Here is a 56,081-nt window from a genome sequence, read left to right on the forward strand (position 1 = left end):
CGCTACAGCGGCCTCGCGCTGAGCCTCAGACAACGAGCTACTCGCATACATGAACTGCTCCTCGGAAGTTAGATTTCTAGTCCAACTTTCGGGGAGCAGTTCATGGTGCCGGGCCCCTTCTTGGTGAGCTCTACGGCGCTGCGACGGGCTCCGGTTGCTCCGTAGCTGGTACTGCACCCTTGGGGCGGGGCCGCGCCCAGCGATCCATGACGGGCTTCTCCACGAGAGCGTAGAGGGCCCAACCGCCCAGGAGGGTCGCGACGAAGAACCCGGTGATCACGAGCAGCGCCATCGGGGTGTCGTACACCTGGTCGCCGAGAAGGATGCGTCCGTAGAAGATGACGACTCCCTGGCAGAGGTAGAACCCGAAGGAAATGTTGCCGAGCCAGACCATCACCGGTGAGGCGAGGAAAGTCTTGCGACCTGCGATGTCGCCGGCGGCGACAGTGCAGATGATGGCCGCTATCGGGATGATCGTCGCCACGTTGAAGCTGTAGACGAAGGGGACCACCATCGCGAGAGCATACCCGGCGACGCAGATCAGCAAAGCCTGCCACATCTTGAGCGGGATCCACCGCTTGTCGAGCACGATCATTGCCAGGATGGAGCCGAGGATGAACTCGAACAACCGTGACGGCGGAAAGATGTAGCCGAACCAGAACTGGGTGACCGAGACCGGGGTGAGAGGCGAGACCGGAGTGGCTGGAATCAGGTAGGTGGTCACCAGCTGAACGGCAATCATTGCTCCCACCATGACCCAGGCCCACACCCACAGCCTGTTACCCGGGATGCGGCGCAGCGGGATCATGATGAGAGGGAACAGCATGTAGAACAGCAGTTCGCTGTTCAGAGTCCAGGACGGTGGGTTGACCGCGACATAGACAGCGCCGTCCGGGAAGAAGGAATTGACGAGGAACAGGTTGGAGATGATGCCCGTCGGCGTGTTGATCGCCGCGGCGAAGAGGATCATCGACAGCACCCACATGACGAGGTGGTTGGGGAATATTTTCAGCAGCCGGCGGCGCCAGAAACGCGTCGTCTGTTCGCCCGGCTTGTACGACCAAGCAAGCAGGAATCCGCTGAGCACGAAGAAGAACGAGACTCCCACGTACCCTGCCTTGCTCACGAGCATCTCGAGGAACGAGCCGAGTTCCTGGTCGGCGAACGGGTTGATGGGGTCGTTTGGCGGGATGGGTGAGTTCGAGAGCGTGATGTGGAAGCAGAAGACGAGCAGCGCTGCGAAGAATCGCAGGCCGGTGAGCGAGGGCAGTTTGCTCAGGCCAGCCCTGGGTGGGCTGCTCGCCCCGGTCGTCGCGGTCGTCGCGGTCATGGCCGGGCTTCGGGAAGCTCGATGCCGAGGCTGTGGGTGAAGAAGTTGGTCGGGTCCCACGCCTGTTTGGCCCGCTGGAGGCGCGGGTAGTTCGACTTGAAGTACAGTTCCTGCCACCCGGTCCCGGAGCGGTTGCGGGCCGGGTCCGCCATGTCGACGTCGGGGTAGTTGATGTAGCACCCGTCGAGCTGCTCGTTCGGTACGGGCACTCCCCCGGTGGCTGCGAACATCCCTTCGAAGGTGTCCCGCTCCCACCCGAGGTAGCAGTCGTCCTCGGACTCGTCGGGCCAGAAGGTCTGGAGGCAGAGCTTGAAGGCTGATCGCCGCTGCACGTTCGCCGTCGCGTCCGGGGCGACGGCGTTGACCTGACCGCCGAAAGAGAACAGTACGAGCATCGTGTTCGGGTTGGTGAAGTCCGGACGGCTCATCTGGCGGTAGAGCACGCCGATCTGGTCGTCGGTGAAGCGCCGGTTGAGATAGGAGGATTTGTGCGCGCCGCGGCTCGTCGGGTTCGTGATGACCGGGTTATCTGTCCCTACTAGCCGCGTCGCTTGCAGCCAGGGGATCTCCCTCGTTGTGAAGAAGTCAGGCATCGCAGGCAGTTCCCCGGTAGGCGTGTCCAGAGGTTCCGGAGTCACTGCGACCTCGTCCAGGATGGCGGCCACGTAGCGGTCAATGACACCCTTCGCGTCGGGGCTTGCCGCGTCGATCTGGGTGAACATACCCATGTTCGCGTTCGCCTTCGAGCTGACGTTGAAAAGGCTGCTCAGGTGGGACTCGGGGGTGCCGGGCTCGCGGTACTTCTCGTGCCAGGCGCCGAAGTTCGTGATCAGCCTGCGAAACTTCACCTCGTCGAGCTGGTCCCAGGGAATCGAGATGGCACTGACGAGGACCGTCGCTGGTGCGTTGATGAGCTGGTCCGACGGGTTGGATCCGGATGCGCCCGGAGAACGGAACCAGTATTTGGTCACGATCCCCCAGTTGCCGCCGCCGCCGCCGGTGTGAGCCCACCAGAGCTCATTCAGGGCGCCTTTGTCGTCCCTGGAGGCTACGGTGGTCTTGGTCTTGCCGTCAGCTGCGACGGTGACAACTTCGACCGCGTACAGGTGGTCTGTCACCAGCCCGTGGGAACGCGACAGCAAGCCGTAGCCGCCGCCGGCGATATGTCCGCCCGCACCCACGCTGTAGCAGATGCCACCGGGTATCGTGACACCCCAGTTCTTGTAAAGGGTCTCGTAGACGTTCATCAATCGGGCTCCGGGCTCGACGACGAACGCGCGCATCTTCTTGTCGTAGTAGACGGCGTTCATGGGCGACACATCGAGGATCACCTCAATGCTCGGGTTGCACACGAAGTCGGCGAAGCAGTGCCCGCCGCTGCGCACGGACACCTTCTTGCCCGTGCTGACCGCGTCCCGAACGGCGCTCTCGGCGTCCCTGGTGCTGGTGATCAGCCGCACGTACTCGGGTCGGGCGACAAACCGCTGGTTGTTGCCTGTCATCAAATCCCGATAGCGCGAGTCCGATGGCCCGATGATCGACCCGTCGGGTGTGGCCGGTCCCGTGGCGGCGTTAGCCGCGGAAGCGCCGGCTGTCTCGAACACGGCAAGTGACCCAACGGCTGCCGCGGTGGCTGATCCGCCGAGGAAATGTCTCCTGCCGAGGCCTGCCTTTTCCGTGGCTTTGTCCTTGGTTCTCATCGCTGATGGCCTCCTTGTCGTGTCAGGTTGGGGTGCAGGGTGATCTCTGCTTTCGGTGCCACGAAATAGTGCTGGACGGAGTAGGAGATGGTGGCGAAATCGTCGATGCCGCGGGAACCGAAGTCACCAGCGACTATGCGCGCGATGGATTCGCCCGAGACTTTCCACTTCAGGAACAGGCCCTTTTGCAGGTCGACCGCCTTGTAGTAGTACGCGCCCTGCCAAGGATTTGGTCCGCGAAGTCCGATGAGGAACTCGTCATCGCCGTCACCGTCGAAGTCCCGGCACATGACCGTGTGGCCTGGGCCTTCGCCGTTCTCGTTCGGGTCCCCGTAGATGTCCAGGAGGTGGCGCGTCCAGCCGGCGGCCTCCTCTTCACCGCCGCTGCGGGTGTAGACGGCCACCGTGTTGCCATGGAAGGGTTCGATCGCTGCGACGTAGGCAAGCGGGTCATCGCCCACACGACCGCCGTCCACATCCCCGCTGCCCTTGAATGTGGTCAGCTCGAACTGGGATTCCTCGCCGTCGCCGATGTGCTCGTACTTCCAGGTGTTCGAGTCCTCTTCGTAGTAGAGCCAGGTAACGCCTTCATCTGATGCCATCAGGATGGAGTCCAGTGCTGATCCTGGGATCAGATTGGTTTTCCGTGCGACGCCGTGGATCATCCTGAAGTCGGTGTCGGAGATGATCTCCTTGTCCCACTCGGTCCGCGGGTCATCCGGTTCGGTGAAGAGAACCACGGGAAGCACCGCGTGAACGTCCTCGACCGCAACGATGGGGAACCCGATGACCTGGGTACGGTCCGTCCTGGTGAAGTGGCCGACGCGGAGGCGGTGCATCCCAATGGCACGTCCGATGTGATGACGTTTCCACGGCGCTGTGTCCTCTGCATCCTTGCCCGGGTTCTCGATCCAGTCGATCTTGCCGCCTTCAGGATCTGCGTGGTGGATTGTGCCGCCGGGCCCGTACAGCTGGTAGCAGACGACCAAGTCGTCGGTGCCGTTGCCGGTGATGTCCCCGAAGTCCATGCCGACCGGCTCTTTGATCTTGTCGATGATCAAGCGCTTCTCCCAGGTCGGGTTCTTGTACCAGTAGATTTCCCCGAGGGATAGGCCGTAGCCGACGAGGTCCGGACGACCGTCCCCGTCAATGTCAGCCGCCTCGAGCCAGTACCCGTCCCGCAGGAAATCGGTGACTGTCTCGCTGCCGAAGAGTGGTTCCGTGATGTCCAGGCTTGGGATCGTGGGGCCTGCTATTGCTGGTGTTGTCATGGCGGTACCTTTCGTGGGTCAGCCGACGGCTGTCGGTGAGAGTGAGGAAGAAGGGGTGGGGGTATTGGTGCCACGGGCCCGTCGGGCAGCCGCCAGGATCAGTGCCAGCGCGACGGCGGCCAGGCCCGCACCGACCCAGACGGGTGACACGTATCCGAAGCCGGCAGCGATAGTCACCCCGCCTAGGTAGGCGCCGATCGCGTTTCCGAGGTTGAAGGCCGAGATGTTGACACCCGAAGCGAGGGTGGGTGCCTGGCTCGCGAAGGACAGAACCCGCATCTGCATGCCTGGCACCGCCGCAAAACCGACCGCGCCGAGGAGGAATACTGCGACAGCTGCAAACCACGGGTTGTGGATGGCTACGGTGAAGGCAAGCAGTACGACCGTCAGACCGGACAGCAAGGTGATGAGCGTCTTGTCGAGATTCAAGTCCGCAGCTCGTCCCCCGCCGATGTTGCCGACAAAGAGCCCCGTACCGAACAGGACGAGCATCCACGGGACGGCCGAGGGCGAGAAGCCGGCGAGGTCGATGAGCATCGGTGCGATGTAGGTGAAGGACCCGAACATGGCGCCGAAGCCGAAGACGGTGACAAGGATGGACAGCCACACCTGGCCGCTGGTGAAGGCCCGCAGCTCGCGTCGCAGGCTTCCAGCGGCCCGGTACTCGGCAGCGCGCTGAGGTATGAGTGCGACCAGTCCGATGAAGGCGACAACGCCGATGGCGGTAATGGCCCAAAAGGTCGACCTCCACCCGTAACTCTGTCCGAGGAAGGTTCCCAGTGGAACTCCCAGCACGTTCGCGATGGTGAGCCCCGCGAACATGAGCGAGATGGCTCGCGCCCTTCGGTCGGGGGTGACAAGGGTCGACGCAAGAACTGCGCCGATGCCGAAGAAGGCGCCGTGACAGAGAGCTGCCACGATGCGTCCGGCCATCATGACCGCGTACGTGTCGGCGACGGCCGAGATCAGGTTGCCTGCGATGAACAGGACCATGAGGGCACACAGCACGCTTTTTGGCTTGAGCGATGCCGTCGCCGCGGTCACGAAAATTCCGCCGACCGCGACACTGAGCGCGTAGCCCGAAACGAGATAGCCGGCGACCGGGATGCTGACGTCGAAGTCTGCTGCTACTTCCGGTAGTAGTCCAAGGATGACGAATTCGGTAAGGCCGATGCCGAAGCCGCCCAGTGCAAGGGCAAAAAGTCCGAGGGGCATGGGGTCTTCCTTCTTGGGGCAGGCAGCGGTTGCCCCTGCCTGCCCCGGTAGTGGATCAGGCGAAGACGGGCATGCTCTCAGCGCCGGGCACGAAGGGCATGACCGCGGGACCGATTTTGAAGAAGTGCGCGGTCGCAGCGATGGTCCGTTCGGTCGCCCGGCCATCGCCGTATGGGTTGATCGCGCCCGCCATATCGCGGTAGGCGACGGGATCGTTGAGGAGCCGGGAGACTTCAGCGACGATCTGCCCGCGGTTGCGGCTGACAAGACGGGAGCTTCCCGTCAAGATGGACTCGCACCGCTCGGTGATGTCCCGCAGGACCAGGGTCGGCTTGCCCAGGGCGGGCCCCTCTTCCTCGGCGCCGGAACTGTCCGAGAGGATGATGTCACTCCGACGGAGCAGCCGGCAGAAACTCAGGTAGGGCAGTGGATCGACGAGGTTGATGTTTGGGATACCCGAGAGAATGGGGAGCATGATCTCGCGTACCCGCGGGTTCAGGTGCAGGGGGACCACGATGCGCACGTCGTTTCGAGCCGCGATGTCCGCCAGAGCTTCGGCAATCTCCCTCATCGGCTGACCGATGGTTTCGCGACGGTGCGTCGTGGCGAGGATGACGCGACGCGGATCGTCGTCGAGGTCATTGAGGACTTCCGCCCCGTAGGTGTGAAGGTTCTGCATACCCCACTGCAAAGCGTCGACAATGGTATTGCCGGTGACGACGATGGAGCTCTCGCGGATCCCCTCGCGAATGAGGTTGGCGCTGTTCCCGGGAGTCGGGGCGAGATGCAGTGCGGCGATCTGGGCGACGAGCTTCCGGTTGGCTTCCTCGGGGAACGGTGAATAGTTGTTGCCGCTGCGCAGGCCGGCCTCCACATGGATGATCGGTACGGAGCGGTGCAGGGCCGCGAGGGCCCCGGCCAGCGTGGAGGCTGTGTCGCCGTGCACCATGACCGCGTCCAGTCCCTCCATGTGGTCCCCGGCGCATAGTCCCTCGAGCATGCGGTGTGTGACCTGCGAGAGGGTCTGCTTATCCCTCATGACCCCGAGCTCGACGTCGGGGGTGATGCGGAATTCCTGAAGAGTGTTGTCGAGCATCTCGCGGTGCTGTCCGGTCGAAATGAGGACGGGCCGGAAACGAGGGTCGTCGATGAGGGAGTGAATGATGGGTGCGAACTTGACCGCTTCCGGACGTGTGCCGAAGACGACTCCGATGGTTTTCATGATGATCTCCTTGGGGCATGGGTGATGGCGGCGCCGGGATGGCCGGCGCTGGCAGAAGCTGGAGAGTGCGGAGCGCTTAGATCTGGTGGTATTCGAGGGCGAGCCAGATGCAGTCTGTGTCTGCTTTGTACTGGTGCCAGGGGTAGAGAAAGCCGGCGGGCTGTTGGGTGCAGAAGGGGACTGGGTTAGTGGCACCTGGAGCCAGAATCTGGTCCTCGTACAGCGCTGTCTGGTCTTTCGCGGTGAACTTTTGCATGCGGCCGATACCCGAAATCTGGGTGTGGATTTCGATGAAGGGATGCTCGTTGTGGATGCCGCAGTCAGTGCCGGCGGGGCTGAACCACAGATTGGCTTTGAGCTCGAAGTCCCCGACGCCGAGCCCGGGAGAGTGCAACGCCTGGGCCTTATCGATCTCGACCGCACCGAGGCTTTGCTGAACGGACTTGAGCAGAACTGGATGGTCCTCCCCTGGTCCGTAGAAATCAGTCCAGCCCAGGTTGCGTGCTAAATGCTCCTGCTCAGGGATGTCCTGCACAGAGAAGACCCCTAGGAGGTGCCCCGAGACGCGGCCATCGACGAGGATCGTTGAGCTGAACGGGGGAAGGGCGCTTGACTGCTGTGCACCTACCCAGGCGTCAGAGGCTGACATGTTGACGACGATATTCCGGCCGGGAATGACGTAATCCGTGACGGATCGCAGGATTTCTGCGTAGGCAAGTGGGCTGGAAAAGGACAGCAATTCCTGTGTTGACGCTTGCATGGGGTACCCCTGAAGATGTCGACAGTGAATGATCCGCGGCCGAAGTCGGACGACGGCAACAAAAAAGCGGGACACCGAGGCGAGTGGCGACACCGGTGTTCCGCTGGGCCAAGTATCAACAGGGGAAGGCAAATCTAGCCACGCCCTGTCAGTGATAGGCAGAGCAGGGACAGGTGGGAAGCGGTCGGCGCAGCAAGACTGGTTCAATGACCCTTGACCTGCTCGCGCACCTGTCTGCACCCGAACCACATCGATGTGCGGTCCGCTTCTATGACAGGACGATTCAGGTAGCTGACGGTCAACACATCCGGGTCAGGGTCTATGAGCCGGAGGATGTTGCCGGGATTACGCTCGTGTGGGCGCATGGTGGCAGCTGGACGCGGGGCTCGATCGATGACTGGCACGACGCTTGCCTGCAGCTCGCGACACTGGGGCGAGCACGGCTCGTGAGCGTCGGTTACCGGCTGGCACCAAAGTGGCAGCATCCGACCGCGGTGATGGACATCTCGTGCGCCATCCGCTGGAGCGATACACAATTTGGTGGTGCCACCTACGTCGGCGGAGACAGTGCGGGAGGAACACTGGCAGCTGGTGCCGCCCTTTTCGCTCGAGACAGCGGGTTCGGTCTCGCCGGGCAGATCCTGGCGTATCCACCGCTCGATCCAGCTTGCACATCCCCGTCCTACCACCAACCCGAGCAACCATTTCCTCCGCATTCAATGCTGATGCACGCCTGGCGACAGTACGTAGGAACCGACGGGACGCTACCCAGATCGAAGTACCTCACCCCGATCCATGAAGAGCACCTAGCCGGCGTCTGCCGTACAGCGCTGCTCGTTGGCCCTTCCGATCCTGTGTTCGACGATGTCCGTGCCTTGGCAAAGAAGCTCCGTGATGCGGCCGTTAGCGTTTCCCTCTGTGAGGACCCATGGGTCTTCCACGGCCAGTTCCTCAGTACCTCGGCGCGCGCCAATCCTGTTCACCAGTGGGTGCAGTTGGAGCTCAAACGCATGGGTCTCGACCTGGCCACCAACAAGACACCCGAAACGAGCACACCATGACTCATGCCCCGGTCCGCATCGAACAGCCCGCGTACACCCATTCACTTCGGCGACATTTTGCCGACCTGCGAGACGGCACCCATGGTGGCGCCGTCACGAGGCGGGACAAGGAAGAGCTCTTCTTCGAAGCAGTGGATTTACTCCGCCCCTACGCACTACAGGTCCTTAAGGAGATGAACGAAGCAATGCTCCTCGGACAAGGGATCGTGAAGGACTCTGGCACCGCGCAGACGCTAGATGGGCCACTTCGCTCCTGGACACTGTCATGGGAGGAGCAAAGGTCCCTCGCCCTTCCGCCAGTGAGCCTGCATGCCTACTACGGGCGAGGTTTCCATCACCCGCACTTGCGCGGGGGCACAGTGCGGGAGTGGCCTATGAATGTCTTCACCGCCCAGCACGCTGCGGAAGAGGTACCGCTCCTGCGATCTATAGCCTCCGCGGACCTCCACAATCTCGTCTTCATGGCCGATTTCACCATCGTGCCCGCCTGCGCCCCCGGCACAACCTATCCGACGCGATGAGGCTTTCCGTCCTCGACCAATCCCCCGTAGCGGCGGGCCTCCGTCCGGCCGAAGCCCTCAGGGAGACCATCAGGCTCGCACGAGCGACCGAGGCAATGGGCTATCACCGATTCTGGGTTGCTGAACACCACGCCTCGCCTGGCTTCGCTGGAACAACTCCTGAGCTGCTTGCCATGGCCGTTCTCGACGCCACTGGTCGCATGCGAGTCGGGACGGGCGGCGTCCTACTGGCACAGCACGATCCACGGCGGATCAGCGAATCATTTGATATCCTTGCGGCACTTCATCCCGGCCGTGTCGACCTCGGCGTCGGTCGGGCGGGCACTGCCGACCCCGACATGTTCACCGACAAGCTCGTACAGCTACACAAGAGCCTGCATCTAATGCCCGACGACGAGAGCCGTACCGACTTGAACTTCTGGCTCCTCGGCGCAGGGAGAGGATCCGCTCCTCTGGCCGCCACCCTCGGCGCAGGCTACGCACATGCCCACTTCCTGAACGCGACAAGTGGCCGGCCTGCAATCCTGCAGTATGCATCCACTTTCGCCCCAACGAATCACCGTGCACACCCAGAAGGGCTGGGAGCCGTTCGAGTGATCACCGCACCAACTTCCGACGAAGCAGATCGCCTTGCAGACTCTGTGCGGTTATGGCGCGCGCGCAAGGACCTTGGATTGGACCAACCATTCCCCAACTGCACCGACAGTGTGATCTCGGGCTGGTCTGAACAGGAACTGTCTCATCGTGCGGACCACGACCAGAGAATGATCGTTGGTGAACCAGTAACAGTCGTCAAACAGCTGAAGAGGTTGTCGAGACAAATGGGGGTGGACGAGTTGATGATTTCCACTCCGCTCCCCCGATTTGACGACCGAATTCGCTCCTTCGAGCTTATTGAGCAGGCCATGCACGAGGTATTCACGTCAGGCATCGATAGTTATACCTCTAGCGGTCGCACAGCCCTGACGTCGGAGTCGACGAGCAATCTCTAGCCAGCTCTGGGGGCTAGCGACGTCCCACTAGAGGCTAGTCGAACGTCAGGATGACCGAAGGGTTGGACACATACCCTTGGCTCTAGGTCGTGTTTCGGTCGTTCAATCATCCTTCTACCCTGCTGGTGGTACTCCCGTACACCCAAAGACGCCCATAATTTATTGCAATGACTCTGCCGCGGTAAGACGCAGCGCTTGGACTGAAGGTCCGCTACGCCCTACGGTCGTCTAGAGCTGGGATCGAGTCGGGCCCAAGCCGCGTCGCTAGCGCGATTGCTCTGCGGTAAGCACCTGGTACTGGGGGTTGCCGGCGAGGAATGAGTACGCCATGGCGCATCTCGGTACGAGGCGCAGACGCCGCTTGTGGGCGTTGAGAACCACGTGGCGCATCAGCGTCGCGTCGACGCCCTGGCCGCGTAAATCTAGTTGCTCCGCACCGTCGAAAAGAACGACTCGTCCGCCGTCCATCGTGTACCTCACATATGCGGCAAGAGCGCCGTCGACGAACAGCTCGAACCGGCTGTTCAGGGCGTTATTGCGGAACGCTTCTCGAGTCTTGGCTTGGCCCTGGGTCTGGGTGCCGCGTTCGGTGGCCTGACGCGCCCGGTGCTCGAGTTCTTCGACGAGCATCTCGTAGTGGTCCACAGCACCGTAGGGCGGGTAACTGGAATCCAGGAGCCTGTACGCCTGGTTCACCATGACCCGCAGCTGCCTGGTCGGCAGTTCTTCGAGGTCATCGGCGGACAGCTGCTCATCGAGCACTGCGGTGTCAGGCTCATGCGTTTGGGCTGCGTTGCCGGCGGTTAAGGAGAGCACGTCGTCGAGCAGGGCATCCGATACATCGGGTGTTGAGGTGAGGATGGGGGCGATCTGGCCTGGGTGCAAGAAATGCATCATTGCGACTCCTGTGCTTGTCAGAAACCACGGCCTTTGGCTGGACCCCGGTCTGCTGAATGGTATCGAGGACGCGTCAAGATAACAAAGTCAGCGAGCTTAGGGTTCAGACCCAGATCTCCATCTGAACCTGCGCGGCGAGCCGCCGGAGGACCTGCATATCGTCGTCGCTGAAGGCACGGGGCTGGTCGTCCATGAGGCACAGAGTCCCGATACGCCACCCACCGGAAGTGCAGACCGGATGGCCGGCGTAGAAGCGGACTTGTGGGCCCCCGGTAACGAGGGGATGATCTCGCCAATCCGGATGGACGCTGGCGTCATTGATGACCAGGGTTCGGTCGTATTTGATCGTCGTCCCGCAGAGGGAAAGGTCCCGCGGCATGTCCTCACCGAGGGGCCCGGTGACGGACTTGATGATCTGGGCGTCCTCGGTGATCAGGGCGATGGAGGCCGAGCTGATCCCGAAGTGGTCCCTCGCTTGCCGGGTGAGCCTGTCGAAGCGCTCCTCAGCCCCGGTCTCGAGCAACCCCGACTCGTGCAACGCCTGAAGGCGCCGGAACTCGGTCTCATCCAGATCAGGGTCTTCGGCCGCTGCAGCAGCTTCCAGGGAGGCAGGAACGTTCTTGCTCGTGTCGGTCATCGCGCTGGCGGTGAGGTCCCCAGCCGGCGGGGCCGTGAAGTCGAATTCCTCGGGCGAGATGACCAGGGTGCGCAGGTAGTCGCTGTACCCGGAGGACGTTGTGGCGTCGTGGTTGCTGTAGTGGGCTCCGTCGACCATGGAACCGGTGCTGTCCAGCAATTCGTTGATGGCGTGGGCGAGCAAGTCGCGGTCCTGCACGGGAAGCATCGTGACTCCAGCGAGGTACCCCTCGATCTCGATCTCATCCGCATTTCCATCCAGGGCGAAGTACGACAGGAAGATGTCGATGTCGCCCAGATCGGCTGCACGCACGGTTTGGATCGCGCTCCACTGCTGCACGTATTCACTCAGCACGTCCATACCTCCACAGACTCATTCGCCCATCGACCTTAAGGCCGGGCCGCGGGCCAGTGTTCTCAAATCCCATCACGTTCCAACCCCTCTGCGCCAGGTGCGAGGGAACAGATGCGTGAGGTAGACACCCGGCCTCGGATGGCTGCACTGCTCGTCGCAGCCACACTCCCCGACTCATAGGGCAGGCGTGTGCAGGGAGATGAGCATTTCGCCGAGCGTCCTGATCCTGGCGGCGCTATCCGGGTCGATGCCAACGCCGGAAACGATGGCCCCCTGCAGGATGACCAGCCAGCAGTACGCGAAATCATCAGGGTCAGTGAGGCCCATGAGGGTCGCGGCGTCCCTGACATTGGTCCGGGTTTCCTCGATATATGCGAGGCTCGCCGCACCAAGCGGCTGTCCCGGGCCGTTCTCGAGCAGCGCCCTGATGTAGGGGCACCCGGTGAAGCCCGGGGTGTGGAACCACTCGTCGAAGATCTCGAAGATCGCCATCAACTGATCCCGCGGCGTATCCGCCCGGCGTTGGGACTCCGCAGTGAGGTAGCCGACCGTGAACACGCTTTCACGTCGCTCGAAGAAGGCCAGGACGAGGTCGTCCTTGGACGGGAAGTGACTGTAGAACGAGGCCTTGGCAACGCCAGCGGCAGCGATGATCTCGTTGACACCGACCGCCCGGACCCCCCGAGCTAAAAACAGGTCATAGGAACTGGTCAGGATGCGCTCTCGCGCACCAGTCTGGGCTTGCACTGCTGTCTCCATGGAACTCCTCGCAGGCGATATTCATAACCCAGCTTAGGGTAGACAGACCGGTCTGTATGTGGAATAAGCTCGGCACCCTGATTGTTCCCCCAACAGTCAGCCAGCGAAGAAGGGATTGAACCCTGCTTCGCGGCGCCGGCACCAACGGCCTGCCTCTGGGCGGACCCACGTGCCGGCGCCACCTACTTGCCTATCGAGGCAACTTCTCGATGGTGGCTTGCGGAGGATGGAGCGCACACCCATGTCGACATCTGCCCCACACTCACGATTCGAGCTCCAACCCTTTCAGAACAATGTGCTCCTTGAACGGCAGCGGCGCCGCACTAACAGCCGGGCCGGTCAGGGTGCACGGGTTCATTGGGCTGTCATCTGATGCTGGTACCGTCGCCCCGATGGATGCTCTTCTACCTGAACAACACACTGCCGTCGCCGCTGACCTCTCCGGCCGGTCCGGCTTCGACGAGCAGTTCCTGGGCGAGCATGTGCCCGTACCGTCGCTGGACGGCATTGAGACGGTCCTACTCCCGTACACCCACTTCTCGGTCCTGATGCGCCCCGACAAGCGCCTGGCCGCCGTCACAGCCCTTGGGATCGATGGTGCGAAGCTCATGGGCCTGGACCGGGACGGCATCGACTGGAGACTGGATCCACGGTTGCCCGAGGACCAGCAGACCGGGGAACGGGTCTACGCACGCAACGACATCGACCGCGGCCACCTGCTACGCCGTGCCTCAGCCGTCTGGGGTGACACCCGCGACGAGGCCGCGCAAGCGAACGAAAACACCTTCTACTACACGAACGCCGCACCGCAGGCGGCGAAGTTCAACCAGGGCCTGGATCTCTGGCTGGGCCTGGAATCGTATCTGGTGGAGAATGCCGCGGACAACGGCTGTCGGCTGATCGTCTTCACCGGCCCCATCTTCAGCGACATCGACCCCGTGTACCGCGGCGTGGAAATCCCGCTGAAATTCTTCAAGGTCGCCGTGTTCCTCCTGGCAGGCTCCCTGGCCGCGACCGGCTACGTGGTGGACCAAACACCTCAGCTGACAGACCTGCCGGACGTACCGCAACCAGGAGCAATCGATGATGGAGATGCTCCCCCGCTCGGGCCGTTCAGGACGTTCCAGGTGCCCATCGGGGACATCGCCGAACTGACCGGACTGGAATTGTCGCAACTGATCGCGGTGGACCGCATGCCGATTGCCTCCGCGCTGCGCAGCGCCTCGATAACCTCTGCCTGGCGCGAACTCATCAGCCCGGAGTGCCTGGACCTGGACTTCGAGCTCAAGGACTAAGCAGGACGGTCCGAGGGTTCTCATACTTCCTTCATCACGCCCACCTATGCTGGATCGCTCAGGAGACGAGCAGCGTCTTCCTCAACCGATAGGAGTCACACATGGGCTTGTTCAGTGGACGAAGCAGGGGCGCCCTCGCGGCGAAGGCCATCAGCCTGATCCGCAACAATCCGGGCAAGGTGATGAACGGCATCGTCAAGGCTGGTGACTTCGCCAACAAGAGAACTCACGGGAAGTACTCGCACCAGATCACCGGAGTCCAGTCGAAAGCGGCCAAGGCTATCGACAGTGTCGCCAGGAAGAACGGCCCCGGTGGCACCAGCAGTATCGATCCGACCTACCGTCCCAAGTAACACCAGTCGGACCTGCTCGTCGCGCCACCAGCGGTCGGTCTTGGCTGAATCAGGATCGAAGCCTCATTCAGCGTCTTTGGCATCGGCGAAGCCTTCCTTCTCCTCCATCGTCAGCTGGGTCGCCCGGCCGGCCCGCCGTGTGCGTCGCTGCGCCGGCACTCGGTTGGTGCTGGCGGCGGACAGTTCCGTGTGGTCCTGGGAGCCATTTATTTGATGAACCTTGGGTCGGATGACAATCGACTCTGTTCCCCTCTGGCGACGCCACTGCACCGGACCTGTACCGTTCGATGAGTGAAAAAGAGTCGAATGAAGAGGATCGACCGGGTGCTTCGGCAGTCGATGTCCGACGCCACCCCTGTCGCCATACGCCGATCAGTTGAACGGCACGAGACCCAGCAGGGCGTCGTCCTTGCACTGAGCGACGAGTGGGCGCTCTTTGCCAACCTCAACGATGCCGTCATACTCGACGGCTACGACGTCGTTCGCCGGGCAGAGATCATCCGTGCCTGGCACAAGCCACTCTTCGCCGACTACCTGACCCGCCACAACGTGTGGCCGCCGACGGCGCCGCCAGGAATCGATCTGACCGATACCCGCACTGTCATCGTGTCGACCTCCGTGTCGACCGTGGCCTCCATTGCCTGCGAGGAGAAGCATCCCCAGAAGCTGCTGATCGGCTTCGTCGCTCAGTGGCGGAAGAAGAGTCTGTGGCTGCGCACGATCGACACCGACTGCCAGTGGGAGGACTTCGATGTGAAGCTTCGTCTGAAGGACATCACCCAGGTCAGTTTCGGCAGCGCGTACGAGAGAGCCGTCCTCGAGGTGGCCGGCCCGTTCAAGTCCCGGAATTCCGAGGGTGCATTTCCCGCGGGTGCCTGATCAAGCTCCTCGCTTCGGGACATTCGTGCGGCTCTTCCCGACAAATGCGGACAAGCCGATCTGGCTTCTCGACAGCCCTGTCCCGCTAGCCGGCTCACGGTTCACGGTTCGCGGTTCACGGTTCACGGCAGAACGTCGTAGACAGATCAGGACCGGATGCGACGAAGGAACAGCCTGGCCTATTTTGGCTGGAGCGAAGCGAGAGGACCACTCAGAGCGCGGACGGTGACTAGGCTCGGTGGGCGTGTACGGGGCAGTAGTAGCGGCCGACGTCGACGGTAATCGTCCGGTACACCCAGCCCTTGGGTAGGGGCTGACCCTCATCAAGAAGTTTGGTGGTGGCGCGGCAGATACAGCACTGCGCCAGGGCGGGCCTATCCACGCTCTGGTATGGGCTGGTCGAGGCGTACCCGGACTTCACGCGAAGGCAGCTGCAGCACCGTCGCAATCTCATCCCAGGCCCCGCTCTCATTGCGGGCGAGTCTGACAGCGGCCACCATCTCGCGTTCCGCGCGCTCGAGCTTTACCTGGTGGCCCTCCAGGAGATCACGCCATCCCTCGATGAGCCACCCCCGCCCAAACATGTCCTCGTCATCGGACAACTCAAAACAGTCACCAAGGAGCCGATAAGAGTTGAGCATCCTGGCCTCATCGGGCGTGAGGCCGTCGAAATCACCGGTGTCATTCGGGCCGGCGTAGGGCGGGTTCCTCATTGTGCGACTCCTCATGCTCCGATTGGCTGGAAAAGGTTCGCCCGGGGTACAACTATGGGGAAGGTCCGGCCGCCTACGTGTTTCCCCCATTCACGTAGTCCGCTGGGCCTTCACTCATCTGGGAAAGATCCTGCCGGTGGTGCCTTGTGGCCTTTACCGTACTTCTCTGCCAGCTCGGCCCGGCTGTAGGTCTGAACAGAGTCCTTCCACTTGGCTGGCGGCTGAAACTGTTGGATAAGCTCTCCGGCGGACAGCAACAAAAGATCCAACTCGGGTGACAATCATGAACGAGCCCGAGCTGTTGATCCTGGGCTTGATCAGGCCGGCGTTTGACCGAGGCGATTGGTGATGGCGATCAACTGCTCGCGGAGAACCAGGCCGGCGACAGCTCCGGGGGTGACCCCACCGCGGAACACTCCTGATCTGAGGCACCACCGGTTGTTGTCCTGTTGACTAAGAGGTCCATCCTTACCTCCGCTCAACGTGCGCTCTAAGTGTGGTCTGGGTGCGGTCATCCTTGCGCTCGACAGCCCGCCGCACTACCCGCCGGACAGTGCACTGAAGAGACAGGGCGCACACTAGGGGTACCTAGCTGTTATCGGACGCGGCACGCGAGAATCTCACTACGGCACCGCAGCAACCCGACATAGGAGTATCACCATGAACACCAGCAGCACCTCACCCAAACCAGTCATCGTCGGATACGACGGCTCCGACGGATCCCAGCGGGCCATGCGTTGGGCGGCCCGGCATGCCTCAGCAACCAAGGCCCCCCTGCTCGTCGTCCACTGCTCGACATGGCCGCTCTTCACCCACAACCTCGGCCCGGTGGAGGGCATCAAGGACAGCGGTTTGCAGCACGAAGCTGAAAAGTCGCTTGCTGAAGGTTGCGAGCTCGCCGCACAGGCTGCGCCCCATCTCGAGATCACACAACGCCTTCTCACCGGCTTCCCGGCCGAGGTACTGACCAAACTCTCGGCAGAGGCCTCGTTGCTCGTCACGGGAACCCGGGGGCTGGGTGGTTTCGCAGGATTGCTCGTGGGGTCCGTCAGCCTGCACCTGGCAGCTGGCGCATCCTGCCCGATCATGATCGTGCGCGAAGACCAGCCCGACCAGGACAAGGTCCTGGTCGCCGTGGATGGATCACCCGAAAGCGACCGCGCAGTACTTCAAGCCGCGGACCTGGCAGAAACCCTGAACCAGCCCCTCCACCTTCTTCACGTACTCCCTCACCGCCGGCACCTGAAGGACGCCGCCGTCGACGCCGAGCGCGACCCCATCATCCAGCAATCCTTCAACCTGCTGCCGACCGACACGAAACTCACCATCACTGAGGAAACCACCACGGCCACCTCGACACCGAAAGCGATCATCGAACGAGCCCGCACCGCATCCTGCGTCGTGCTCGGAGCCAAAGGCCGCAACACTCTCGGCGCCCGACTCGGATCCACAGTCCACGCCGTCCTGCACCACACCAAGGGCAACGTCATCGTCGTACGCTGATACACCCCTTCTGCGATGTGTCCGGTCAGTCGAAGGCCGCACTGTTACTCGCTCCTGGGTGTGAGAGGGGCCTGTGCAGCAGGACAAGTCAGCTTCGGTCCTCGGCACCCTGGTCGGTGACGCGGAGAACCTGCGCGAGAATCTCCTCGCCTACTTCAACGCGTTCTCCGACAACCTCCGTGACATCTTCACCAAGTACAAGATCGAGGACCGCGTCGAGGAACTGGAGGACAGCAACCTCCTCCTGCTAGTCCTTCAAAGGTTTGCTGGGGTCGATCTCCACCCCGCGCGGCAGGACCACGCAAGGCACCTAGACTGGCGGACGGGCCCAGCCACCAGGACGGGCCGGTGGAGTGAGGACGGACATGCGATGACGGTGCTGATAGCGGGCTGCGGGGACCTGGGCACCGAAGTGGGGCTGCGGCTGGCCGCTCGCGGAGAGCGGGTGATCGGATGGCGCCGCTCACCCGGACGCATCCCCGAAGGCATCGAGGGAAGAGCCGCCGACTTGACGCAGCCGCTGCCACCGATCCCGCAGGACACCGACGTCGTCGTCATCGCGACCGCCGCCGGTGACCGGAGCGAGGCCGCTTACCGCAGTGCGTACGTCGACGCCACCCGCAACGTACTGGATGCCCTCGAGCGCGACGGCGTGACGCCCCGGCGCATCCTCTTCGTCTCTTCGACGGCGGTCTACGGCGATGCAGACGGCGGTTGGGTCACCGAACAGACACCCGCGGAGAGTGCCGCACCAACGGCTCGTCTGATCAGGGAGGCCGAGGAAGTGCTCCTGGGCCGGACGGACCGCGGTACGGTCCTCCGACTCTCCGGCATCTACGGGCCCGGCCGCACACGCCTGATCGACCAGGTGACTGGGGGAAGCGCCGTCCTGCCGTCCGAACCGCAGTGGACCAACCGCATCCATCGCGACGACGCCGCCGCCGCGATCGTGCACCTCGTGCTGGACGTCCATGCACCCGCTCCGATCTACCTCGGCAGTGACGAATTACCCGTGGACCTCGGCGAGGTGCTGCAGTTCCTGGCCGCCGAGCTCGACCTGCCGGAGCCGCCGCGCGGTGTGACGTCGTCCAGCCGGGGTGGGGCCCGCCGCGTGGACAGCGGCCTGCTGCGGTCCACCGGTTTCGCCTTCTCCTACCCGACCTACCGGGAGGGCTACCGGGCGGTGCTGGCAGGAACGGGCGTCAGGCACCCGTAGTCGGGCCGGCGGGGCGCAGGACCTTGGCCTGAGCCGTCAGCCGACCGAGCCGCAGGAGCGACCAGACGAGGATGCTGACCACGAGCAGGTTGCGCAGGGTGAGCAGGACGGCGACGGCGGGATCGAGGTCGTAGCGCAGGGCGTCGTAGAAGATCGGGTACACGAGGGTGGTCAGGGCGGCGGTCGCCAGCATCGCGAAAGCCGGGTAGCGCCACTCGGACGCGCGGTCGAGCACGAGGCCCACGGCGATCACCGCCGTGATCCACAGCATGAACTGCGGGGAGCCCACCTTGTTGAACACCACGAGGGTGCTCACGAGCGCCAGCGATCCCGTGGCCAGCAGCGCTCCGGCCGGCGCGCCACGGTGCAGGGCGATCGCGAGGAAGGCCGCGACCAGCAGCACGGACAGGACGAGCAACGGGGTCATGAGGTCCCCGACCAGCCCGCTCAGCGCGCCCCGGACCTCCATGGTGTTGATGACCTCGTCCTCGAAGAAGTAGGCGCCGGAGGTTCCCGTGATCGCCTGCCAGACTCCCGGCGTGCTGAGCGGCGCCTCGAGCTGCATGCCCCGGGCACCCTGCGCGCTGAGGAAGCCGGTGAGGTTGCGGATGTCGCCGAAGACCGCGACCACGACGGTGATCCCCGCGCTCACCGCGACACCTGCGCCGACGATGCGCAGCCTCCCCTGCCGGACCACGACGAGCGCGGCGAGCACGATGGCGGCCGGCCACACCTTCATCCAGGTGGCGGCGCTCAGCACGAGGGACGCGACGAAGGGACGCGCGGCGACCAGGAGGAGCGCGGTGATGACGAGCGGCGCCGTCAGGCCGTCGATCCTGCCGACCGCGACGGGCCCGAGGAGTGCGGTGGCTGAGAGCCACCAGTAGGCGGCGGTGAACGACGACGCGGTGCCCCGCCGGACCAGCGCCGCGGTGCCGAGCGCGTTCAGCCCGGCGAAGAGGACGAACCAGGCCAGCTGGTAGAGGTAGGGCCCGAACGCGCTGGCGAGCACCATCGGCACGAGTGCTCCCACGGGGTAGACCCACGCCGTATCGATACCCTCCCAGACGCCGTCGTCCAGGGCACTGTAGGCCCACTCGCGGTAGAAGCGGATGTCGCTGAGCACTCCCCCACCGATGATGAACGGGAGCAGCCGTGCGAGGAAGCCCGCGTGGATGATCGCGAAGAACACCCAGACCGAGGACGCGGTGTTCCGGGTCTCCGGACGGGGCAGGCGGATGCGCACGGGTTGCTCCTGGTCAGCGGGGTGGCGGCAGCGGCAAGTCTCTCACCCCCCGCGGCGCCCACGCCAATTCCACCGGGTGCCGGAACCTCAGCCGCCGTCCGCGCGAAGACCCAGCTGCTGGGCGATCCGACCCACTGCGTACCCGAACAGCGCATCAGTATCCGCGAAGGTGCCCGCACCGTATTGCCCGAAGACCTCGAACGAGACGGCTCCGAAGAGTGCGGACCACGCCTGGACCGTCGCCGCGACCAGGGTGTCGGGAGTAGCAAGGGACAGCTGATCCCGGATCGCCTGGAAATCCGCCTCCAGCCCGGCCGGCACGGTTCCACCGGCTTCTTCGAGCTCCCCTGACTGCCAGGCGTCGTCCATGATGCGCGCGAGGAGTGTGATGACACGGGTCCCCTGGGCGGTGGTCCGCTCCGCCGGTGCCGCGTACCCCGGCACGGGGCTGCCGTAGAGCAGCGCATAGCGTGATGGCTCGCGTACCGCCCAGGCCCGCACGGCCAGGGCGAGCGCGGTGAAACGGTCACCGGCGCCGGCTCCGGCGGCCTCCACGGCGGCGTCCACCTGGTCCCCGAGTTCCGTGTAGGCGTCGACGACGAGGAGCGTGAGCAGCTCGTCGCGGTTGGCGACGTAGCGGTAGATGGCCGACGACACGACACCCAGCTCGCGGGCGACGGCACGCAGAGAAAGTGCGGCCGCCCCTACCTCGACGAGCTGCTGACGCCCGATGCGGGTGATGTCCTCGAGGGTCTGTTCGCGGGCACGTTCCCGAGGGGTTCCTGGCATGGGGCCACTTTCGCACCTTTGTGAGAGCACCGTCAACTTATGAGAGCACCGCTCTTGACAGGGGCGCGGACGAGGGTCATCGTTGGTCGAGAGAGCACTGCTCTCGCTTCTCCGTCCCTCCACCGAAAGGCACCATCATGACCCTCTACGTCGTCACAGGAGCAGGACCCGTCGGCTGGACCGTCGCCGAGCAGCTTGCGCAGAGCGGCAATACCGTGCGCATCCTGACCCGGTCCGGCACCGGGCCGGACCATCCCGATATCGAGAAGCTGCGCATCGACGCCTCCGACCCCGTGGCCCTTGCCTTCGCCGTGCAGGGAGCGGCCGCGATCTTCCACTGCATCCACGGCAGCGCCTACAGCGCGGCCGCCTGGCAGCGCGAACTCCTGGCGGCGGAAGCCGTGGTCCTCGAGGCCGACACCGGGAGGGCGCCGTCGTCGTGTTCCCTGAGAGCCTCTACTCCTACAGCCGCCCGGACGCCATCATGACCGAGGACAGCGAACGGTCCGCCGACGGCGGCAAGCGCGGAGTCCGCACGCAGCTGCTCGCCGCGCGGGCGGCATCACCCACCGACACGATCTCCGTGGTTGCATCCGACTTCTACGGCCCCCGGGTCAGGACAGCGCACGCCGGCGACCGCATGGTGCCGGCAGTCCTGAAGGGATCGCCGATCCAGCTCATCGGCAGCCCCGACGCACCCCACTCCTTCACCTACATCCCCGATCTGGCCGCTGCCATGATCGCCGCCACGCATCTACCGCGGACGTCGAACCGCGTCCTGCACGCTCCGACGCTTCCGGCCCTGTCCCAGCGCGCCCTCGTGTCGGCCCTTGCCGAGGACGCCGGCGTGGTTGCACCCAGGCTCACCGGCATGCCGGGCTGGCTGGTGCGGGCCCTCGGCCTGGTCCTGCCCTCCATGCGCGAACTCGCGGAACTCGCCTACCAGTTCGAACGCCCGTTCGTCATGGACTCCTCCGCCTCCGAGGCACTCCTGACACTGACTCCGACGCCCTTGGACGAGGCCGTCACCCGGACGGTCCGGTGGTGGCGGGCCGAGCTGGCCACGGCTCAGGCCAACGCCGTGTCTGATCAGCGGCTGGTGCCGGACGGGACATAGCCCAGCGCCTTGTCGACGACGCCCGGCAGCGGCTCCCCCGCCATCCACAGCAGGAAGTTCCGCTCGAACTGCGCGGCGAGGTCATCGAGCCAGGAGTCGGCGTTGCTCGCCATGTGCGGTGTCACCAGCACCGATGGCAGTGACCACAGGGGATGTCCGGGAGGCAACGGCTCGACGACGAACGTATCGAGCACGGCGCCGGCGAGCCTCCTGCCGGTCAGGCTGCGCACGAGGGCTTCCTCGTCCACGAGCCGGCCGCGGCCCGCGTTGATGAGGACCGCAGAGGATGGAAGGGCGTCGATGACACGTGCGTCCACGAGGTTCTCGGTGGCCGGGGTCAGTGGCGCCACGAGGATCAGCCAGTCGACATCACCGACCACGCCCGCCAGGTCCGCCGACGCGTGCACCCGCCCGAAGTCGTCGTCGTGCTCCCTGGGGGTGCGTCCGGCACCCTCGACGTGCACGCCGACGGCTCGCAGCAACCGGGCCGTGTGGCGGCCGATACTGCCCGTCCCGACGACGAGGGCCCTGGTGCCGGCGATGTTCCTGCCCTCGCGCCAGCCCCACAGGCCCTCGTACTGCTGGTCCCGCAGGGGACCGAAGCCCTTCGCGGCGTGCAGCATCGCGCCGAGCACGTACTCGGCCATCGGCTGGTCGAAGATGCCGTGCGCGTTGGTCACGACGACGTCGGAGGCCACCAGTTCGGGGAACAGGAGCTTGTCGACGCCGGCCGCCGCGACGTGCAGCCAGCGCAGCGACCCGGCCGCGTGCCACGCCGCGGGGAGGGCGCCGGAGAAGTAGTCCCACAGGTAGAGCACGTCGGCACCGGCGAGAGCCTGACCGAGGTCGGGCGCACGGGTGATGCGTACCTCGGCGAGCCCGGCGACGCGCTCGAGGCCGCGCACGGCACGGGTTCCCTCCAGCACCGCGACCACGGGACGCCTAGGCACCGGGCTGCTCCGTGCGGTGGCCTACCGGCCCTGCCTCGGGCACCGCGGCGTCGTCGGGCGGAGATCCGTTCGGAGTGCCACCGGCCCGCACACTGGCCGGTACCGCGTCCGGATCACCCGAAGCGACACCGGTCTCCGGTCTGTTCTCGATCGACTGGTCGCGCAGGTACCGCAGCACCACGATCGCGACAGCCGTCGTCGGGACCGCGAGGAAAGCGCCGATGATGCCGAACAGCGTGCCGCCGGCCGTGACGGATGCCAGCACGACGGCAGGGTGGATCTCGAGGGTCCGTCCCACGAGCAGGGGCTGGATGAAATTGCTCTCGAGCTGCTGCACCAGGACCACGAGCCCCAGCACGGCGAGCGCACTCACCCAGCCGTAGGCGAGGAAGGCGACGAGCGTCGCGACGAGGCCGGACACGATGGCCCCGACCACCGGGATGAACGCCGAGAAGAAGACGAGGACGGCCAGCGGGAAGGCGAGCGGGATGTCCATCAGTGCCAGGCCCAGTCCGATGAAGACGGCGTCGACGAAGGCCACGGCGGCCTGCGCGAGGATGTAGGAGGAGAGCGCCTTCCAGGTTCCGCCGGCGATCATGGAGGCGTGCCCGTAGGCGGTGGAGTTCGTCCACCGCGACGCCCACGGCATGAAGCGGTCGCCGTCCTTCAGGCAGAAGAACGTGAAGACGAGGGCCAGCAGCACGACGACGGTGCCCGAGGTCAGTCCGCTCAGGCCCGTGGTGATACCGGAGACGACGTTGCCGACATTGGCCTGGAGCTGCGCGAGGGCCGTGTCCACGATGGTGTCGAGGTTCGCCGCCTCGAAGTTCAGCGGCGGACCGGCCGCGAACTCGGCAAGATCGGCCACGTTGTCCCGGGCAAGGCCCGAAAGCTCCGTGATCCCGCTCCCTATCGCCGGGATGGTCAGTGCACCGATCCCCACGACGACCCCGATGAATCCGAGGAGCGTCACCACGGCGGCTAGGACCTTCGGGAGTGCGCGCCGCAGGAACCGGTTCACCGGCCAGAGCACCGAGGCGAGCAGCAGGGCGAGGAGCGTGGGCAGGACGATGGACCAGAGCGCCTTCGTCAGGTACCAGAGGACCACCAGTCCCGCGAGGACGATGATGCTCCGGCCCGTCCACGCCGCGCTCACCTTCAGGCCGTCGGCGAAGGCGTGCGGCCGGAAGCGCCGCGCGACGGAGGACCCGTGCGACTCGCGCACACGGGCCACGGGCGTAGGCCTCCACCGCCGCCGGGCCGGGCTACGGGAGTCAGGCGTGGTGGCGTCCGTGCTGGTGGCGTCCGTGCTGGTGGAATCTGCGTCTGTCACGTAGCCATCCTGCCCTAGTCGCGAGCGCGCGGGCAGGACGTGGCGGACGACGGCACTCCTTGCACCGGCCCCTCGCCTCCCTCGTCCGTGCAGGCGGCCCGGACTAGGGTGGGAGGAAACCCCCGACGCCAGCAAAGGTGACCCATGCGTTACGTGAAACTCGGATCCACAGGCCTCGACATCTCCCCTCTCGCCCTCGGTTGCATGAGCTATGGCACGCCGGATCGCGGCAACCATGCATGGACCCTGCCGGAGGAGGAGAGCCGGCCGCTCATCAAGGCCGCCGTGGACGCCGGGATCAACTTCTTTGACACGGCGAACGTCTACTCGGACGGCTCGAGTGAGGAGATCGTCGGGCGCGCGCTGGCCGAGTTCACGCGCCGCGAGGACACCGTGATCGCCACGAAGGTCCATGGGCGCATGCACGAGGGACCCAACGGCGCCGGGCTGTCCCGCAAGGCGATCATGGCGGAACTGGACAACAGCCTCCGTCGGCTCGGCACCGACTACGTGGACCTCTACCAGATCCACCGGTTCGATCCGGCGACGCCGCTGGAGGAGACCCTCGAGGCCCTGCACGACGTCGTGAAGGCGGGGAAGGTCCGCTACCTCGGTGCGTCCTCGATGTATGCGTGGCAGTTCTCGAAGGCGCTGTACCTGCAGCGCATCAACGGCTGGACCCGCTTCGTGACCATGCAGGACCACTACAACCTGATCAATCGCGAGGAGGAGCGCGAGATGTACGGTCTGTGCGCGGACCAGGGCATCGGCGTCCTGCCGTGGAGTCCCCTCGCGCGCGGCAAGCTCGCGCGTCCGTGGGACGAGACCACGTCGCGCTCCGGGTCGGACCAGTTCGGGAAGACCCTCTACGGCACCTTCGACTCGGACCGCCGCGTCTCGGATGCCGTCGGCGCCGTGGCCGACTCCCGTGGGGTGACGCGGGCCCAGGTGGCCCTCGCCTGGGTATCACGCAACCCCGTCGTGTCCGCGCCGATCGTCGGCGTGGGCAAACCGCATCACCTCGAGGACGCCCTCGCCTCGCTCGAACTGGACCTGTCCGAGGACGAGGTGCGCGCCCTCGAGGAGCACTACGTGCCCCACGCGATCGTCGGGTTCTGACAGTGGCGCTCACGCGGTTCGCCTTTCACGCCGGTGGCCGGGTGGCCTTCTACCGGACCGGTGCGCCGTGAGCCTCTCCCAGGATCCGGGCTTATAACGCAGCGGCTGCGGCACTTCAACTGCTGCGCTCGAGCCGGACGTGTGCTGTACGTTGTGACCATCCTCACTCGGAAGGCATCACGATGACCATTTCCAGACGACAGATCCTCGGCGGAGCGGGCTTCCTCGCAGCCGCTGCAGCACTGAACGGCTGCGCCGGATTCTCGGGTGGTGGCAACAGCGACGGTGAGGGCGGCGGCGACGAGAACACCCTGACCTTCACCACCTGGGGCAGCCCGGCCGAGGAGGAGGGCTTCAAGCGAGGGATCGCCGCGTTCGAGGCCGCGAATTCCGGCACCAAGGTGGAGCTCAACCTCGTGCCCTACGAGCAGATCTTTCAGAACATCGACGCGCAACTGCAGTCCGACACGGCTCCCGACCTCTTCCGGGTGGACTACGGAACCATCGGCGCCTACAGCAGCCAGGACCAGCTCCTGGACCTCAGCAGCTACTTCGATACAGCGGCCGGCGAGGAGTTCCTGCCCGCGATGTGGCAGGCCATCCAGTTCGACGGGAAGCCCTTCGGCGTCCCGCACCAGACGGATACCTCAGCCCTCGTCTACCGGACGGATCTTTTCGAGCAGGCGGGGATCAGCAGTGTCCCGGACAGCCTCGACTCCGCGTGGACCTGGGACGAGTTCCGCCAGGTCGCGGAGCAGCTCCGCGGTTCCCTCCCCGATGACCTCTACCCCTTCGTGTACAACTGGCAGCTCGGCGGATCCACCCGCTGGCTGAGCTGGCTGTTCCAGGCGGGCGGACGGCTCTTCAATGACGACCTCACGGGCTCCGCCATCGAGTCCGACGCCGGCACCAAGGCCCTCGCCTTCACCCAGGGCTTCTTCACCGACGGCCTGGTGCCGCCGAGTAGCTCGGTGAAGTCCTCGACGTACGCCGACGGCGCGTTCTCCGCCGGTACCACTGCGATGGCCTTCGTCGGGAACTTCGTCCTTCCGAGTCTGGACGAGGCGATCACGGACTTCGAGTGGAGCGCCACGTACCTGCCCCGCGACGAACGGGGTGCGTGCGATCTCGGCGGCAACGCCCTCGTGGCCACGAAGAACGCCCGCAACCCCGACCTGGCGGCCGAGTTCCTGAAGTTCATGACGCAGCCGGATCAGATGTCGGACTTCTGCGCCCGCGCCATGGAGCTCCCTACCCTGAACAGCCTCGTAACCACCGAACTCGATTACCAGACGCGGCCAGACATCGCAGGGATCTTCGTGGAGCAGGCCACCACGCTCGAGCCGTCCGACGTCCAACAGCTCACCTCGCCTGCCATGGCCGCGATCAACCCGAAGCTCCGCGACGAGCTCGAGGCAGCGTTCACGCAGGGCCAACCGGTGGACCGGACCCTGGCGAACATTGCCGCCGCCGTCGATGAGGCAGCCGGCTGATGTCTGCCGACACCTCCGCCCGCGAGGAGTCGACCGACTGTACCGGCCCCCCGCCGTCCCCGGCGGACACGTACGCCGTGAGGTCGGGGAAACCGTCCCACCGCCAGCTCGCCACGCTGACTTCCTACGGCTTCCTCGGGCCGAACCTGATCCTGCTCGGCATCTTCCTCTTCCTGCCGCTGGGCTGGGCCTTCCTGATCAGCTTCCAGGAGTCGAACGGTTTCGGCGCCAGCGGGTGGGTGGGCCTCGAGAACTACCAGCGACTCGCCACCGACCCCACGTTCTGGCAGTCGGCGCTCAACACGGCGGTGTTCACGCTCATCACGGTTCCCCTGAGCCTGGCACTCGGCCTGGGCCTCGCGGTCCTCATGAACTCGGTGCTCCCTGGGCGGAAGCTGTTCCGCACCCTCATCTACCTGCCGATGGTAATCTCGGGAGTCGCCACCGCACTCATGGGAGTGCTGCTGTTCGACGAGGCGACGGGCATCGTCAACAAGCTCCTGCGCGAAGGCGGCCTCGGCGGAATACCGTGGCAGTCCCAGGGCTCCGCCGCCTTCGCCTCGATCGTCCTGGTGACCCTGTGGATCCGTGTGGGCTTCAACATGGTCATCTACCTCGCCGGGCTGCAGGGCATCTCCCCCGAGCTCTACGAAGCCGCCCGCCTCGAGGGAGCGAGCTCCTGGCAGCAGTTCCGCTACCTGACTGTGCCCCTCGTGGGTCCCTCCACGTTCTTCCTGCTGATCATGGACGTCATCTACTCGTTCCAGGTGTTCGACACCATCTTCGTCATGACCGGCGGCGGGCCCGGGCGCTCGACGTCTGTGCTCGTCACCTACGCCTATGAGAACGGCTTCGTCACCCGCGACCAGAGTTACGCGGCGGCGATCGGCATCGTCATCTTCCTGCTCACCCTCATCTTCACGGCCATCCAGTGGCGCGGCAACCGCTCGCGCGACACTGCCGGATAGCCCCTCCCGGAGCACCAGGACAGGATCCCCATGGCTCATCCCCTACCCCTCACGGGCGACGGCGCCGCAACCGACGCGGCGTCGCGCAGCGCCCGTCCAGGTTCTGTTTCCCGCTCCGGCACCGGGTCGGGCAACGGAACCGGCGGCTTCGTGCCGCGCGTCAAGCGCGTATCACCGGCGCAACGGGCGTCGGCCATCGCCCGCCTCATGACCGCCGTCGTCGTGGGCATCGTCATGATGTTCCCGCTCTACTGGATGGTCACGCTCGCCTTCTCGCCGAACGCCGACGTCTTCAGCCGGGAGCTGCGCATCTGGCCGTCCTCGTGGACGCTCGACAACTTCCGCACCGTGTTCGGCAGCTTTCCCACCGCCACGTGGTTCGGTAACTCCGTGGTCATCACGGCGATCGTCACGGTCCTCACTGTCACGGTGAACCTCCTGGCCGGCTACGCATTCGCCAAGCTCGATTTCCGCGGCAAGGGCGCCATCTTCCTGATGGTCCTGAGCACCATGATGATCCCCGTCCAGGTGCTGATGGTCGCGCAGTTCCGCCTCGTGACCCAGCTCGGCATCTACGGCACGTTCTGGGCCGTAATCCTTCCCTCGGCAGCCTCGGCGTTCGGGATCTTCCTGGCCCGCCAGTTCATCATCGCTATCCCGGACGAGCTGATCGAGGCGGCGAAGGTGGACGGGGCCGGTCCCGTCCGGATCTTCCTGCAGATCATCCTGCCGCTGTGCAAACCCCTGATCGCCGTCCTCGTGCTGCTCACCGTCATGTATCAGTGGAACGATTTCGCCTGGCCGCTGATCGCGCTCAAGGACAGCCAGCTGTTCACGCTGCCCATCGGGCTGCTTTACCTGCGGGGCCAGTACGGTGCCGACTACGGCGCCATCATGGCCCTGGCCCTGATCTCCATCACGCCGATCATCATCATGTTCCTCGCGTTCCAGAAGTACTTCGTGCAGGGGCTGGCACGCAGCGGTATCCGCTAATCGACGCGGCTGGTGTCACCACCTGCGAAAGCCTCCCTCGGTACTCAGGACCTGGCCCACCATCCAGCGGCCCTCGTCGGTCAGCAGCCAGGCGATGAGGCGCGCGGGGTCGTCCGGTTCGCCGAAGCGGCCGCCGGGGAAGTGCGCCAGGACATCCCGGAGGATCTCGGGTGGTCGGTCTGCGGTGTCAGCATCGAGATAGCCCGTGTTCACCGGTCCTGGGTTGACGGTGTTGAGCACGATCCCCCGCTCCACGAGGTGATCGGCAACGGAGGCTGTCAGTCCCGCGAGGGCCGCCTTCGAGGCTGCGTAGGCGATCTCCGATGACATCGGACCTGTCACCTGCCCGGAGGTCATCCAGATGACGCGTCCGCCCTCCCGCCCGTCGTGCTGGTGGGCGAAGTGCTTCGTCGCAAGGATGGTCGAGCGCGTGTTGACCTGCCAGTGCGCATCGAGGTTCTCCCAGGAGATGTCGTCCAGCCGTCCGTCCCCTCCGCTCTTGGCGTGGTTGCAGACGAGTCCGTCGAGGTGTCCGAGAGCTGCGCGGGCATCGGCGATCAGCAGTTCGCCACCGTCGGGCTGCCCGAGGTCGATGCTCCCGTGGTCGAGCGAGGCACCCTCGCGGAGACGTCCGCGGACACCTTCGACGACGTCGTCGATGCTGTCCCCACCCCACGGCTGCTCGGCGTCGTGCGGGGCGAAGTGATGGAGGTACAGGGAGGCGCCCATACCGGCGAGACGGGAGGCGATCGCGTAGCCGATGCCCTTGCGGCGGCTCACTCCGGTGACCACGAAGGCGCGCCCGGTCAGGGGACAGGTGGAATCCATGGGCCCAGCCTAGGTCGGTGCTTCGCTAGGCTGGAAATGACCGCTCGTCGCTTTCCAGCACCTCCCGACCCCTGAGGAATGTCATGCACTGTCTGGCCGCCCGCTCCCGCATCCTGGCCGCCGGGGTGTGCCTGGCCGTCCTCGGGCTGGCCGGCTGTGCCGGCCCGGTACTCGGCGTCCTGGACCGGGACCAGACCGATCAGGACGTCCTGACCATTCAGACGGACCTCGACGGCATAGACCTCGCCTCCACCCGGTTCCTGGCCGAGCGCGACGGCGTCGAATACTTCGCGGCAAGGCCTGTGGAAGGGAACGGCACCGCGGACACCGTTTGCCTGCTGATCGAGGAAGGCATCGGGGTGGGGCTCGAATGCGCCCCGCTCACGGCGGGCGAGGCGGGTGCGACCATCCGGGACAGCAGGGTCACGGCCGCGCTCCTGCCGGACGACATCGACCGCAACGACCTGGCGGACGAAGGCTTCCAGTTGCTCCACCCGAATCTCGCGGTGCGGCCTGCGCACGCCGGGTGATCCCCGTGCCCCCGGCCGGGGTCGGGTAGTCCCCGTGCCGCCTCGGGCTGCCGCCGGAGCCCCGCACCCGGCCCGGAAGTGCTGGACACGGTCATCGCCGCCGTGCCTAGCATGGAAAGGACCGGCGGACGGGATCGAGGAGGAACCATGGCAGTTGCAGAGGACGACGGCGGCGAACTGATCGTCGGTGACGTGACGAGGACAGGCGGCCGTGCACTCGCCGTGGGCTTGTCCCACACGGCGGACACAGAGAGCAGACCGATGGTCGGCATCGGCTGGGTGGAACAGGATCAGCGGCTCGAGATCACCGTCGACGAAGCACGCGCCCTGCGGGACGAGCTCACACGCATCATCAGCGACGCCGAAGGCTCCTAGGCCGAGACCTGCGTCTCCCCGACCGTGATGCGGTGGTTCTCCTCGCACTGGAACACGGCGAGCGTTCCCGGCGGCACCGGCCCCTCGGCCGGCCACTGGTCCTCGCCCAGTTCGATCAGGGCGGAACCGCAGCTGGGGCATCGAGCTTCCATCGGGTACGTCCTCTCTTCGCTTCGGGCCCGGCCGGCGGAGGCAGGACCGGGATTGGGCCGGCAGCCGGAGGGCGCTTAGCCCAGTACATACCGCCCGGGCTGCCGGCGCCATCCACAGGCCGTGAACCACGCGGAACTGGACGGGCGGCGGGACAGGGTCTAGCCGTTCCGCCTCACCGCTCTCAGGGCTTCGGCTCCGATCAGCCCGGCTGCCGCGATGGCCAGGACCGCCGTTCCCCAGGGAAAGGGCGGTGTGCCGGCGACGGAGCGGGTCGACGGGTCTTCTCCTGTCCGCATGATCGGCAGCAGTTCGACAGCATGTGAGGCCTTCGCGAGCGCCGAGCTGACCCGGTGCAGCACCGGCACCAGGTTCCCGGGAGCCGAGAGGATCGCGAGGTCGACGGCGTCGCGCCCCCTGTCGAGCACCGACAGCGGCAAAGCGGCCACCACGTTGCCGGGAGGCCTCCGCGCCACCACGGGGTGGGCTCGCGTGGGAGCGACTCGCCGCACCAGTTCCCAGAGCACGCCCAGCACCTGGAGCTCACGCCGGGAGACCCTCGCCTGGAGCCGCGGGAACAGGGCGTCCTCCTCGTCCCGGACGTCGTCGTCGAGCACCTCCGTCAACCGGCCGAGAACATCGGCGCGCTCGGGAGAGCCGTCATCAAGCCCCTCGAGCTTCGTCACCAGTTCGTTGACCTCCTGGTGTTCGCGCTCCACCTCGAGGGTGAGCTCGCCGCCGTCGGGCAGGACCCTGCGCATGACGGGCCACAGCACGGATTCCTCTGCGAAGGCGTGCGGGAAGACCAGGCGGTAAATGTCGAGCAGCACCCCGGCCTGGTCCTCGCCCGTTGTCCCCCGTAGCCGTTCGATCAGCGCGTTGAGCTTCACGTGGTCGCGCTTCTGCCGTACGAGGACGCTGAGCGGTCCGCCGAGCTGGTCGGTGGTCTGGTCTGCAACCGAGGTGTACACGGGTTCTCCTGGTCTGGATGGTGCTCCGGATGGCGGTTCGCGCGCCGGGCGTGAGCGGGCGCCTCCTCCATCTGAACCCCTTCATGACCGCCCGATACAGCGACCCTTGCCTCTGGTGGGCCTTCCCGCCGGTGCCTATAATCGGGGATGCTCACAGCGGGCTGGACTTGCCGCCGAAGAGACGGCCAGGCCTACCGGCTGTGGAACGGTTGCAGGCCTCCGGCAGGGCATCCTGATGTAGAGGAAGGACGTGCGGCCGTGGACCTGACGGACCGGGCAGCAGAGCTCTACGCCCTTCCCCTCGACGAGTTCATCGGGGCGAGGAACGCAGCGGCCAAGGAGGCAGCGCAGCACGGCGACAAGGACCTTGCAGCCGCGGTGCGGAGACTCCCTAAACCGGCGGCGGCGGCCTGGCTCGTCAATATGCTGGTGACCCGCAGGCGCGACGAGGTGGAGCAGGTGCTCGAGCTCGGCGCGTCCCTCAAGGAGGCGCAGGCAAGCCTCGACCGGGCACAGCTCCATGCCCTCGGCCAGCAGCGACAGCGGCTTCTCGCCGCCGTCGCCCACCAGTCCCTGGACGCGGCAGCCGAGGCAGGGCACGACGTCGGACCCGCAGCCCTGCCCGGCGTGGAGCAGACCCTCAGGGCGGCCCTTGCGGATCCGGCCGCGGCGGCCGCGGTGCTCACGGGCCGGCTCGTGAGGACGCTGGAAGCCTCCGGCTGGGACGCCGTGGACCTCGAGGATGCCGTCGCGGGCCCCTTCACACCCCCGGCGCCGGATGACGACGGGGACGACGACGGCTCCCCGTCCGAGAAGAGACCCTCGGCCCCGCAGTCGGCGGGCAGGAAGCCCTCGGCCGCGGACCGCCAGAAGGCCCAGGCCCGGCTCGACGCCGCGCGGGACGCTCTGACCGACGCACAGGAGGCGGCGGCCACGACAGAGCGGGCCGCGCGGAGACTCAGCGTGCGCCGCGACGGCCTGGTGGCGTCCGTCGAGGACCTCGAGGAGCGGCTCGACGCCCTGCGGCGGGAACTGGCCGACCTCGAAGCGGAAGCAGCGCGTCATGAAGCGGAGAGGCTCGCCGCTGAGCGGAGCATCGAGGAGGCCGAGAGGGCCGAACGGAGTGCACGGACGGCATTCGATGAGTTGTTGGCCTAGGTCGGCTCGGCCCGTCGGCCAGGGAAGTCCCAGCGAGGCCGGAACAGGGATTCCACTGCACCGGGGCGGCGTCGACGGCGTAAGATATGTCGGAAAGCAGCGGAATCCGCGATGCAGGGGGAACTGTGACCGAGCAGGAAATACTGAGCGACGTCAATGACGAACTGTTCGCGCTCCTCACCGAGACGGCCGGCCTGCAGGAGTTCCTCGACGACTTCGCCGTCATGGCCGCGCGCCGCCTGTCGACGACCGGCGACGTCTCCTGCGCCATCACCCTCGTCCGGCGCAAGAAGGCGGGCACACTGGCCGCCAGCGACGACGTCGCGCGTGCTGCCGACGAGTTCCAGAGCCGCTTCCACGAGGGCCCCTGCGTGCAGGCCGCCCAGACGCTCGAGGCCGTCTATTGCCCGGATACGTCGACGGACGCGCGCTGGCCCGCCTATCTCTCGAGACTCGATACCCAGCGCATCCGGTCCATCCTCGGTGTCCCGTTCTCCCTCGAGGACAGTGGCCGCGCCGCTCTGAACATCTACTCCTCACGGCTCGACGCCTTCGATCCGGCCAGCATCAGTGCCGCCCGGGCGCTTGCGGAAGCCGCCTCGTCGTCGATCAGGTTCACGGTCCGAGCGGCATCGGCGGATGACGAGCGGCTCAACCTCGAGGCGGCCCTGGCCTCGCGCCAGACCATCAACACGGCAGTGGGCATCATCATGTTCCAGAACAAGTGCTCGCAGTCCGAGGCCCTCGCGATCCTGCAGCGCGCTTCCAGTAGCCGCAACATGAAACTCAGGCTGGTGGCAGAGCGAGTGGTGGAATCGGCCACGCAGCAACCCTGATGCGTTAAGCCACCAGCGAAGAGCGCTCCGCCGAACTTGCTCCCTCCGGTGCGACGTCATTATTTTGAAGGGGTCCAGAAGCGGGCGGCTGACTTTCGCCGGATCAACCGGCACCTGGACATTCGAGGCTTATCTTGGACTCAGAGCCCACCCTCAACGAACTTGCCGTCGTCTTCGGCCGCGTCCGCGGTCTCCTTTTGACGGAAGAGACGGTGCAGCACGCCGTCGATCTCCTCGCCGAAGCCGCGCGTGATCTCATTCCCGGCGCGATCGGGGCCGGGGTCTCGCTCATCCACCACGGACAGCGAACGAGCACCGGGGCCACGGACGCCCTCGTCCGGCGGGCGGATGAATTGCAGTACGAGTTGTCGGAGGGACCGTGCCTCAGCGCCTGGTCCACCTCGACGCCGGTCCGGACGGATGACACCACCGCCCTCGACCAGCGGTGGCCCCGCTGGGCGGCCGCCGCAGCCGAGATGTCGGTCCGTTCGTGCCAGAGCGTCCCCCTGATCCAGGGAGGCACCACGATCGGAGCCATGAAGGTCTACGCGACCGAAGCGTTCGCCTTCGACGGGACCACCGAGCGGGCGCTCTCCCGCTTCGCCGTGCCGGCCGCCGCTCTGCTCAGTCACGTCCAGACCACGGACACACCGCAGCAGATCCGTTCGGACCTCTCCGCGGCCCTGCAGACACGCGACCGCATCGCGATGGCGAAGGGAATCCTCATGGCGCGACTCGGGATCGACGATCGTGCGGCCTTCACCGAGCTCGTCACGCGTGCGCAGGATGGTCGGCGCTCGGTCGGGGACGTTGCCCTCGAGTTGACCGAAGGGGCGGGACAGCCCGTCACCTAGCATCAGCCGTCCGGAGAGCGTCAGGTACTGTCCCGGGCTTCGAGGTGCTGACCCCGCAGCAGCGTCAGCGCAGGCCGGCCGACGGACCGACGAGCCGGACGATGTTTCCCAGCAGCGCCGCGTTGAAGTCCACGCCGAGCTGGTTCGGGATGGTGACGAGTAGCGTATCGGCTGCCTGCACGGCGGCATCGGAGGCCAGCTGTTCGGCGATGACGTCGGGCGCCCCGATGTAGCTGCGCCCGAAGCGGGACCGGGCGCCGTCGAGAATGCCCACCTGGTCGTGCGACTCGCGCTGCGCCCGGATACCGAAGTAGTACTCGTCCGCCTCGCTGACGATCGGCAGGATGCTGCGGCTGACCGAGACCCTCGGTGTCCAGGCGTGTCCCGCGTTGGCCCAGGCCTTCCGGAAGATGTCGATCTGCTCGGCCTGCAGCTCGTCGAAGGGCACGCCGGTATCCTCCGTCAGCAGGGTCGAACTCATGAGGTTCATGCCCTGCTCCCCCGCCCACTGCGCGGTGGCCCTGGTGCCGGAACCCCACCAGATGCGTTCGGGCAATCCGGGCGAGAGGGGGTCGATCGGCAGTTTTTCCGTGCTGCCCGACATGCGCGGGTTCACGTCGGCGATGCCATGTCCCGCGATAGCCCTGCGGAACAACGCAGTCTTGTCGCGGGCCAGGTCCGCGTCGGTGGCGCCCACATCCGGCAGGTAGCCGAAGGTGCGGGATCCGTCGAGGGCAGTCTCCGGTGAGCCCCGGCTGATCCCGAGCTGGAGGCGCCGATTGCTGATGAGGTCGGTGACCGCGGCCTCCTCCGCCATATAGAGCGGGTTCTCGTAGCGCATGTCGATCACGCCCGTACCGAGCTCGATGGTCTTCGTCCGGGCAGCCATGGCGGCAAGGAGCGGGAAGGGTGACGAGTACTGCGGCGCGAAGTGGTGCACACGCATGTAGGCGCCGTCGACTCCGAGTTCCTCGGCAGCCACGGCCAGTTCGATGGCCTGGACCAGGGCCTCCTGGGCAGTGGGCACCAGCGACCCGCGCACATCCTGGTAGTGGCCGAAGGACAGGAATCCGATCTTCTTCATGCCGGGTGAAGCGCTGGAAGGCGTCGCAGCATTCCCGCAGGAGGCGTCATGCCGACGGCGGGTCCCCTCCTTCCGGAGGAACCCGCCGTCGTGGAAGAAGCGTCAGGGCAGCTTGACCGCCAACACGTTGCAGCGTGCCGAGAGCAGGATGGTCTGCGCCGTCGATCCCATGATCAGCTTGCCGACCGGGGTCCGGTGCCGCAGCCCGATCACGATCAGGTCCGCATCCACCTCCTCGGCCGTGTCCACGACCTCCTCGGCCGCGGTGGCCTCGGAGATGCTGTGACGGATGGAGTACGGGACACCCGTAGCTTCCAGCATGCCCTCGAGCTTGGACACGTCCTCGGAGTCGGCGTAGGCCGGATTGACGAGGCGGTCGGCGCGCGTGGTGTTGATGACCACGAGCTCCGCCCCCCGGCGTCGTGCCTCCTCCACGGCCTCGGTCACGGCCGCCTCGCCCAGGGCGTTGGGTACATAACCCACCACGATGATGCTCATCGGTCGGTGTCCTCTCGTTGATCGGTGGTCTTCGCGGTCGGTGCGACGGCGGCCTCGGAGCTCGAAGCGGAACCGCGCACGACGTCGGACGCGTCGGCATTCGCCGCGACCATCGCCTCGAACTGGCGCTGGCGACGCTTGAGCAGCAGGGACAGCGCGAAGATCACGATCAGGACCACGTAGATGGTCGCGGCAACCGGCGACTGCACGAGGGCCACGGGATCGCCCTGCGAGATCGCCAGCGAACGGCGCAGCTGGCTCTCGAAGATGGGGCCGAGGATCAGCCCCACCACCATCGGCGCGATCGGGTAGCCGTAGCGCCGCATGAAGAACCCGAGGATGCCGACGATCAGCAGGATGATGACGTCGATCGGGGTGAAGTTCACCGAGAAGGCGCCCAGGACGGCGAACACCAGGATTCCCGAGTACAGGTACGGCCGCGGGATCTGGAGGATCTTCACCCAGATACCCACCAGGGGCAGGTTCAGGACGAGGAGCATCAGGTTGCCCACGTAGAGGCTCGCGATGAGCGCCCATACCAGGGTGCTGTTGGACTCGAAGAGCTGCGGGCCCACAGGGATCTGGTAGCGCTGGAAGGCGACGAGCATCATCGCAGCCGTGGCCGTCGTCGGGATGCCGAGTGTCAGCAGTGGCACGAGGACACCGGCCGCTGCCGCATTGTTGGCGGCCTCCGGACCGGCGACGCCCTCGATGGCGCCCTTGCCGAACTGCTTCTTGTTCTCACCCTTGGCGAGCTTGCGCTCGGAGGCGTAGGACAGGAAGGTCGCGACGTCGGCGCCGCCCGCCGGAATGGTCCCGACGGGGAAACCGATGAACGTGCCGCGGAGCCAGGGCTTCCAGGAGCGGCGAAGATCTTCCTTGCGGAGCCAGCTGGTCCAGCCGCCGGTCACGGGGATGATCTTGATGGGCCCGTGCCGCAGGCGGGAGCCCACGTACAGGGCCTCCCCGACGGCGAAGAGGGCGACCGCCACGAGGACGACGTCGATCCCGTCCGCGAGGAAGGGGCTTCCGAACGTGTAGCGCTGCTGCGCGGTGAGCGAGTCGAAGCCGATGAGCGCGATGAACAGGCCCAGGCCCAGCGAGGCAAGGCCGCGCAGCACCGACGAGCCGAGGAGCGCGCCGACCGTGAGGAAGGCCACGATCATCAGCGCCACGTACTCGACGGGGCCGATCTGCACCGCGAACGCCGCGACATAGGGTGCCACGAAGCTCAGCAGGACGGTGGCTATGGTGCCGGCCACGAAGGAGCCGACCGCCGCCGTCGCCAGCGCTGCCGCTCCCCTGCCGGCCTTGGCCATCTTGTTGCCCTCGAGCGCCGTGACGATCGAGGACGACTCCCCGGGGGTGTTGAGCAGGATCGAGGTGGTGGACCCGCCGTACATGCCGCCGTAGTAGATACCGGCGAAGACGATGATCGCCGCCGTCGGCTCGAGGCTGTAGGTGATGGGCATCAGCAGTGCCACGGTCATGGCGGGCCCGATGCCGGGCAGGACGCCCACCGCGGTTCCGACGAGCACGCCGCCCAGCGCGAAGAGGAGGTACATGGGCTGCATCGCCGTGGCGAAGCCCTCCATGAGCAGGAAGAAGTTATCCACCGAACACACCGAGCCCTTCGAGGAACCCGGGGGGCAGGGAGACGCCGAGGAGCCCCCCGAAGACGAACTGCAGCACCAGCGCGAGGATGATCGCGGTCATGAGGTTGCGCCACCACGGGCGGGCTCCGAGCGACCAGGCGGCGCCGAAGAACAGGATCGCTGCGGCGACGGGCCAACCGAGCGGAACGATCAGGAACGAGTGCAGCAGGACGAAGCCGGCGAGCTTGCCGACGGTCAGCCAGTCGGTCTTCGCGTCGAGGTCCACGTCCTCGCCCTCGTCGGCCGCGCCCCGGTGGCCGCGGAGCACCTGGAACACCAGGCCCGCCCCGACGGCGACGAGCAGGCCCGAGACGGCGAAGGGGAAGGCGCGGGGGCCGATGTCGCTGGCGGACGGAGGGGTCTGGATGCCCGCGCCGGACACGAAGCCGACGACGCCGATGCTGACGATGATGAGGGCGAAGACCAGCTCACCGATCGGCGCGCCGGGAGCGGCGGCCGTGCCGCTCCCGGGGGCGTTCTGGACGGAGGTACTCATCGGCTACAGCAGTCCGATGTCGGTGAGGGTCGTCTTGACGCTGGCGATGTCCTCGTCGAGGAAGGTTCCGAATTCCTCGCCGGTCAGGAAGGCGTCCGCCCAGTTGTTCTCCTCGAGGGTGGCCTTCCAGGTGTCCGTCTCGTGCAGGTCGGTGACGAGCTGGGTCAGCTTCTCCGCCTGGGCGTCGTCGATGTTCCCGGGGGCGACGACGCCACGCCAGTTGGTGAGGACCAGGTCGATGCCCTCTTCGGTGAGTGTCGGGGTGTCGGGCAGCTGCGGTGCGGCTTCCTCGCCGGAGACCGCGAGGGCGCGGAGCTTACCGGCCTCGACCTGCTCCGCGTATTCGCCGACGCCCGAGATGCCGGCGTTGACCTTGTTGCCGAGCAGGGCCGCGAGGGACTCGCCTCCGCCGGAGTAGGGGATGTAGTTCAGGTTCTCGGGCGCGATGCCGGCCTCCTTGAGGACCGAACCGGCGAGGATGTGGTCCGCGCCTCCGGCCGAACCGCCGGTGATGGAGACGCCCTGGCCCTTGGACTCGATGTCATCGAGCAGGTCCTGGACGGACTGGTACGGCGAGTCGGCGGGGACCACGATCACGAGGGGCTCCTCGGTGAGGCGGGCGATCGGCGTCGTGTCCTCGATCCGGTTGGCCGCGTTGTTGGTCTCGACCGCGCCGACCATGACGTAGCCCATGACCATAAGCGTGTTGGGGTCAGTCTCGGTGACGAGCTGGGCGAGGCCGTTGGTACCGCCGGCACCACCGACGTTGACCACGGAGGCGTTGCCCACGAGGTCGTTCTCCTTGAGGTCCGCCTCCATTGCACGGCCTGTCTGGTCCCAGCCGCCGCCCGGATCTGCGGGAACCACGATATTGAGCTTCTCGATGGTTCCGTCCGGTTCCTCGGCGGTAGTGCTCTGCGTCATCGAGCCGCAGGCCGAGAGGGCCAGGGCGGAGACGAGGGCGAGGGTGGTGAGGGTCGAACGGCGCGCCGTTGTGCGATCGATCGTCATGATCTTCTCTTCCTTGAGATGTGCTGCGAGGTGTGATGGGGGTCACCACTGCTTTCCTCAGGGTAGGAAGCGCACCGACCGGGGGTAAAGAATGCGGTCGTAGTGCTCGTAGTGGTCTTTGTGGTCACAGGTCCTCAGGCAGCCGTTCGGAACGCAAAAGTGCGTGTCACACTAAGAGGATGATCAGAACGATGTCGCTTCGATCGCAGCTGTTCCTGCTGCAACTGGCCATCGTGCTCGTCATCGTCGCCGTCGCCGGTTCCACTGCCGTCACCATGCAGCGCATGCAGATCCGCGAGCAGTACGAGGATCGGATGGTCGGCGTCGCCCAGTCGGTGGCGCAACTGCCCTCCGTGGTCGAGGCCTTCGACGAAGCGGACCCCAGCGCCACGATCCAGCCCATCGCGGACCTGATCCGCCAGTCCACGGGCGTGACGTACGTCGTCGTCACCGATGAGGAGGGCATCCGGTACTCGCACCCGAATCCCGACCTGATCGGTCGACTCGTCTCCACGGATCCATCGGTCCCCCTGTCGGGAGAGACCTTCGTGGGCACCCAGACCGGGACCCTCGGTAAGTCGTGGCGGGTGAAGGTACCGATCTACGGCGACGACGGCGGCATCATCGGCACGGCGTCGGTGGGTACCCTCGAATCAGAGCTCGACGCCGACCTCTACGAGGACCTTCCCCGCCTGTTGGCATGGCTGATCGTCGCCGCCCTCGTCGGGTCCGCCGGAGCCATCTGGATCTCCCGGCTCGTCTGGCGGCGGATCTACCGCCTGGAGCCGGAGCAGATCGCCTCCCTCCTCGAGACCCGCGACGCCATGATCCACGGCATCAGCGAAGGCATGGTCGCCGTCGACGAGCACCACCGGATCGCGCTCCTCAATGACGAGGCCAAACGGCTGCTCGATCTCGACGATTCCGCCACCGGCCAGCTGGCGGAGGATGTCATGGAGCCCGCCCTCGCGCTTCTCCTCACCGATCCCGCCGACACCGACGAGACAGTCCTGTCCGGGGAACGCGTGCTCCTTGCCCGCACCTCCGATGCCTCCGTCGACGGCACCCGGGTGGGACGCGTGATGATCCTTCGCGACCGCACGGAGCTCTACCAGCTGCTGACCGACCTCGACGGCGAGCGCGACGCGACGCAGGCCCTCCGCGCCCAGGCCCACGAATTCGCCAACCGGATGCACACCATCTCGGGGTTGCTCGAGCTCGGCCGGACGGAGCAGGCCGTGGACTTCATCTCCCGCTCGGGCCACGGCGGGTCGCTGGTCTCCGGGACCATCGCACCCGGGATCCAGGACCCGGACGCGGCGAGCCTGCTCATGACCAAGAGCACCATCGCCGCCGAGAAGGGCATCACCCTGTCCATCAGCGACACCTCGACGCTCGAACCCGACGGCACCACCGACGTCGTCACCATCCTCGGCATCCTGATCGACAACGCGATCGAGGCCGTGACCGGGAGCGGCCGGACGGACGGCCGCATCGCCGTCCACCTGGAGATGGACGACGGCGCCCTGCGCATCGAGGTCTCGGACAACGGACCCGGCATCGCGGCCGAGGACATCGACGGCATCTTCTCGTCCGGCTACTCGACCAAGGACGGCGGGCACACCGGGACGCGCGGCTTCGGCCTCGCGCTCGTCGACCGCATCGCCCGACGCCGTTCCGGGCAGGTCGTCGTCGATGACGCCGAGCTCGGCGGCGCGGAGTTCACCGTGTGGCTCGCACCCTCGCTCGTCGCGGCGCCCCGTTCCACGCTGCAGGTGCCATGACCGCGCCTCCCCCGGGTTCTCCGCTGATCCCCACCCTCGTCGTCGATGACGACCACGAGGTGGCCGGGATCCACACCGGGTTCCTGCTCGCCCACGGCGCCTTCGACGTCGTCGGCGCGGCCCATACAGGGGCCCGCGCGCTGGAACTGGCGGACGAACTCCGGCCGCGGCTGGTGCTGCTGGACATCCACCTCCCGGACATGACGGGCATCGACGTGCTGCGCGCGCTGCGGAACCGGCCGGGCGAGCCGCTCGACGTCATCGCCATCACCGCCGCTCGCGAGCTCGACACCGTGCGGGCCGCAGTTGCGGGCGGCGTGCTGCATTACCTCGTGAAGCCCTTCAACGCAGCCGTCCTCAACCAGCGGCTCGACCACTACGTCGCCTACCGCCGCGAGCTCGACGCCCATGCGGTCGACGGGTCCGCGGCGCTCGACCAGGGGCGCATCGACCAGCTTCTGCGCACGACGGCGGGAGCAGGCGCGGGCGGGGCGCCGTCAGGCCCGGTCACCGTCGCGACGCCCAAGGGACTGTCGGCTCCGACCCTCGACGCCGTCATGCTGGACCTGCGCGGCCACGGGCGCGGCACCTCGGCCTCGGATGTCGCCGATCGTCTCGGCATGGCCCGTGTCAGTGCCCGTCGGTACCTCGAGTTCCTCGTCTCGCGGGGGCAGGCACGCATCGTGCCGCAGTACGGTTCGGCGGGGCGCCCGGAGAAGTTCTACGTATGGACCGACGGCGGACGGGCCGGCTGAGGAATAACCGCGGTGCCCAGGGGTTGTCCAGGGCATGACTGAGAACACGACACCCTCGACGGACACCACGCGCAGCACCATCGGCTTCATCGGCAGCGGCAACATCGGCTCGCAGCTCGCCCGCCTCGCCGTCGCCCGCGGCTACAACGTGATCATGAGCAACTCACGGGGTCCGGAGACACTGCGCGGCCTCGTGGGCGAACTCGGCGACGCGGCACGGGCCGGGAGCGTCGAGGACGCCGCGAGACACGGCGACGTCGTCGTCGTCACGATTCCGCAGAAGGACATCGACTCCGTTCCGGTGGAACCCCTCGCGGGCAAGCTGGTGATCGACACCTGCAACTACTACCCGCAGCGCGACGGCCGGATCGCCGACCTCGAGGACGAGACCTCGACCACGAGCGAGATCCTTCAGCACCACCTCCCCGGCTCGTCCGTGGTCAAGGCCTTCAACACCATCCATTTCGCGCAGCTGACCACCGGCGGCACGCCCGCCGGGACACCGGGCCGGCGGGCGCTTCCGATCGCGGGCGACGCCTCTGACGCCAAACAGGCCGTCGTGGACCTCCTCGACGAGTTCGGCTTCGACGCCGTGGACGCGGGCGCCCTCGCCGAGGGATGGCGATTCCAGCGGGACACCCCGGCCTACGGGACGGTACTCGACGCCGACGGCCTGCGCGGAGCGCTCGGGCAGGCGAAGCGGTACGCGGAGATGTAAGGACACACCGTCTCCAGCCGACCCCCGCGTGTACGGTCGTCGTCCCACTCTCGGGTATTTTGGATCCAATGCTGCGAAGGTCCCTGGGGACCCGGTGAGTGTCTCAGTGCAGTCAGCCCGGCGCACATAAGTCACCGAGGCGGTGCCGCCGTGCGCCGTGGCAGCGAGTGGAGAGACCTGGACCATGTCAGCGAGCCATCCTTCCGCCGAGGCACCACGCTCGGATTCCGGCGGCAGGACCTTCCTCATCCGTGCAATCGTGCTGGTGACGGCAGTCCTCGGCATCAACTACATCGCGTGGCGCTGGCTGTTCTCCATCAACTGGGATGCGTGGTGGATCGCCATCCCTCTGGTGCTGGCGGAGACGTACTCGCTGATCGATTCGCTCCTGTTCGGCTTCACGGTCTGGAGACTGAAGAGGAGGGAGCCCCCGGAGGCGCCCGAGGGCCTCACGGTCGACGTCTTCATCACCACCTACAACGAGCCCCTCGACCTGGTGCTGACGACGGCCCGGGCAGCGAAGGCCATCCGGTACCCGCACAACACCTGGATCCTCGACGACGGCAACCGGGCCGAGGTGCGCGAAGCGGCAGAGGCGGAGGGCATCGGCTGGATCACGCGGTCGGCTGACTGGAAGGACATGCCGCGCCACGCCAAAGCCGGAAACCTGAACAATGCGCTCATGTCCACGGACGGTGAGTTCCTGGTCATCCTCGATGCCGACCAGATCCCGGATCCGCTCATCCTCGACCGGACGCTGGGGTACTTCACGAACGAGAAGATGGCCCTGGTGCAAACGCCCCAGGTCTTCATCAACGTGCCGGACTCGGACCCCCTGGGCAGTCAGGCACCCCTCTTCTACGGACCCATCCAGCAGGGTAAGGACGGGTGGAACGCCGCCTTCTTCTGCGGATCGAATGCGATCATCCGTCGTGAGGCGCTCATGCAGCTCGGCGTCACCCGCTACGTCACCGAGATCGAGCTCGCCCTGCACAAGGCACTGAAGACGTCGGGGAAGGTCCTTGCGAAGGCCAAGAAGAACCTGGAGCCGGACAACGAGCGCGTGGAGGAAGCCCTCGACCTCGTGGCGAAGGATCTCCGGCGCGTACGGCGCCGCCTCCAGAAGGGCCACGGCATCTCCGAGGTGACCTACGAGTTCCAGCAGCGGGTCGTGGCGGTCACGCGCAACCTCGTCGCCGCGGATATCGCCGCCTTCCACGAGGACCTCGCGTCCCTTGCGGACCTCGGCATCGAGGGCCTCGACGAGGGACTGCAGAACGCCTCGCTGGGCACCCCCGGCCTCGCCGTCCTCGACGACACTGCGCTGGACCAGCTGGCGCAGCGCTCCTGGTCCCCCCTCGCCGCGATCGACGCCGTCCGGCTGCTCCTTGAGTCGGTGAATGCCGACCGCGGCGGCGAGGCGCAGGCCGTCATGCCGATGGCCACCATCTCGGTCACCGAGGACATGGCCACCTGCATGCGCCTCCACTCCCTGGGCTGGGAATCGGCCTACCACCACGAGAAGCTCGCGGACGGCCTCGCCCCCGAGGACCTGAACTCCATGCTGACCCAGCGCCTGCGCTGGGCCCAGGGCACCATCCAGGTGATGTTCCGCGAGAACCCGTTCGCCCAGAAGGGCCTCACCTTCGCCCAGAAGCTGATGTACGGGGCAACGATGTGGAGCTATCTCTCCGGCTTCGCCGCCCTCATCTACATCGCGGCACCGATCATCTACCTGACCCTCGGGATCCTTCCGGTCAACTCGATCAGCACCGAGTTCTTCGTCCGCCTCATTCCGTTCCTGCTGGTCAACCAGCTGCTGTTCGCCGTCGTCGGGAAGGGTGTGAAGACCTGGCGCGGCCAGCAGTACTCGCTCGCACTCTTCCCGGTCTGGATCCGTTCGATCACGTCGGCGTTCGGCAACGTGTACATGGGCCGCAGCCTCGACTTCGCCGTGACGCCCAAGACCCTGCAGCAGGATACGACGCTCCGGTGGGACCTCGTGAAGCCCCAGCTGTGGGCCATGGGCCTGCTGGTCGCGGCGGCGGTGGTCGGCGTCATCCGCATGGCGGTCGGCCAGGCCGACATCCTCGGGACGTCGGTCAACATCGTCTGGGTCGTCTTCGACCTGGTGATCTTCAGCGTCATCATCGAGGCCGTCAGGTACCGCGGCTATGAGCACTACCAGTCGGACATAGCGGCGGCGAAGGCGAGGCAGGAAGCGAAGGGATGACGGCGATCACTGCGGGGCCGAGGCAGCGGTGGACGGCCACCCTGCTTTTGTTGGTGACCCTCGTCGCCGGCATCCTGACCGGCGCCCTGCCCGCGCAGGCGGCTCCGGGTAGCGTGCCTGCTACCACCACGACCACCGACCAGCAGCCGGTCGAGGATCCGGGGGCGTTCGCGGAGGGCCTCTCCTTCGGTCCCGAACTCGACTGGTCGACCGACAATGCCCGGGCCTACGCCGACCGCACGGGCATCACGCCGTCGTTCTTCAGCAGGCCTGTCGCCTACCCGCTCGACGACGAGGCCGAGCGGTCCCTCGAAGATCTCGCGCGCCAGGGAGCATCCCTGGGTTCGCTCGCCGTCATCACCCTCGAACCCACGGAGTCCCTCGATCAGCTCACCGAGGACGACGCCCGACGCCTCGCCGGCACCCTGAACCGCATCAGCGAGGAGTTCCGCACCGCGTTCTTCGTCCGCTTCGCGCCGGAGATGAACGGCACGTGGTTCCGGTGGGGCCAGCAGCCCGAGGACTACATCGATGCCTTCCGCACCGTTGCTGTCGCTGTCCACGCCGAGGTTCCGACCGCGGAGATGGTGTGGTCGCCGTCGTACGCGGCCGGCTATCCCTTCACCGAAGCCTACGGAGCGCTGGAAGGGCGCACGGCAGGAGCCGTCACTCCCCTCGACACGAACGGCAACAGCCTGATCGACGCGGGCGATGACCCCTACCAGCCCTACTATCCGGGTGATGATGCCGTGGACTGGGTGGGCCTGTCCATGTACCACTTCGGCAGCTACGAGTTCGGCAACTCCGAGCAGGGAACGACGACGGCCGAGGACGGCACGCGCGAGTACTCCGGCGCGATCACGACGTCCGTGCTGCCTGAACCGGACAAGTTCGCCGACCAGCTCGCGGGCACCTACGGAATGGCCCCCGGAGCCCCGCGCATCGATTTCGCCAGGACCTACGCGGCGGAGAAGGGCAAGCGGTTCCTGGTCCAGACCGCGGCGCTGTTCGACCCCGAGGACGCCGACAGTGCGCCCGAATCCGACATCAAGCGGGCGTGGCTCGATCAACTGTTCGATCCCGCACTCGCAGCGCAGTACCCGGAGCTGGGCATGGTGGCCTGGCTCGAGGCGTCCCGGCTGGAGCCCGAGGCGGACGGGCACGTCGTGGACTGGGGCCTGTCAGCGGACAGTGCGACGGCGGCCGTCCTGCGCGGCACCCTCGACCGGACGCCCGGCATCATCCGTGGTCCTGTCACCGACGTCGTCGAGCAGGAGGACGCGAACGAGTCGACGAACCAGGTATGGCAGCCGGGCGGAACGGTCAGTGCGGTCATGGGATGGCTGGTCCTGTGCGTCGTCGGACTCTTCGCCCTGGTCCTGCTGGCAGGAGTCGCCAAGCGTGTCGTACCGCAGTGGAGCTACCCCCATGAGCGGGAGCCCCGGGACGCCCGGATCGACCTCCTCCGCAGCTGGATCATCACCTCGGTCGTGGTCACCCATATCGAGGTGGCCGGGCCGTGGTCCTTCATCTCACGCAACCTCATCGGCACCATCACGGGCGCGGAACTGTTCGTCCTGCTGTCCGGGGTGGTGCTGGGAATGGTCCACCCCATCGCCGTGGAACGGCGGGGAGCCCTGGCTGCTGCGAAGGCCACCTCGCGCCGGGCACTGAAGCTCTACCTGACGGCCCTCGCGGTGGTGATCACCGTCTACCTGCTCTCCCTGGTGCCCTTCATCGATGCCTCCGTGCTGACCACCTTCACGGACCGTGGGACCGGCGGGGCGGGCACCGAAGCCGCAGGCCGCATGTACGACCTCTACCCGAACGTGCAGCGACTGTTCGACTATCCACCGGCCGGTTACGCCGTGCGGGACCTGCTGCTGCTGAACATGGGCCCGTGGGCGTTCAACATCATGGGCCTCTACGTGGTGCTGACCCTCACGGTTCCCCTGCTGGTCCTGATGCTCAGGAAGAAGCTGTGGTGGCTTCTCCTGGCCATCAGCTGGGCTCTCTACCTGCTCGATGCGATCTTCTCCCTGCGGGTGCTGAACTCCCAGTTCCAGGATGTCTTCCCGCTGCTGACCTGGCAGGTGATCTTCGTCCACGGCGTAGTCCTCGGCTTCCACCGCCGGGCCATCATCGACGCGCTGAGCACGCGGAAGGGGAAGATCCTGGTCGTTGCCCTCACCGGCAGCTACGCACTGGTGCTCGGGACGCTGTGGCTCAACCATGCGCTGGGGGTCGGGCTCCCGTTCGTTTCCCCAGGCTTCTACGAGACCCTGTACGAGTCCGCGTACGTGCGGGTGTCCCTCCAACCCGGCAGGCTCGTCAACCTGGCCTTCTTCATCCTTGCCGCACACGTGATCCTGACCTCGTTCTGGCGACCGATCAGCAGGTTGACGGGCTGGTTGTACGTTCCGCTGGGGCGCGCGAGCCTGTACGTGTTCATCGTCCACGTCTACTTCGTGCTCATGGTCGGCAACCTGCCGGGCCTGGACCGATCGAGCTTTTGGCAGGGCTTCGTCATCCACGCCGTGGTGACCCTGGTCATCTGGGTCATGGTGAGGAAGAAGTTCCTCTTCTCCGTCATTCCCAACTAGGGACCGGCCTGCAGGCGAGGCCGGAACGAAGCGTCCTACCCGCGACCCGCACTCAGCTGGAGCCGCGCCAGACCCGGCGCCAGAAGGTCGCTTTCACAGGCTCGGGCGGAGCGGCGGCCTCGGCTGCCCGGCGGGACGCCTCCCGGCGCTCGCGCCAGCGCTCCACTTCGGCGTCGACGTCGCGGAGCTTCGTGATGACGGGTGGGCCGCCGAGGAGCTGTCGTCGCGCATCGATGACGCGGTAGTTGAAGTCCTCGAGGACCTCCCGCACCTGTTTCTCGGTGTACTGGCGGTCGAGGCGGTCGTCCAGCTCGGCGTCCTCCGTCCGCAGCAGGATGGCCCGCGGTCCCAGACCCGTGATGTTCTCGCGCTGGATCAGGCCCTTGACCCACCAGTCGGGGTCGTGGGCCTCCCCCAGCCCCGGGATCGGCTTACCGGCCAGCGCGAGGTTGTCGAATTCGCCGCGCGCTATGGCACGGTCGACGATCAGCCGTGCTCGCTTGACCTCGTCCTCGCCCTCGCGCAGCGGCGCCAGCTCGCCGTTCGGTGCGTCGCCGTCGTCGTTCTGGCGTGCCAGTTCAGCCATCACGTCCGATGGATCGCCGCCGTCACGCGCCGCACGATACTGGCTTGCCTTCCGCAATCGCTCCTCGTGCTCCCTGGACCCGCTGATGCCGCTGCCCTCCCGCGTCGTTTCCGCCTCGACTCCAGTATTCCGAGGCCGCGACAGGGCGTGCAACCCATTTCCCTGGGCCGGACGGGCTGGCGGTGCGGAGCCGCTGCGTGTGGGTTCGGGTGTGGTTGCGTGCGGGTGCGGAGTGCGGGCTGTGCCGCGTGCGGGCGCGACACACGGTTGCGGGTGCGCTGGCGTGCGGGCGCGACGCTCGTTCACGGCTTCAGCGGACAAACCGGCCGGACGACGGCGTGTCCTGGTGCGACACACGGTTCCCGCGCAAAAGACGTGAACGACGGCCGTTCGAGCACGCCCCGGAACCACCCCGGACGACGGCGTGTCCCGGCGCGACACACGGTTGCGGGTGCGCTGGCGTGCGGGCGCGACGCTCGTTCACGGCTTCAGCGGACAAACCGGCCGGACGACGGCGTGTCCTGGCGCGACACACGGTTCCCGCGCAAAAGACGTGAACGACGGCCGTTCGAGCAGGCTGCGGAACCACGCCGGACGACGGCGGCGGGCCGCCCTCGAAGGGTGACCCGTCGCCGGCCGGGGAAGCGAGGAGCTAGACCAGCCAGACCGTCGTGCCGGCGGGCAGCCTGCCGTCCTCCAGGGGCGAGCTGCTCAGCAGCACCGTCCCCGCGGGCAGGTCCACCGGAACCGAGCCGAAGTTGGTGATGCTGTGCCAGCCACTCGGACGCGTGAAATGCAGGACGTCGGCGGAGGGCTCGTCGATCCACTCGAACTCCTCCTCCCCCTGCAGCTCGCGCCGCAACTCGAGCGCGCGGCGGTAGAAGCTGAGGGTGGAAGCGGCGTCGCCCTCCTGCACCTCGACGGCGTACTCGCCGAACCAGGAAGGCTGCGGCAGGTGCGCCCCTGCGAAGCCGAAGCCGAAGGACTCCCCGTCGGCCGTCCATGGGAGTGGCACCCGGCACCCGTCGCGGCCCACGTCCACGCCCCGGTTACGGAAGAACGTGGGGTCCTGGCGATCCTCGTCGGCGATGTCGGCGACCTCGTGCAGGCCGAGCTCCTCCCCCTGGTAGAGGTAGGCGGAGCCGGGCAGGGCGAGCATGAGCTGCGAGACGGCGCGCGCGCGGCGCTCACCGAGCTCCCGGTCCAGTTCCGGCTCCGTGCCGCCGCTCATCAGCCATGCCGCGCCGTCCTGACCGCCCTGACCGCCCTGGCCTGCCTTGCTGTCGTTGCTCTCGGGGCCTGCCGGCGGCAGGCCGTACCGCGTGGCATGGCGGACGACGTCGTGGTTGGAGAAGACCCAGGTCGACGACGCGCCGGAGGACGTCGCCTCGACGAGGTTCTTCGTGATGATGTCGCGGAACTGGCGGGCATCCCAGTCGGCCTTCAGCAGGTCGAAGTTGAAGGCCTGGCCGAGTCCCTCCGGGCTGGCATAGCGGGCGCGGCGGTCGGCGTGCACCCAGGCCTCGGCGACGGCTGTACGCGGTGGGGTGTACTCGTTGAAGACCTCCCGCCACTCGGCGAACACCTCGTGGACCTCGTCGCGGTCCCAGAAGGGGTGCAACCCATTGTTGTTCCCGCCCTCGGGGCCGAGCTCGGTCTTGGACGGAAGCGGCTCGGTCATGTCCTTGGTGAGGGCATGGGCCACATCGACGCGGAACCCGTCCACGCCGCGGTCGGACCAGAAGCGGAGGGTCGTCAGGAAGTCGTCGCGGACCTCCCGGTTGTCCCAGTTCAGGTCCGGCTGCTCCCGGGCGAAGATGTGCATGTACCACTGGCCGTCCTCGGTGCGCTCCCATGCCGGGCCGCCGAAGACGGACTCCCAGTCCGAGGGGGCCTCGTCCCCGTTCGGTCCCCTGCCGTCGCGGAAGATGTACCGGTTGCGGGCGGCGGAATCCCTCGGGGACGCCAGCGCCTCCCGGAACCAGGCGTGCCGGTTGGAGGTGTGGTTGGGAACGATGTCCGCGACGAGCTTGATACCCGCCTCGTGCAGCGCGGAGATCATCTCGTCGAAGTCCTCGAGCGTGCCCAGCTTGGGATCGACGTCGCGGTAGTCGTCGACGTCGTACCCGCCGTCCGCGAGCGCGGAGGGGTAGAAGGGGCTGAGCCACACGGCGTCCACACCGAGTGCCTTCAAGTACGGGATGCGGGACGTGATGCCCTTCAGGTCGCCGATGCCGTCGCCGTTGGAATCGGCGAAGCTCCGCGGATAGATCTGGTACACGGCGGCCTGGCGCCACCAGTCCGGATCCTGCATGCGCTCGGCAAGAGCTTCGGGAGCGAGCTGCGCAGTGGCGTCAACGGCTGATTCGACGCCGGGGTTGACGGTTGAAGTCACGGGTTTGGTCCCTCTTACTGCGTGGGGGGATGAATGTATCGGCGGGGCAGGGCCGGAGAGGGGGCCTCGTTCCACGCACAGCATTCTTCTTACGGGAGGGATCAGAGGCGTGTCAATCGAGCGACGACGGCCTGCGGGGCCTTGCGGCGGACGCCCCGGCTTGCCCTGGCGCCCCAGCGCCCGATGCATGTGATCACACCGGTTCGCCGCAGAGCCCGGCGCATGCGATCGCACCGATTCGCCGCAGGGCCCGGCCTGTGCGCTTGCAGGAATTCAGGGCAAAAACCCGGCCCTGCGCTGCTGCACCGAGGCCGCAGCCGTAGCCGCCCGCCGGAATTATTCAGAGGCCTGATCAATTGCACCAAGCATGACAACTATTGCGATCATCGGAGCAGGACGCGGCCTCGGCGCCGCGGTGGCACGGCGTTTCGGGGCCGAAGGGTTCTCCGTCGCCCTCATCTCCCGCAGCCAGGGAAAGCTGGACGCCCTCGCTGAGGACCTCGGCAAGGAAGGCATCCAGGCCCGCGGGTTCGCCGCCGACGTCCGTGATCCGGAGTCCATCGCCGCGGCACTCGAGGCAGCCACCGAGACTCTCGGGCCCATCGAGGTGCTGCAGTACAGCCCCCTTCCGCAGAAGGACTTCATGCGGCCCGTCCTGGAGACGACTCCGGCCGACCTCAAGGGCCCGGTGGAGTTCTCCATCTACGGCCCGGTGGCAGCCGTCCACCAGGTTCTTCCCGGCATGCGGTTCCTCGGCGAGAACCGCGGCACCATTTTGTTCATCAACGGTGGTTCGGCCGTGAAGCCGGGCCGTGCCGTCACGGGTACGTCGGTCGCCTTCGCCGGCCAGGCCGCCTACGCCCAGCTGCTGCACGAGGTGCTCGGCGAGGAGGGGATCCATGTGTCGCAGCTCATCATCGGCGGCCGGATCATCGAGGGCGACCCCGAGAAGGACCCCGCTGTCCTGGCCGGGGTCATCTGGAATCTCCACGCGGAGCGGAGCACTTTCCGCCACCAGATCAGCGCCGACTGATTCCCTCCCGCCGGCGAAGGAGAACACCATGAGCAAGATCTGGTTCATCACCGGGACATCCCGCGGCTTCGGCCGTGAGTGGGCGGAAGCCGCCCTCGAGCGGGGAGATTCCGTCGCTGCCACCGCGCGCAGCACCGACAGCCTCACGGCCCTGGTCGATACGTACGGCGATCGGATCCTGCCGCTGGCACTCGACGTGACCGACCGCGCAGCCGTCTTCGCCGCCGTCCGGCAGGCGCAGGAGCGCTTCGGCAGGCTCGACGTCGTCATCAACAACGCGGGCTACGGGCAATTCGGCATGGTCGAGGAACTGTCGGAGGCCGAGGTACGCGATCAGCTCGAGACGAACCTCTTCGGTGCCGTCTGGGTCACCCAGGCCGCACTTCCGTACCTCCGCGCTCAGGGCAGTGGCCACATCATCCAGGTGTCCTCGATCGGCGGTATCTCGGCCTTTCCGACCGTCGGCGCGTACCACGCGTCGAAGTGGGCCCTCGAAGGGCTCAGCCAGGCGCTGTCCCAGGAGGTTGCCGGGTTCGGCGTCAAGGTCACGCTGATCGAGCCGGGCGGGTTCTCGACCGACTGGGGCGGCAGCTCCGCGAAGCACGCCACCGCGATCCCCGCCTACGACGGCGTCCGGGAGCAGGCCGCGAACCGACCGAGCCGTGCCGGGACTCCCGGCGACCCCACGGCGACACGCGGACCCATCCTCACGATCGTCGACAGCGACGATCCGCCGCTGCGCGCGTTCTTCGGCGAGGCACCGCTCGGCATTGCGAAGGCGGACTACGAGTCGCGGCTGGCGTCGTGGGAGAAATGGCAGCCGGTGGCCGTCGAGGCCCACGGCGGCAAGGACTGAACTAGGCCCGACGCAATACTGTCGTGGGGACATCAACCAGCACCCGGAGGACTTCATGAAGATCGCACTGCTCGGCGTCGGACGTATGGGACACGAACTCGGTGTGCACCTGCTGCAGGCCGGCCATGAGGTGACCGCCTGGAACCGTACGGCCGCCGCTGCGGAAGGCCTGCGCGACGCGGGGGCCACGCAGGCGCCCTCCCCCGAGGACGCCGTTCGGAACGCGGACGTCGTGATGACCGTGCTCTTCGGGCCGGACACCGTCCGGGAGGTGGTGCTCTCCGGCCTGGAGATCCCGGCCGAGGCCGTCTGGTTCGACGTCACCACGGTCTCGCCCGAGGACGCCCGCGAGTTCGCCGACTACGCCTCGGCGGCCGGCATCCGCTATGTGCACGGCCCCGTCATCGGAAGCCTCGCCCCGGCGCGGGCCGGTCAGCTGGGCGTTCTGCTCGGCGGAGCGGAGGAGGACGTCGACGTCGTCGAGCCCCTCGCGATGCTCTGGGGTGACGCCGAGCGCCTGCGCCGCGTCGCGACGCCGTCGGACGCCGCCACCGGGAAGCTGCTCGCGAACCTCGCCCTCGGCGTCACGCTGCAGGGACTCGTCGAGGCCCTGCGCCTCGGCAAGGCGAACGGATTGGACGCCCCTGCCGTGCTGGATCTGCTGAAGGGCACCGGTCTCGGCGTCATCGCCGGCATGAAGGGACTCGTGATCACCGCAGGGACCTTCGGGGACACACAGTTCTCCGCCGACCTCCTCGCGAAGGATGCACGCCTGATGCTGCGCTCCACGCCCGATCCCCTGCCGGCCGTGACCGCCGTCCTGCAGTCACTGACCGAAGCGCAGCGCGCGGGAGCCGGCGACGACGACATCGCCGTGATCGCGAAGCCCGAACTGGGCTAGTGCCTTCACCGGCCGGCGGACTCCCCGTCCTGGTAGGGAGTCCGCCGCCGGTGCGGGGTCAGTCGACCTGGGGGAAGCCGAGGTCGATCTTCGACGTCGACGGGTCCGGCCAGCGCGTCGTGACGACCTTGCCGCGCGTGTAGAAGCGGATGCTGTCCGGCCCGTACATGTGGGTGTCGCCGAACAGCGAGTCCTTCCAGCCGCCGAACGAGTAGGTGCCCACGGGCACGGGAATCGGCACGTTGACGCCCACCATCCCGGCCTCGGCCTCGACCTCGAACTGGCGCGCGGCCCCGCCGTCGCGCGTGAAGATGGCGACGCCGTTGCCGTACTGGTTCTCGTTCACGAGCCGCACCGCGTCCACGTACGACCCGACGCGGACCACGGACAGGACGGGCCCGAAGATCTCGTCGTCGTACACCTTCATACCCGGCTTCACATGGTCCACGAGGGAGACACCGAGGAAGAAGCCGTTGGAATCGAACTGCTGCTGCGTACCGTCGACGACGACGGTGGCGCCCTCGGCGGGCGCGTTGGTGACATAGGACGCCACGCGGTCCCGGTGCTCGGCCGTGATGAGAGGACCCATCTCGGAGCTCGGGTCGGTGCCGGGTCCGATGGTCAGGCCCGTCATCCGGGACCGGACGGCTTCCACGAGGTCGTCCGCGATCTCCCCCACGGCGACGATGACGCTGATCGCCATGCAGCGCTCGCCGGCCGAGCCGTATGCGGCCGAGATGGCGGCGTCGGCTGCCATGTCGAGATCGGCGTCGGGCAGGACCACCATGTGGTTCTTCGCGCCGCCCAGGGCCTGGACGCGCTTGCCGTTGGCTGCCGCACGGGAGTAGATGGTCTTCGCGATAGGCGTGGACCCGACGAAGCTGACGGCCTTCACACCGGGGTGGTCGAGGATGGTCTCCACGGCCTCGCGGTCGCCGTGCACCACGTTCAGGACGCCGTCGGGCAGGCCTGCCTCCGAGAAGAGTTCGGCGATGAACACCGAGGAGGACGGGTCCTTCTCGCTGGGCTTCAGCAGCACGGTGTTGCCGCAGGCGATGGCGCTGCCGATCATCCACAGCGGCACCATGGCCGGGAAATTGAACGGCGTGATGCAGGCGACGACGCCGACGGGCTGGCGGATGGAGTGGACGTCGACGCCGGTGGACACCTGCTCGGACCGCTCGCCCTTCAGCATGTGGCCGAGGCCGGTGGCGAACTCGATGTTCTCGAGTCCGCGGGAGATCTCCCCCTCGGCGTCCGAGAGGACCTTGCCGTGCTCGCTCGTCAGGATGGCCGCGAGCTCCGACTTCCGCTCGGTAAGCAGTTGCCGGACCTTGTAGAAGACGGCGGCCCGCTTGGCGAGGCTCGCTGAGCGCCAGCCGGGCAGGGCTGCTTCGGCGGCCGCGACGGCTTCGTCCACGCGCGACGGCGACGCCAGGACCACCTCCTTCTCCTGCTCGCCCGTGGCGGGATTGAACACCGGTCCGAAGCGCTCGGCGTCGGACACGCGTGTTCCGTTGATGTAGTGCGGGATCTGCTGCATGGGAGTCCTTCGGGGATGTGGGGAAGCGGAGACTAGAGGGTGCCGTCGACGAGCTTGATGATCATGGAGCAGTCCTTGCCGCCCTCGCCCTGGTCGATGAGGCGTTGGAACAGCTGCTGGACGTGCTCGCCGATCTCCAGTGGGGTATCGGTGCTGCGGGCGGCCGCGATGGCGAGCCCGATGTCCTTGTTGGCGAGTTCCGTGGTGAAGGTCGGCGCGAAGTCGTTGTTCGATGCGGCGGTGTCGATTACGCCCGGCACGGGATACCAGGTGCGCAGGGCCCAGCTGTCGCCGGAGGACACCGAAGCGATGTCCCAGAACACCTGCTTGTCGAGCCCCAGCCGGTCCGCGAGCACTGCGCCCTCCGCGGTGGACGCGAGGTTGATGAAGAGCATCAGGTTGTTGCAGATCTTCGCGGCCTGTCCGGTGGTCGCACCGCCGGTGGGGATGATGTTCCTCGCCATGGGTTCGATGAACGCGGTGGCGTCCTTCACGGCGCCCTCCTCGCCCCCGATCATGAAGGTCAGCGTGCCGGCCTTCGCTCCGCTGATGCCGCCCGAGACCGGAGCATCGACGAATCGGAAGCCCTTGTCCGCTGCTGCTTCATGCAGTGCTGCCGCGGACTCGATGTCGATGGTGGAGGAGTCGACGAGGAGCGTGGAGGTCTCCGCGTGGGCGAGGACGCCGTCGTCGCCGAGGTACACCGCCCGCGCGTGGTCTCCCTTGGGGAGCATCGTGAAGACCACATCGGCGCCCCTGACGGCGTCAGCGATGCCCGGCACCGCCGTGACACCCTCTGCCTCCGCTGCGGCGACCGCATCAGCGCTGAGGTCGAAGCCCCGCACCGTGTGGCCCGCTTTGACCAGGTTGGCGGTCATGGGACCGCCCATGTTTCCAAGTCCTATCCAGCCGATCGTTGCCATGTCCAAGCTCCTTTGCTCGTGGGTACCTTCTGCCACCCTGTCCCACTGCTACAGTGCGATCAAGGGGAAAAATCACAGACTGTGTGAACATTTATGCACAGGCGGACACGGATGGAGATGTGTGGTCGACTTCCGACGCCTGCCGAGTCCCGACGACCTCCTCATCCTGCTGACCGTGGCCCGCCTGGGCCGCTTCAACGCCGTCGCGGAAGCCCTCGGCTCCACGCACACGACCATCTCCCGCCGCATCCTCGCCCTGGACAGGCAGCTCGGCGGCCGCACCCTCGAACGCACCCCCCAGGGGTGGGAGCTGACCGCGCTGGGGGCCGACGCCGTCTCGGCGGCGGAGGCGATCGAGCTGAGCCTCGGCGAGCTCGACGCACGCCTCTCGAACACGGACACCCTGACCGGCATGCTGAGGATCAGCGCACCGGACGGCTTCGGTGCCCGCTTCATCACGCCGGCCCTCGTCCGCGTGCAGCGGGACAACCCGAGGCTCGACGTCGAGCTGCTCAGCGCCACGCGGAAAGCCAGCCAGAACCGCTCGGGCGTCGACCTCGAGGTGGTGGTGGGGCGCACCGAGACGGTGACCGCGGAGCCCATCTTCCTCACCAACTAC

Annotated in this window: 54 protein-coding genes (1 of these 54 running past the window's edge); 28 read left to right on the forward strand and 26 right to left on the reverse strand. The window is 66.6% G+C overall.

The genetic code is table 11. The annotated features are described in order from the left end of the window. Positions 1 to 130 precede the first annotated feature (130 nt). The 6 genes from D6T63_RS13350 to D6T63_RS13375 all read right to left on the reverse strand — a co-directional run bounded on the left by D6T63_RS13350 (position 131) and on the right by D6T63_RS13375 (position 7,498). Positions 131 to 1,330, reverse strand: a complete 1,200-nt coding sequence (locus D6T63_RS13350; protein ID WP_120149558.1) for an acyltransferase family protein — start codon at positions 1,328 to 1,330, stop codon at positions 131 to 133. Beyond that, positions 1,327 to 3,030 (reverse strand): FAD-dependent oxidoreductase, encoded by a 1,704-nt coding sequence (locus D6T63_RS13355; RefSeq protein WP_120149559.1) that lies wholly within the window; start codon positions 3,028 to 3,030, stop codon positions 1,327 to 1,329. Before D6T63_RS13355 ends, D6T63_RS13350 begins: the two co-directional genes overlap by 4 nt. After that, positions 3,027 to 4,301, reverse strand: a complete 1,275-nt coding sequence (locus tag D6T63_RS13360) for an FG-GAP repeat domain-containing protein (RefSeq protein WP_120149560.1) — start codon at positions 4,299 to 4,301, stop codon at positions 3,027 to 3,029. Before D6T63_RS13360 ends, D6T63_RS13355 begins: the two co-directional genes overlap by 4 nt. 18 nt (positions 4,302 to 4,319) lie before the next feature. Further along, positions 4,320 to 5,516, reverse strand: a complete 1,197-nt coding sequence (locus D6T63_RS13365; RefSeq protein ID WP_120149561.1) for an MFS transporter — start codon at positions 5,514 to 5,516, stop codon at positions 4,320 to 4,322. Positions 5,517 to 5,571: 55 nt separating this feature from the next. Beyond that, a complete protein-coding gene (wecB, locus tag D6T63_RS13370; protein ID WP_120149562.1) occupies positions 5,572 to 6,738 on the reverse strand; it encodes a non-hydrolyzing UDP-N-acetylglucosamine 2-epimerase in 1,167 nt (388 codons plus the stop codon). A 76-nt stretch (positions 6,739 to 6,814) separates the two neighbouring features. After that, positions 6,815 to 7,498 (reverse strand): hypothetical protein, encoded by a 684-nt coding sequence (locus D6T63_RS13375; protein WP_120149563.1) that lies wholly within the window; start codon positions 7,496 to 7,498, stop codon positions 6,815 to 6,817. Between the two features lie 206 nt (positions 7,499 to 7,704). Here D6T63_RS13375 and D6T63_RS13380 point away from each other — a divergent pair, with 206 nt between their 5' ends. From D6T63_RS13380 to D6T63_RS13390, 3 genes are all read left to right on the forward strand, one after another. Further along, entirely contained in the window at positions 7,705 to 8,559 is an 855-nt protein-coding gene (locus D6T63_RS13380) for an alpha/beta hydrolase fold domain-containing protein (protein ID WP_120149564.1), read from the forward strand. A gap of 374 nt (positions 8,560 to 8,933) precedes the next feature. Continuing rightward, on the forward strand, positions 8,934 to 9,080 hold the full coding sequence (locus tag D6T63_RS19810) for a hypothetical protein (RefSeq protein WP_235830750.1): 147 nt from the start codon (positions 8,934 to 8,936) through the stop codon (positions 9,078 to 9,080). Continuing rightward, positions 9,077 to 10,072, forward strand: a complete 996-nt coding sequence (locus D6T63_RS13390; RefSeq protein WP_120149566.1) for an LLM class flavin-dependent oxidoreductase — start codon at positions 9,077 to 9,079, stop codon at positions 10,070 to 10,072. Before D6T63_RS19810 ends, D6T63_RS13390 begins: the two co-directional genes overlap by 4 nt. Before the next feature lie 264 nt (positions 10,073 to 10,336). Here D6T63_RS13390 and D6T63_RS13395 read toward each other — a convergent pair whose 3' ends face one another. The 3 genes from D6T63_RS13395 to D6T63_RS13405 form a co-directional block, all read right to left on the reverse strand. Continuing rightward, a complete protein-coding gene (locus D6T63_RS13395; RefSeq protein WP_120149567.1) occupies positions 10,337 to 10,969 on the reverse strand; it encodes a GNAT family N-acetyltransferase in 633 nt (210 codons plus the stop codon). A gap of 103 nt (positions 10,970 to 11,072) precedes the next feature. Continuing rightward, the gene (locus D6T63_RS13400; RefSeq protein ID WP_182977004.1) at positions 11,073 to 11,960 is read right to left on the reverse strand and encodes a GAF domain-containing protein; all 888 of its coding nucleotides are present in this window, start codon (positions 11,958 to 11,960) and stop codon (positions 11,073 to 11,075) included. 174 nt (positions 11,961 to 12,134) lie between these two features. After that, complete coding sequence (locus tag D6T63_RS13405) at positions 12,135 to 12,719, reverse strand: TetR/AcrR family transcriptional regulator (RefSeq protein ID WP_120149569.1); 585 nt, start codon at positions 12,717 to 12,719, stop codon at positions 12,135 to 12,137. Between the two features lie 392 nt (positions 12,720 to 13,111). On the opposite strand from D6T63_RS13405, the gene D6T63_RS13410 reads away from it, so the two are divergent. From D6T63_RS13410 to D6T63_RS13420, 3 genes are all read left to right on the forward strand, one after another. Beyond that, positions 13,112 to 14,014 carry a DNA/RNA non-specific endonuclease gene (locus tag D6T63_RS13410; protein WP_120149570.1) on the forward strand — a complete coding sequence of 301 codons (903 nt, stop codon included), beginning with the start codon at positions 13,112 to 13,114 and terminating at the stop codon, positions 14,012 to 14,014. Positions 14,015 to 14,115: 101 nt separating this feature from the next. Continuing rightward, a complete protein-coding gene (locus D6T63_RS13415) occupies positions 14,116 to 14,367 on the forward strand; it encodes an antitoxin (RefSeq protein ID WP_120149571.1) in 252 nt (83 codons plus the stop codon). Positions 14,368 to 14,673: 306 nt separating this feature from the next. Continuing rightward, positions 14,674 to 15,246, forward strand: coding sequence for a hypothetical protein (locus D6T63_RS13420; RefSeq protein WP_120149572.1), 573 nt, complete (start codon positions 14,674 to 14,676; stop codon positions 15,244 to 15,246). A gap of 374 nt (positions 15,247 to 15,620) precedes the next feature. Here D6T63_RS13420 and D6T63_RS13425 read toward each other — a convergent pair whose 3' ends face one another. Further along, positions 15,621 to 15,959 (reverse strand): hypothetical protein, encoded by a 339-nt coding sequence (locus tag D6T63_RS13425; RefSeq protein ID WP_120149573.1) that lies wholly within the window; start codon positions 15,957 to 15,959, stop codon positions 15,621 to 15,623. A 660-nt stretch (positions 15,960 to 16,619) separates the two neighbouring features. Here D6T63_RS13425 and D6T63_RS13430 point away from each other — a divergent pair. Both D6T63_RS13430 and D6T63_RS13435 read left to right on the forward strand, forming a co-directional pair. Continuing rightward, positions 16,620 to 17,462, forward strand: coding sequence for a universal stress protein (locus D6T63_RS13430; protein WP_120149574.1), 843 nt, complete (start codon positions 16,620 to 16,622; stop codon positions 17,460 to 17,462). Between the two features lie 370 nt (positions 17,463 to 17,832). After that, entirely contained in the window at positions 17,833 to 18,678 is an 846-nt protein-coding gene (locus tag D6T63_RS13435; RefSeq protein ID WP_120149720.1) for an SDR family oxidoreductase, read from the forward strand. Here D6T63_RS13435 and D6T63_RS13440 read toward each other — a convergent pair. Together D6T63_RS13440 and D6T63_RS13445 are read right to left on the reverse strand one after the other, a co-directional pair. Next, a complete protein-coding gene (locus tag D6T63_RS13440) occupies positions 18,665 to 19,924 on the reverse strand; it encodes a glycosyltransferase 87 family protein (RefSeq protein ID WP_120149575.1) in 1,260 nt (419 codons plus the stop codon). The two genes, D6T63_RS13435 and D6T63_RS13440, sit on opposite strands and share 14 nt — an antisense overlap. A gap of 87 nt (positions 19,925 to 20,011) precedes the next feature. Then, a complete protein-coding gene (locus D6T63_RS13445) occupies positions 20,012 to 20,713 on the reverse strand; it encodes a TetR/AcrR family transcriptional regulator (RefSeq protein ID WP_120149576.1) in 702 nt (233 codons plus the stop codon). A 137-nt stretch (positions 20,714 to 20,850) separates the two neighbouring features. Between D6T63_RS13445 and D6T63_RS20125 the strand changes: the two genes are divergently transcribed. Next, the gene (locus D6T63_RS20125) at positions 20,851 to 21,201 is read left to right on the forward strand and encodes a Rossmann-fold NAD(P)-binding domain-containing protein (protein ID WP_328588676.1); all 351 of its coding nucleotides are present in this window, start codon (positions 20,851 to 20,853) and stop codon (positions 21,199 to 21,201) included. Beyond that, on the forward strand, positions 21,153 to 21,830 hold the full coding sequence (locus D6T63_RS13450; RefSeq protein WP_328588677.1) for an NAD-dependent epimerase/dehydratase family protein: 678 nt from the start codon (positions 21,153 to 21,155) through the stop codon (positions 21,828 to 21,830). The genes D6T63_RS20125 and D6T63_RS13450 overlap by 49 nt, the downstream gene beginning before the upstream one ends. Here the strand turns inward: D6T63_RS13450 and D6T63_RS13455 are convergent. Beyond that, complete coding sequence (locus tag D6T63_RS13455) at positions 21,803 to 22,780, reverse strand: D-2-hydroxyacid dehydrogenase (protein WP_120149577.1); 978 nt, start codon at positions 22,778 to 22,780, stop codon at positions 21,803 to 21,805. The two genes, D6T63_RS13450 and D6T63_RS13455, sit on opposite strands and share 28 nt — an antisense overlap. After that, positions 22,773 to 24,113, reverse strand: coding sequence for an AI-2E family transporter (locus tag D6T63_RS13460; RefSeq protein ID WP_182977005.1), 1,341 nt, complete (start codon positions 24,111 to 24,113; stop codon positions 22,773 to 22,775). Before D6T63_RS13460 ends, D6T63_RS13455 begins: the two co-directional genes overlap by 8 nt. Before the next feature lie 144 nt (positions 24,114 to 24,257). Between D6T63_RS13460 and D6T63_RS13465 the strand changes: the two genes are divergently transcribed. The 4 genes from D6T63_RS13465 to D6T63_RS13480 all read left to right on the forward strand — a co-directional run bounded on the left by D6T63_RS13465 (position 24,258) and on the right by D6T63_RS13480 (position 28,686). Next, the gene (locus D6T63_RS13465; RefSeq protein WP_120149579.1) at positions 24,258 to 25,232 is read left to right on the forward strand and encodes an aldo/keto reductase; all 975 of its coding nucleotides are present in this window, start codon (positions 24,258 to 24,260) and stop codon (positions 25,230 to 25,232) included. 182 nt (positions 25,233 to 25,414) lie between these two features. Then, positions 25,415 to 26,725: an ABC transporter substrate-binding protein gene (locus D6T63_RS13470; RefSeq protein ID WP_120149580.1), complete on the forward strand. Its 1,311-nt coding sequence runs from the start codon at positions 25,415 to 25,417 to the stop codon at positions 26,723 to 26,725. Beyond that, positions 26,725 to 27,693: a carbohydrate ABC transporter permease gene (locus D6T63_RS13475; protein ID WP_120149581.1), complete on the forward strand. Its 969-nt coding sequence runs from the start codon at positions 26,725 to 26,727 to the stop codon at positions 27,691 to 27,693. Before D6T63_RS13470 ends, D6T63_RS13475 begins: the two co-directional genes overlap by 1 nt. 30 nt (positions 27,694 to 27,723) lie before the next feature. After that, the gene (locus D6T63_RS13480; protein WP_235830751.1) at positions 27,724 to 28,686 is read left to right on the forward strand and encodes a carbohydrate ABC transporter permease; all 963 of its coding nucleotides are present in this window, start codon (positions 27,724 to 27,726) and stop codon (positions 28,684 to 28,686) included. Positions 28,687 to 28,701: 15 nt separating this feature from the next. Here D6T63_RS13480 and D6T63_RS13485 read toward each other — a convergent pair whose 3' ends face one another. Beyond that, positions 28,702 to 29,514: an SDR family oxidoreductase gene (locus tag D6T63_RS13485; RefSeq protein ID WP_120149582.1), complete on the reverse strand. Its 813-nt coding sequence runs from the start codon at positions 29,512 to 29,514 to the stop codon at positions 28,702 to 28,704. 83 nt (positions 29,515 to 29,597) lie between these two features. Here D6T63_RS13485 and D6T63_RS13490 point away from each other — a divergent pair, with 83 nt between their 5' ends. After that, a complete protein-coding gene (locus D6T63_RS13490) occupies positions 29,598 to 30,044 on the forward strand; it encodes a hypothetical protein (protein WP_120149583.1) in 447 nt (148 codons plus the stop codon). A 147-nt stretch (positions 30,045 to 30,191) separates the two neighbouring features. Then, positions 30,192 to 30,419 (forward strand): hypothetical protein, encoded by a 228-nt coding sequence (locus tag D6T63_RS13495; RefSeq protein ID WP_120149584.1) that lies wholly within the window; start codon positions 30,192 to 30,194, stop codon positions 30,417 to 30,419. On the opposite strand, the gene D6T63_RS19250 is transcribed toward D6T63_RS13495, so the two are convergent. Both D6T63_RS19250 and D6T63_RS13500 read right to left on the reverse strand, forming a co-directional pair. Then, a complete protein-coding gene (locus D6T63_RS19250; RefSeq protein ID WP_182977006.1) occupies positions 30,416 to 30,571 on the reverse strand; it encodes a hypothetical protein in 156 nt (51 codons plus the stop codon). The two genes, D6T63_RS13495 and D6T63_RS19250, sit on opposite strands and share 4 nt — an antisense overlap. A 159-nt stretch (positions 30,572 to 30,730) precedes the next feature. After that, positions 30,731 to 31,540 carry a hemerythrin domain-containing protein gene (locus tag D6T63_RS13500; RefSeq protein WP_120149585.1) on the reverse strand — a complete coding sequence of 270 codons (810 nt, stop codon included), beginning with the start codon at positions 31,538 to 31,540 and terminating at the stop codon, positions 30,731 to 30,733. Between the two features lie 258 nt (positions 31,541 to 31,798). Here D6T63_RS13500 and D6T63_RS13505 point away from each other — a divergent pair, with 258 nt between their 5' ends. The 3 genes from D6T63_RS13505 (at position 31,799) to D6T63_RS13515 (ending at position 34,388) form a co-directional block, all read left to right on the forward strand. Further along, positions 31,799 to 32,698 carry a transposase gene (locus D6T63_RS13505; RefSeq protein ID WP_120149586.1) on the forward strand — a complete coding sequence of 300 codons (900 nt, stop codon included), beginning with the start codon at positions 31,799 to 31,801 and terminating at the stop codon, positions 32,696 to 32,698. Between the two features lie 125 nt (positions 32,699 to 32,823). Next, entirely contained in the window at positions 32,824 to 33,534 is a 711-nt protein-coding gene (locus D6T63_RS13510; RefSeq protein ID WP_182977007.1) for a GAF and ANTAR domain-containing protein, read from the forward strand. A gap of 134 nt (positions 33,535 to 33,668) precedes the next feature. Then, positions 33,669 to 34,388, forward strand: a complete 720-nt coding sequence (locus D6T63_RS13515) for a GAF and ANTAR domain-containing protein (RefSeq protein ID WP_120149588.1) — start codon at positions 33,669 to 33,671, stop codon at positions 34,386 to 34,388. Positions 34,389 to 34,452: 64 nt separating this feature from the next. Here the strand turns inward: D6T63_RS13515 and D6T63_RS13520 are convergent, their stop codons facing one another. The 5 genes from D6T63_RS13520 to D6T63_RS13540 form a co-directional block, all read right to left on the reverse strand. Then, positions 34,453 to 35,472 (reverse strand): LLM class flavin-dependent oxidoreductase, encoded by a 1,020-nt coding sequence (locus tag D6T63_RS13520; protein WP_120149589.1) that lies wholly within the window; start codon positions 35,470 to 35,472, stop codon positions 34,453 to 34,455. A gap of 102 nt (positions 35,473 to 35,574) precedes the next feature. After that, on the reverse strand, positions 35,575 to 35,970 hold the full coding sequence (locus D6T63_RS13525; RefSeq protein ID WP_120149590.1) for a universal stress protein: 396 nt from the start codon (positions 35,968 to 35,970) through the stop codon (positions 35,575 to 35,577). After that, positions 35,967 to 37,586 carry a tripartite tricarboxylate transporter permease gene (locus tag D6T63_RS13530; protein WP_120149591.1) on the reverse strand — a complete coding sequence of 540 codons (1,620 nt, stop codon included), beginning with the start codon at positions 37,584 to 37,586 and terminating at the stop codon, positions 35,967 to 35,969. The genes D6T63_RS13525 and D6T63_RS13530 overlap by 4 nt, the downstream gene beginning before the upstream one ends. After that, positions 37,579 to 38,121 (reverse strand): tripartite tricarboxylate transporter TctB family protein, encoded by a 543-nt coding sequence (locus tag D6T63_RS13535; RefSeq protein ID WP_120149592.1) that lies wholly within the window; start codon positions 38,119 to 38,121, stop codon positions 37,579 to 37,581. Before D6T63_RS13535 ends, D6T63_RS13530 begins: the two co-directional genes overlap by 8 nt. 3 nt (positions 38,122 to 38,124) lie before the next feature. Continuing rightward, on the reverse strand, positions 38,125 to 39,132 hold the full coding sequence (locus D6T63_RS13540) for a Bug family tripartite tricarboxylate transporter substrate binding protein (protein WP_120149593.1): 1,008 nt from the start codon (positions 39,130 to 39,132) through the stop codon (positions 38,125 to 38,127). A 179-nt stretch (positions 39,133 to 39,311) separates the two neighbouring features. Here D6T63_RS13540 and D6T63_RS13545 point away from each other — a divergent pair, with 179 nt between their 5' ends. The 5 genes from D6T63_RS13545 (at position 39,312) to opgC (ending at position 47,225) form a co-directional block, all read left to right on the forward strand. After that, entirely contained in the window at positions 39,312 to 40,916 is a 1,605-nt protein-coding gene (locus D6T63_RS13545) for an ATP-binding protein (protein WP_120149594.1), read from the forward strand. Then, entirely contained in the window at positions 40,913 to 41,671 is a 759-nt protein-coding gene (locus D6T63_RS13550; RefSeq protein ID WP_220725937.1) for a response regulator, read from the forward strand. Before D6T63_RS13545 ends, D6T63_RS13550 begins: the two co-directional genes overlap by 4 nt. A 34-nt stretch (positions 41,672 to 41,705) precedes the next feature. Beyond that, on the forward strand, positions 41,706 to 42,389 hold the full coding sequence (locus tag D6T63_RS13555) for an NADPH-dependent F420 reductase (protein ID WP_120149595.1): 684 nt from the start codon (positions 41,706 to 41,708) through the stop codon (positions 42,387 to 42,389). A gap of 184 nt (positions 42,390 to 42,573) precedes the next feature. Further along, the gene (locus tag D6T63_RS13560) at positions 42,574 to 44,622 is read left to right on the forward strand and encodes a glycosyltransferase (protein WP_120149596.1); all 2,049 of its coding nucleotides are present in this window, start codon (positions 42,574 to 42,576) and stop codon (positions 44,620 to 44,622) included. Next, positions 44,619 to 47,225 (forward strand): OpgC domain-containing protein, encoded by a 2,607-nt coding sequence (gene opgC, locus D6T63_RS13565; protein WP_120149597.1) that lies wholly within the window; start codon positions 44,619 to 44,621, stop codon positions 47,223 to 47,225. Before D6T63_RS13560 ends, opgC begins: the two co-directional genes overlap by 4 nt. Positions 47,226 to 47,277: 52 nt before the next feature. Here the strand turns inward: opgC and D6T63_RS13570 are convergent, their stop codons facing one another. Continuing rightward, positions 47,278 to 47,868: a DnaJ family domain-containing protein gene (locus tag D6T63_RS13570; RefSeq protein ID WP_235830752.1), complete on the reverse strand. Its 591-nt coding sequence runs from the start codon at positions 47,866 to 47,868 to the stop codon at positions 47,278 to 47,280. Positions 47,869 to 48,463: 595 nt separating this feature from the next. Next, positions 48,464 to 50,125 carry a glycoside hydrolase family 13 protein gene (locus D6T63_RS13575; protein ID WP_182977019.1) on the reverse strand — a complete coding sequence of 554 codons (1,662 nt, stop codon included), beginning with the start codon at positions 50,123 to 50,125 and terminating at the stop codon, positions 48,464 to 48,466. A gap of 448 nt (positions 50,126 to 50,573) precedes the next feature. Here D6T63_RS13575 and D6T63_RS13580 point away from each other — a divergent pair, with 448 nt between their 5' ends. From D6T63_RS13580 to D6T63_RS13590, 3 genes are read left to right on the forward strand one after another with little or no spacing between them, the layout of a single operon-like run. Further along, positions 50,574 to 51,239, forward strand: a complete 666-nt coding sequence (locus D6T63_RS13580; protein WP_120149599.1) for an SDR family NAD(P)-dependent oxidoreductase — start codon at positions 50,574 to 50,576, stop codon at positions 51,237 to 51,239. A 28-nt stretch (positions 51,240 to 51,267) separates the two neighbouring features. Next, on the forward strand, positions 51,268 to 52,095 hold the full coding sequence (locus D6T63_RS13585) for an SDR family oxidoreductase (protein ID WP_120149600.1): 828 nt from the start codon (positions 51,268 to 51,270) through the stop codon (positions 52,093 to 52,095). A 55-nt stretch (positions 52,096 to 52,150) separates the two neighbouring features. After that, positions 52,151 to 52,996 carry an NAD(P)-dependent oxidoreductase gene (locus D6T63_RS13590; protein WP_120149601.1) on the forward strand — a complete coding sequence of 282 codons (846 nt, stop codon included), beginning with the start codon at positions 52,151 to 52,153 and terminating at the stop codon, positions 52,994 to 52,996. Between the two features lie 58 nt (positions 52,997 to 53,054). Here the strand turns inward: D6T63_RS13590 and D6T63_RS13595 are convergent, their stop codons facing one another. Further along, positions 53,055 to 54,539 carry a CoA-acylating methylmalonate-semialdehyde dehydrogenase gene (locus tag D6T63_RS13595; protein WP_120149602.1) on the reverse strand — a complete coding sequence of 495 codons (1,485 nt, stop codon included), beginning with the start codon at positions 54,537 to 54,539 and terminating at the stop codon, positions 53,055 to 53,057. 32 nt (positions 54,540 to 54,571) lie between these two features. After that, complete coding sequence (gene mmsB / locus D6T63_RS13600) at positions 54,572 to 55,498, reverse strand: 3-hydroxyisobutyrate dehydrogenase (RefSeq protein ID WP_328588678.1); 927 nt, start codon at positions 55,496 to 55,498, stop codon at positions 54,572 to 54,574. Between the two features lie 85 nt (positions 55,499 to 55,583). Between mmsB and D6T63_RS13605 the strand changes: the two genes are divergently transcribed. Further along, a protein-coding gene (locus D6T63_RS13605; RefSeq protein ID WP_235830753.1) for a LysR family transcriptional regulator crosses the window boundary here: on the forward strand, positions 55,584 to 56,081 show its 5' portion. 408 nt of this gene lie beyond the right edge of the window; only the first 498 of its 906 coding nucleotides appear in the window; the start codon lies at positions 55,584 to 55,586; the stop codon falls past the right edge of the window.

This window comes from Arthrobacter cheniae (genome assembly GCF_003602275.1).
GTDB classification, from domain to species: domain Bacteria; phylum Actinomycetota; class Actinomycetes; order Actinomycetales; family Micrococcaceae; genus Arthrobacter_D; species Arthrobacter_D cheniae.

Bases quoted from the DNA above. Each gene is read 5' to 3' on its own strand.
- D6T63_RS13525 (WP_120149590.1), bottom strand. From the start codon at position 35,970: ATGAGCATCATCGTGGTGGGTTATGTACCCAACGCCCTGGGCGAGGCG.
- D6T63_RS13595 (WP_120149602.1), bottom strand. From the start codon at position 54,539: ATGCAGCAGATCCCGCACTACATCAACGGAACACGCGTGTCCGACGCC.
- D6T63_RS13360 (WP_120149560.1), bottom strand. From the start codon at position 4,301: ATGACAACACCAGCAATAGCAGGCCCCACGATCCCAAGCCTGGACATC.
- opgC (WP_120149597.1), top strand. From the start codon at position 44,619: ATGACGGCGATCACTGCGGGGCCGAGGCAGCGGTGGACGGCCACCCTG.
- D6T63_RS13405 (WP_120149569.1), bottom strand. From the start codon at position 12,719: ATGGAGACAGCAGTGCAAGCCCAGACTGGTGCGCGAGAGCGCATCCTG.
- D6T63_RS13410 (WP_120149570.1), top strand. From the start codon at position 13,112: ATGGATGCTCTTCTACCTGAACAACACACTGCCGTCGCCGCTGACCTC.
- D6T63_RS13490 (WP_120149583.1), top strand. From the start codon at position 29,598: ATGCACTGTCTGGCCGCCCGCTCCCGCATCCTGGCCGCCGGGGTGTGC.
- D6T63_RS13430 (WP_120149574.1), top strand. From the start codon at position 16,620: ATGAACACCAGCAGCACCTCACCCAAACCAGTCATCGTCGGATACGAC.
- D6T63_RS13485 (WP_120149582.1), bottom strand. From the start codon at position 29,514: ATGGATTCCACCTGTCCCCTGACCGGGCGCGCCTTCGTGGTCACCGGA.
- D6T63_RS13420 (WP_120149572.1), top strand. From the start codon at position 14,674: ATGAAGAGGATCGACCGGGTGCTTCGGCAGTCGATGTCCGACGCCACC.
- D6T63_RS13580 (WP_120149599.1), top strand. From the start codon at position 50,574: ATGACAACTATTGCGATCATCGGAGCAGGACGCGGCCTCGGCGCCGCG.
- wecB (WP_120149562.1), bottom strand. From the start codon at position 6,738: ATGAAAACCATCGGAGTCGTCTTCGGCACACGTCCGGAAGCGGTCAAG.
- D6T63_RS13535 (WP_120149592.1), bottom strand. From the start codon at position 38,121: ATGAGTACCTCCGTCCAGAACGCCCCCGGGAGCGGCACGGCCGCCGCT.
- D6T63_RS13520 (WP_120149589.1), bottom strand. From the start codon at position 35,472: ATGAAGAAGATCGGATTCCTGTCCTTCGGCCACTACCAGGATGTGCGC.
- D6T63_RS13540 (WP_120149593.1), bottom strand. From the start codon at position 39,132: ATGACGATCGATCGCACAACGGCGCGCCGTTCGACCCTCACCACCCTC.
- D6T63_RS13355 (WP_120149559.1), bottom strand. From the start codon at position 3,030: ATGAGAACCAAGGACAAAGCCACGGAAAAGGCAGGCCTCGGCAGGAGA.
- D6T63_RS13465 (WP_120149579.1), top strand. From the start codon at position 24,258: ATGCGTTACGTGAAACTCGGATCCACAGGCCTCGACATCTCCCCTCTC.
- D6T63_RS13395 (WP_120149567.1), bottom strand. From the start codon at position 10,969: ATGATGCATTTCTTGCACCCAGGCCAGATCGCCCCCATCCTCACCTCA.
- D6T63_RS13375 (WP_120149563.1), bottom strand. From the start codon at position 7,498: ATGCAAGCGTCAACACAGGAATTGCTGTCCTTTTCCAGCCCACTTGCC.
- D6T63_RS13560 (WP_120149596.1), top strand. From the start codon at position 42,574: ATGTCAGCGAGCCATCCTTCCGCCGAGGCACCACGCTCGGATTCCGGC.
- D6T63_RS13425 (WP_120149573.1), bottom strand. From the start codon at position 15,959: ATGAGGAACCCGCCCTACGCCGGCCCGAATGACACCGGTGATTTCGAC.
- D6T63_RS13590 (WP_120149601.1), top strand. From the start codon at position 52,151: ATGAAGATCGCACTGCTCGGCGTCGGACGTATGGGACACGAACTCGGT.
- D6T63_RS13415 (WP_120149571.1), top strand. From the start codon at position 14,116: ATGGGCTTGTTCAGTGGACGAAGCAGGGGCGCCCTCGCGGCGAAGGCC.
- D6T63_RS13470 (WP_120149580.1), top strand. From the start codon at position 25,415: ATGACCATTTCCAGACGACAGATCCTCGGCGGAGCGGGCTTCCTCGCA.
- D6T63_RS19250 (WP_182977006.1), bottom strand. From the start codon at position 30,571: ATGGAAGCTCGATGCCCCAGCTGCGGTTCCGCCCTGATCGAACTGGGC.
- D6T63_RS13555 (WP_120149595.1), top strand. From the start codon at position 41,706: ATGACTGAGAACACGACACCCTCGACGGACACCACGCGCAGCACCATC.
- D6T63_RS13495 (WP_120149584.1), top strand. From the start codon at position 30,192: ATGGCAGTTGCAGAGGACGACGGCGGCGAACTGATCGTCGGTGACGTG.
- D6T63_RS13350 (WP_120149558.1), bottom strand. From the start codon at position 1,330: ATGACCGCGACGACCGCGACGACCGGGGCGAGCAGCCCACCCAGGGCT.
- D6T63_RS13575 (WP_182977019.1), bottom strand. From the start codon at position 50,125: ATGCAGGATCCGGACTGGTGGCGCCAGGCCGCCGTGTACCAGATCTAT.
- D6T63_RS13380 (WP_120149564.1), top strand. From the start codon at position 7,705: ATGACCCTTGACCTGCTCGCGCACCTGTCTGCACCCGAACCACATCGA.
- D6T63_RS13435 (WP_120149720.1), top strand. From the start codon at position 17,833: ATGACGGTGCTGATAGCGGGCTGCGGGGACCTGGGCACCGAAGTGGGG.
- D6T63_RS13390 (WP_120149566.1), top strand. From the start codon at position 9,077: ATGAGGCTTTCCGTCCTCGACCAATCCCCCGTAGCGGCGGGCCTCCGT.
- D6T63_RS13480 (WP_235830751.1), top strand. From the start codon at position 27,724: ATGGCTCATCCCCTACCCCTCACGGGCGACGGCGCCGCAACCGACGCG.
- D6T63_RS19810 (WP_235830750.1), top strand. From the start codon at position 8,934: ATGAATGTCTTCACCGCCCAGCACGCTGCGGAAGAGGTACCGCTCCTG.
- D6T63_RS20125 (WP_328588676.1), top strand. From the start codon at position 20,851: ATGACCCTCTACGTCGTCACAGGAGCAGGACCCGTCGGCTGGACCGTC.
- D6T63_RS13585 (WP_120149600.1), top strand. From the start codon at position 51,268: ATGAGCAAGATCTGGTTCATCACCGGGACATCCCGCGGCTTCGGCCGT.
- D6T63_RS13475 (WP_120149581.1), top strand. From the start codon at position 26,725: ATGTCTGCCGACACCTCCGCCCGCGAGGAGTCGACCGACTGTACCGGC.
- D6T63_RS13550 (WP_220725937.1), top strand. From the start codon at position 40,913: ATGACCGCGCCTCCCCCGGGTTCTCCGCTGATCCCCACCCTCGTCGTC.
- D6T63_RS13445 (WP_120149576.1), bottom strand. From the start codon at position 20,713: ATGCCAGGAACCCCTCGGGAACGTGCCCGCGAACAGACCCTCGAGGAC.
- D6T63_RS13365 (WP_120149561.1), bottom strand. From the start codon at position 5,516: ATGCCCCTCGGACTTTTTGCCCTTGCACTGGGCGGCTTCGGCATCGGC.
- D6T63_RS13545 (WP_120149594.1), top strand. From the start codon at position 39,312: ATGATCAGAACGATGTCGCTTCGATCGCAGCTGTTCCTGCTGCAACTG.